This window comes from Methylophilus sp., from assembly GCF_035460085.1.
Taxonomy (GTDB): Bacteria; Pseudomonadota; Gammaproteobacteria; order Burkholderiales; family Methylophilaceae; genus Methylophilus.
Map to the genome: position 1 here is coordinate 1 of NZ_DATHWZ010000032.1, position 56,695 is coordinate 56,695.

62 protein-coding genes (1 of these 62 cut by a window edge) are annotated in these 56,695 nt (G+C 49.4%); 21 read left to right on the plus strand and 41 right to left on the minus strand.

The window, feature by feature from the left end; translation table 11 throughout:
- The 11 genes from VK958_RS05345 to VK958_RS05395 all read right to left on the minus strand — a co-directional run.
- The coding region (locus VK958_RS05345; RefSeq protein WP_325239621.1) for a TPM domain-containing protein at positions 1-482 on the minus strand (482 nt) is incomplete at its 3' end.
- Positions 482-1,360, minus strand: coding sequence for a TPM domain-containing protein (locus VK958_RS05350; protein ID WP_325239622.1), 879 nt, complete (start codon positions 1,358-1,360; stop codon positions 482-484). The genes VK958_RS05350 and VK958_RS05345, both read right to left, overlap by 1 nt.
- Before the next feature lie 6 nt (positions 1,361-1,366).
- On the minus strand, positions 1,367-1,960 hold the full coding sequence (locus VK958_RS05355) for a LemA family protein (RefSeq protein ID WP_325239720.1): 594 nt from the start codon (positions 1,958-1,960) through the stop codon (positions 1,367-1,369).
- 109 nt (positions 1,961-2,069) lie between these two features.
- Positions 2,070-2,690 carry a uracil-DNA glycosylase family protein gene (locus VK958_RS05360; protein WP_325239623.1) on the minus strand — a complete coding sequence of 207 codons (621 nt, stop codon included), beginning with the start codon at positions 2,688-2,690 and terminating at the stop codon, positions 2,070-2,072.
- Positions 2,691-2,730: 40 nt separating this feature from the next.
- Entirely contained in the window at positions 2,731-3,192 is a 462-nt protein-coding gene (gene rimI / locus VK958_RS05365) for a ribosomal protein S18-alanine N-acetyltransferase (protein WP_325239625.1), read from the minus strand.
- A 9-nt stretch (positions 3,193-3,201) separates the two neighbouring features.
- Positions 3,202-3,903 carry a tRNA (adenosine(37)-N6)-threonylcarbamoyltransferase complex dimerization subunit type 1 TsaB gene (gene tsaB, locus VK958_RS05370; protein ID WP_325239626.1) on the minus strand — a complete coding sequence of 234 codons (702 nt, stop codon included), beginning with the start codon at positions 3,901-3,903 and terminating at the stop codon, positions 3,202-3,204.
- Between the two features lie 58 nt (positions 3,904-3,961).
- Positions 3,962-4,771 carry a 3-methyl-2-oxobutanoate hydroxymethyltransferase gene (gene panB / locus VK958_RS05375; protein ID WP_325239628.1) on the minus strand — a complete coding sequence of 270 codons (810 nt, stop codon included), beginning with the start codon at positions 4,769-4,771 and terminating at the stop codon, positions 3,962-3,964.
- 204 nt (positions 4,772-4,975) lie between these two features.
- On the minus strand, positions 4,976-5,614 hold the full coding sequence (locus VK958_RS05380) for a deoxynucleoside kinase (protein WP_414683852.1): 639 nt from the start codon (positions 5,612-5,614) through the stop codon (positions 4,976-4,978).
- A gap of 17 nt (positions 5,615-5,631) precedes the next feature.
- Entirely contained in the window at positions 5,632-6,114 is a 483-nt protein-coding gene (gene folK / locus VK958_RS05385; RefSeq protein ID WP_325239630.1) for a 2-amino-4-hydroxy-6-hydroxymethyldihydropteridine diphosphokinase, read from the minus strand.
- Positions 6,114-7,496, minus strand: a complete 1,383-nt coding sequence (gene pcnB, locus VK958_RS05390; RefSeq protein ID WP_325239632.1) for a polynucleotide adenylyltransferase PcnB — start codon at positions 7,494-7,496, stop codon at positions 6,114-6,116. Before pcnB ends, folK begins: the two co-directional genes overlap by 1 nt.
- A gap of 30 nt (positions 7,497-7,526) precedes the next feature.
- Positions 7,527-8,078: a cob(I)yrinic acid a,c-diamide adenosyltransferase gene (locus tag VK958_RS05395; RefSeq protein ID WP_325239633.1), complete on the minus strand. Its 552-nt coding sequence runs from the start codon at positions 8,076-8,078 to the stop codon at positions 7,527-7,529.
- 62 nt (positions 8,079-8,140) lie between these two features.
- Here VK958_RS05395 and murI point away from each other — a divergent pair, with 62 nt between their 5' ends.
- Complete coding sequence (gene murI, locus VK958_RS05400) at positions 8,141-8,920, plus strand: glutamate racemase (RefSeq protein WP_325239634.1); 780 nt, start codon at positions 8,141-8,143, stop codon at positions 8,918-8,920.
- 50 nt (positions 8,921-8,970) lie between these two features.
- Here the strand turns inward: murI and VK958_RS05405 are convergent, their stop codons facing one another.
- Together VK958_RS05405 and VK958_RS05410 are read right to left on the minus strand one after the other, a co-directional pair.
- Positions 8,971-9,159, minus strand: coding sequence for a zinc-finger domain-containing protein (locus VK958_RS05405; protein ID WP_325239635.1), 189 nt, complete (start codon positions 9,157-9,159; stop codon positions 8,971-8,973).
- Between the two features lie 48 nt (positions 9,160-9,207).
- Positions 9,208-10,125, minus strand: coding sequence for a branched-chain amino acid transaminase (locus VK958_RS05410; RefSeq protein WP_414683855.1), 918 nt, complete (start codon positions 10,123-10,125; stop codon positions 9,208-9,210).
- A gap of 129 nt (positions 10,126-10,254) precedes the next feature.
- Between VK958_RS05410 and VK958_RS05415 the strand changes: the two genes are divergently transcribed.
- From VK958_RS05415 to VK958_RS05440, 6 genes are all read left to right on the plus strand, one after another.
- The gene (locus VK958_RS05415; protein WP_325239638.1) at positions 10,255-10,845 is read left to right on the plus strand and encodes an SCO family protein; all 591 of its coding nucleotides are present in this window, start codon (positions 10,255-10,257) and stop codon (positions 10,843-10,845) included.
- Positions 10,846-11,016: 171 nt separating this feature from the next.
- Positions 11,017-11,508, plus strand: coding sequence for a bacterioferritin (gene bfr, locus VK958_RS05420; RefSeq protein WP_325239639.1), 492 nt, complete (start codon positions 11,017-11,019; stop codon positions 11,506-11,508).
- Positions 11,509-11,517: 9 nt separating this feature from the next.
- Entirely contained in the window at positions 11,518-11,994 is a 477-nt protein-coding gene (gene bfr / locus VK958_RS05425) for a bacterioferritin (RefSeq protein ID WP_325239641.1), read from the plus strand.
- A gap of 134 nt (positions 11,995-12,128) precedes the next feature.
- Positions 12,129-12,356: a (2Fe-2S)-binding protein gene (locus VK958_RS05430; protein WP_055827890.1), complete on the plus strand. Its 228-nt coding sequence runs from the start codon at positions 12,129-12,131 to the stop codon at positions 12,354-12,356.
- 121 nt (positions 12,357-12,477) lie between these two features.
- Positions 12,478-13,380, plus strand: coding sequence for a DMT family transporter (locus VK958_RS05435; RefSeq protein ID WP_325239643.1), 903 nt, complete (start codon positions 12,478-12,480; stop codon positions 13,378-13,380).
- A 71-nt stretch (positions 13,381-13,451) separates the two neighbouring features.
- The gene (locus VK958_RS05440; RefSeq protein WP_325239644.1) at positions 13,452-13,958 is read left to right on the plus strand and encodes an SRPBCC family protein; all 507 of its coding nucleotides are present in this window, start codon (positions 13,452-13,454) and stop codon (positions 13,956-13,958) included.
- Between the two features lie 25 nt (positions 13,959-13,983).
- On the opposite strand, the gene VK958_RS05445 is transcribed toward VK958_RS05440, so the two are convergent.
- From VK958_RS05445 to phoB, 12 genes are all read right to left on the minus strand, one after another.
- Entirely contained in the window at positions 13,984-14,697 is a 714-nt protein-coding gene (locus VK958_RS05445; RefSeq protein ID WP_325239646.1) for a M48 family metallopeptidase, read from the minus strand.
- A 10-nt stretch (positions 14,698-14,707) separates the two neighbouring features.
- The gene (locus VK958_RS05450; RefSeq protein ID WP_325239647.1) at positions 14,708-15,424 is read right to left on the minus strand and encodes a lysophospholipid acyltransferase family protein; all 717 of its coding nucleotides are present in this window, start codon (positions 15,422-15,424) and stop codon (positions 14,708-14,710) included.
- Complete coding sequence (gene gmhB / locus VK958_RS05455; protein ID WP_325239649.1) at positions 15,424-15,966, minus strand: D-glycero-beta-D-manno-heptose 1,7-bisphosphate 7-phosphatase; 543 nt, start codon at positions 15,964-15,966, stop codon at positions 15,424-15,426. The genes VK958_RS05450 and gmhB overlap by 1 nt, the downstream gene beginning before the upstream one ends.
- 42 nt (positions 15,967-16,008) lie before the next feature.
- On the minus strand, positions 16,009-18,108 hold the full coding sequence (glyS, locus tag VK958_RS05460; RefSeq protein WP_325239650.1) for a glycine--tRNA ligase subunit beta: 2,100 nt from the start codon (positions 18,106-18,108) through the stop codon (positions 16,009-16,011).
- Entirely contained in the window at positions 18,105-19,046 is a 942-nt protein-coding gene (glyQ, locus tag VK958_RS05465) for a glycine--tRNA ligase subunit alpha (RefSeq protein WP_325239722.1), read from the minus strand. Before glyQ ends, glyS begins: the two co-directional genes overlap by 4 nt.
- Positions 19,047-19,171: 125 nt before the next feature.
- Complete coding sequence (locus VK958_RS05470; protein WP_325239652.1) at positions 19,172-19,585, minus strand: hypothetical protein; 414 nt, start codon at positions 19,583-19,585, stop codon at positions 19,172-19,174.
- Between the two features lie 49 nt (positions 19,586-19,634).
- Complete coding sequence (gene lnt / locus VK958_RS05475; protein WP_325239724.1) at positions 19,635-21,116, minus strand: apolipoprotein N-acyltransferase; 1,482 nt, start codon at positions 21,114-21,116, stop codon at positions 19,635-19,637.
- Between the two features lie 8 nt (positions 21,117-21,124).
- A complete protein-coding gene (locus VK958_RS05480) occupies positions 21,125-21,958 on the minus strand; it encodes a ChbG/HpnK family deacetylase (RefSeq protein WP_325239653.1) in 834 nt (277 codons plus the stop codon).
- A gap of 9 nt (positions 21,959-21,967) precedes the next feature.
- Entirely contained in the window at positions 21,968-22,342 is a 375-nt protein-coding gene (locus VK958_RS05485; protein ID WP_325239654.1) for a GtrA family protein, read from the minus strand.
- 6 nt (positions 22,343-22,348) lie between these two features.
- Positions 22,349-23,368: a glycosyltransferase family 2 protein gene (locus tag VK958_RS05490; RefSeq protein WP_325239655.1), complete on the minus strand. Its 1,020-nt coding sequence runs from the start codon at positions 23,366-23,368 to the stop codon at positions 22,349-22,351.
- A gap of 48 nt (positions 23,369-23,416) precedes the next feature.
- Positions 23,417-25,045, minus strand: coding sequence for an ArnT family glycosyltransferase (locus VK958_RS05495; protein ID WP_325239656.1), 1,629 nt, complete (start codon positions 25,043-25,045; stop codon positions 23,417-23,419).
- 120 nt (positions 25,046-25,165) lie between these two features.
- A complete protein-coding gene (gene phoB, locus VK958_RS05500) occupies positions 25,166-25,870 on the minus strand; it encodes a phosphate regulon transcriptional regulator PhoB (protein ID WP_055827933.1) in 705 nt (234 codons plus the stop codon).
- A gap of 171 nt (positions 25,871-26,041) precedes the next feature.
- On the opposite strand from phoB, the gene VK958_RS05505 reads away from it, so the two are divergent.
- The 3 genes from VK958_RS05505 to nusB all read left to right on the plus strand — a co-directional run bounded on the left by VK958_RS05505 (position 26,042) and on the right by nusB (position 28,804).
- The gene (locus VK958_RS05505) at positions 26,042-27,709 is read left to right on the plus strand and encodes an OFA family MFS transporter (RefSeq protein ID WP_325239657.1); all 1,668 of its coding nucleotides are present in this window, start codon (positions 26,042-26,044) and stop codon (positions 27,707-27,709) included.
- Positions 27,710-27,857: 148 nt separating this feature from the next.
- Complete coding sequence (gene ribH, locus VK958_RS05510; protein WP_325239659.1) at positions 27,858-28,307, plus strand: 6,7-dimethyl-8-ribityllumazine synthase; 450 nt, start codon at positions 27,858-27,860, stop codon at positions 28,305-28,307.
- Positions 28,304-28,804, plus strand: a complete 501-nt coding sequence (nusB, locus tag VK958_RS05515) for a transcription antitermination factor NusB (RefSeq protein WP_325239660.1) — start codon at positions 28,304-28,306, stop codon at positions 28,802-28,804. The genes ribH and nusB overlap by 4 nt, the downstream gene beginning before the upstream one ends.
- A gap of 94 nt (positions 28,805-28,898) precedes the next feature.
- On the opposite strand, the gene VK958_RS05520 is transcribed toward nusB, so the two are convergent.
- The 5 genes from VK958_RS05520 to VK958_RS05540 all read right to left on the minus strand — a co-directional run bounded on the left by VK958_RS05520 (position 28,899) and on the right by VK958_RS05540 (position 33,168).
- Positions 28,899-29,645, minus strand: coding sequence for a UDP-2,3-diacylglucosamine diphosphatase (locus tag VK958_RS05520; protein WP_325239662.1), 747 nt, complete (start codon positions 29,643-29,645; stop codon positions 28,899-28,901).
- A gap of 3 nt (positions 29,646-29,648) precedes the next feature.
- Positions 29,649-30,143, minus strand: a complete 495-nt coding sequence (locus VK958_RS05525; RefSeq protein WP_325239664.1) for a peptidylprolyl isomerase — start codon at positions 30,141-30,143, stop codon at positions 29,649-29,651.
- Positions 30,144-30,179: 36 nt separating this feature from the next.
- Positions 30,180-30,749: a peptidylprolyl isomerase gene (locus VK958_RS05530; RefSeq protein ID WP_325239666.1), complete on the minus strand. Its 570-nt coding sequence runs from the start codon at positions 30,747-30,749 to the stop codon at positions 30,180-30,182.
- Positions 30,749-31,996, minus strand: a complete 1,248-nt coding sequence (locus VK958_RS05535) for a L,D-transpeptidase family protein (RefSeq protein ID WP_325239668.1) — start codon at positions 31,994-31,996, stop codon at positions 30,749-30,751. The genes VK958_RS05530 and VK958_RS05535 overlap by 1 nt, the downstream gene beginning before the upstream one ends.
- Positions 31,997-32,079: 83 nt before the next feature.
- A complete protein-coding gene (locus tag VK958_RS05540) occupies positions 32,080-33,168 on the minus strand; it encodes a tetratricopeptide repeat protein (protein WP_325239670.1) in 1,089 nt (362 codons plus the stop codon).
- A 259-nt stretch (positions 33,169-33,427) separates the two neighbouring features.
- Between VK958_RS05540 and cysS the strand changes: the two genes are divergently transcribed.
- Positions 33,428-34,807, plus strand: a complete 1,380-nt coding sequence (gene cysS, locus VK958_RS05545) for a cysteine--tRNA ligase (protein WP_325239672.1) — start codon at positions 33,428-33,430, stop codon at positions 34,805-34,807.
- 58 nt (positions 34,808-34,865) lie between these two features.
- On the plus strand, positions 34,866-36,092 hold the full coding sequence (argJ, locus tag VK958_RS05550; protein WP_325239674.1) for a bifunctional glutamate N-acetyltransferase/amino-acid acetyltransferase ArgJ: 1,227 nt from the start codon (positions 34,866-34,868) through the stop codon (positions 36,090-36,092).
- Between the two features lie 908 nt (positions 36,093-37,000).
- On the opposite strand, the gene arfB is transcribed toward argJ, so the two are convergent.
- Positions 37,001-37,402 (minus strand): alternative ribosome rescue aminoacyl-tRNA hydrolase ArfB, encoded by a 402-nt coding sequence (gene arfB / locus VK958_RS05555; protein WP_325239676.1) that lies wholly within the window; start codon positions 37,400-37,402, stop codon positions 37,001-37,003.
- Positions 37,403-37,407: 5 nt separating this feature from the next.
- Positions 37,408-39,372, minus strand: a complete 1,965-nt coding sequence (locus VK958_RS05560) for a DNA repair helicase YoaA (protein WP_325239678.1) — start codon at positions 39,370-39,372, stop codon at positions 37,408-37,410.
- Positions 39,373-39,542: 170 nt separating this feature from the next.
- Here VK958_RS05560 and VK958_RS05565 point away from each other — a divergent pair, with 170 nt between their 5' ends.
- Entirely contained in the window at positions 39,543-40,097 is a 555-nt protein-coding gene (locus VK958_RS05565; RefSeq protein WP_325239680.1) for a C40 family peptidase, read from the plus strand.
- A gap of 27 nt (positions 40,098-40,124) precedes the next feature.
- Here VK958_RS05565 and VK958_RS05570 read toward each other — a convergent pair whose 3' ends face one another.
- The gene (locus tag VK958_RS05570) at positions 40,125-40,421 is read right to left on the minus strand and encodes an Rdx family protein (RefSeq protein ID WP_325239682.1); all 297 of its coding nucleotides are present in this window, start codon (positions 40,419-40,421) and stop codon (positions 40,125-40,127) included.
- Positions 40,422-40,609: 188 nt separating this feature from the next.
- Here VK958_RS05570 and VK958_RS05575 point away from each other — a divergent pair, with 188 nt between their 5' ends.
- Genes VK958_RS05575 through VK958_RS05585 form a run of 3 tightly spaced genes read left to right on the plus strand, consistent with a single transcriptional unit; the run spans position 40,610 to position 43,151 of the window.
- Positions 40,610-42,097 carry a S41 family peptidase gene (locus VK958_RS05575; protein ID WP_325239684.1) on the plus strand — a complete coding sequence of 496 codons (1,488 nt, stop codon included), beginning with the start codon at positions 40,610-40,612 and terminating at the stop codon, positions 42,095-42,097.
- 45 nt (positions 42,098-42,142) lie between these two features.
- Positions 42,143-42,808, plus strand: coding sequence for a 2-polyprenyl-3-methyl-6-methoxy-1,4-benzoquinone monooxygenase (gene coq7, locus VK958_RS05580; RefSeq protein ID WP_325239686.1), 666 nt, complete (start codon positions 42,143-42,145; stop codon positions 42,806-42,808).
- A gap of 25 nt (positions 42,809-42,833) precedes the next feature.
- Positions 42,834-43,151 (plus strand): DUF2322 family protein, encoded by a 318-nt coding sequence (locus tag VK958_RS05585; protein WP_325239688.1) that lies wholly within the window; start codon positions 42,834-42,836, stop codon positions 43,149-43,151.
- 77 nt (positions 43,152-43,228) lie between these two features.
- Here VK958_RS05585 and VK958_RS05590 read toward each other — a convergent pair whose 3' ends face one another.
- The 5 genes from VK958_RS05590 to bioA form a co-directional block, all read right to left on the minus strand.
- The gene (locus VK958_RS05590) at positions 43,229-43,642 is read right to left on the minus strand and encodes a VOC family protein (protein ID WP_325239690.1); all 414 of its coding nucleotides are present in this window, start codon (positions 43,640-43,642) and stop codon (positions 43,229-43,231) included.
- A gap of 3 nt (positions 43,643-43,645) precedes the next feature.
- Complete coding sequence (locus VK958_RS05595) at positions 43,646-44,071, minus strand: OsmC family protein (RefSeq protein ID WP_325239692.1); 426 nt, start codon at positions 44,069-44,071, stop codon at positions 43,646-43,648.
- 112 nt (positions 44,072-44,183) lie between these two features.
- A complete protein-coding gene (locus tag VK958_RS05600) occupies positions 44,184-44,615 on the minus strand; it encodes an FKBP-type peptidyl-prolyl cis-trans isomerase (protein WP_325239725.1) in 432 nt (143 codons plus the stop codon).
- Positions 44,616-44,724: 109 nt separating this feature from the next.
- The gene (gene dacB / locus VK958_RS05605; RefSeq protein WP_325239694.1) at positions 44,725-46,146 is read right to left on the minus strand and encodes a D-alanyl-D-alanine carboxypeptidase/D-alanyl-D-alanine endopeptidase; all 1,422 of its coding nucleotides are present in this window, start codon (positions 46,144-46,146) and stop codon (positions 44,725-44,727) included.
- Positions 46,137-47,462, minus strand: coding sequence for an adenosylmethionine--8-amino-7-oxononanoate transaminase (gene bioA, locus VK958_RS05610; protein WP_325239696.1), 1,326 nt, complete (start codon positions 47,460-47,462; stop codon positions 46,137-46,139). The genes dacB and bioA overlap by 10 nt, the downstream gene beginning before the upstream one ends.
- Before the next feature lie 87 nt (positions 47,463-47,549).
- On the opposite strand from bioA, the gene VK958_RS05615 reads away from it, so the two are divergent.
- From VK958_RS05615 to VK958_RS05635, 5 genes are all read left to right on the plus strand, one after another.
- On the plus strand, positions 47,550-49,484 hold the full coding sequence (locus tag VK958_RS05615) for a peptidase U32 family protein (protein WP_325239698.1): 1,935 nt from the start codon (positions 47,550-47,552) through the stop codon (positions 49,482-49,484).
- An 82-nt stretch (positions 49,485-49,566) separates the two neighbouring features.
- Positions 49,567-50,205 (plus strand): MarC family protein, encoded by a 639-nt coding sequence (locus tag VK958_RS05620; RefSeq protein WP_325239700.1) that lies wholly within the window; start codon positions 49,567-49,569, stop codon positions 50,203-50,205.
- Between the two features lie 154 nt (positions 50,206-50,359).
- Positions 50,360-50,791 carry an NUDIX hydrolase gene (locus VK958_RS05625; RefSeq protein WP_325239727.1) on the plus strand — a complete coding sequence of 144 codons (432 nt, stop codon included), beginning with the start codon at positions 50,360-50,362 and terminating at the stop codon, positions 50,789-50,791.
- Positions 50,788-51,882 carry a tRNA 2-thiouridine(34) synthase MnmA gene (mnmA, locus tag VK958_RS05630; protein WP_325239702.1) on the plus strand — a complete coding sequence of 365 codons (1,095 nt, stop codon included), beginning with the start codon at positions 50,788-50,790 and terminating at the stop codon, positions 51,880-51,882. The genes VK958_RS05625 and mnmA overlap by 4 nt, the downstream gene beginning before the upstream one ends.
- 79 nt (positions 51,883-51,961) lie before the next feature.
- Positions 51,962-52,294 carry a hypothetical protein gene (locus tag VK958_RS05635; protein ID WP_325239703.1) on the plus strand — a complete coding sequence of 111 codons (333 nt, stop codon included), beginning with the start codon at positions 51,962-51,964 and terminating at the stop codon, positions 52,292-52,294.
- 210 nt (positions 52,295-52,504) lie between these two features.
- Here the strand turns inward: VK958_RS05635 and VK958_RS05640 are convergent, their stop codons facing one another.
- The 3 genes from VK958_RS05640 to VK958_RS05650 all read right to left on the minus strand — a co-directional run.
- Positions 52,505-54,874 carry a TonB-dependent receptor domain-containing protein gene (locus tag VK958_RS05640; RefSeq protein ID WP_325239705.1) on the minus strand — a complete coding sequence of 790 codons (2,370 nt, stop codon included), beginning with the start codon at positions 54,872-54,874 and terminating at the stop codon, positions 52,505-52,507.
- 55 nt (positions 54,875-54,929) lie between these two features.
- Positions 54,930-55,586 carry a PEP-CTERM sorting domain-containing protein gene (locus VK958_RS05645; protein ID WP_325239706.1) on the minus strand — a complete coding sequence of 219 codons (657 nt, stop codon included), beginning with the start codon at positions 55,584-55,586 and terminating at the stop codon, positions 54,930-54,932.
- Between the two features lie 235 nt (positions 55,587-55,821).
- A protein-coding gene (locus tag VK958_RS05650) for a PEP-CTERM sorting domain-containing protein (protein WP_325239707.1) crosses the window boundary here: on the minus strand, positions 55,822-56,695 show its 3' portion. Its footprint extends 56 nt past the window's final position; the window shows 874 of its 930 coding nt (coding positions 57-930); its start codon lies beyond the right edge, outside the window; it ends in the stop codon at positions 55,822-55,824.

Sequence of the window (56,695 nt, forward strand, 5' to 3'; positions counted from 1 at the left end):
TCGTTGCGTGGGGTCGCTTGTGGCGGAAAGTATTCTGCAAGATGCTCGCCAATCGCGGTAATGCCGTGTGTAACACCCTGTTCAAACTGCCCACTTCTAAACATTCCTTCCATCTGCTGGCAGATATGCTGCCAGCCCTGCGGTTGCACATGCTTGTGTATGCCCCGGTCAGCGATAATCTCTACATCTTTGTCCGCCAGCATCAGGTAAATCAGTACGCCGTTGTTCTGTTCAGTATCCCAGATATTCAGTTGCCCGAACAGTTGTATCGCCCGTTGCCGCGGCGACACGCCCTGCATAATGGAAGAAAGCGGCAGACCGGATTCAATAACGACACGGATTTCACCGGCATGCTGATGCTCATTCGCTGCGATTGCGTGTTCGATATGTTGCAAAGCAGCCTCAGAGAAATGGCGCTTGACCTGCCATGGGTGGCTGGTGAGATGCCGAAAAAAACGCCTGAAAGGGTGTACCGGTTTCATTACCAATCTCCTGACGCGCCACCGCCACCAAAACCGCCACCGCCGCCGCTGAATATATCGCGGCCAACACCTCCGCCGCCAAAGCCGCCGGGAAATCCACCTATCGGCAAACCACCCTGACCGCCACCCATGGCCAGGGTGAAGATAAATGCGGCAAGGCCGACCAGCCCCATGACCAAAAGCGTTGCGCCGAGGAAACCAGCAAGTACTGCAAGGGCGCCGCCAGTCAGGGCACTACCAAAAAACGAGCCAAGCATACCGCGCAAAATAGCGCCGAGGAAGATGGCAGCAAACATCAGGATAGGCAGCCAGTGCATCAAGCCCTGTTGACCTGACGCCGTTTGACCTTTGGCAGGTGCCGGTAATTGTTCGCCCTGGATCAGTTTAATCAAGCTATCAGTCGCCACATGCAGGCCCTGATAAAATTGGCCTTGCTTGAATGCGGGGCTGAGCTGTTCAGAAACAATACGCTTGGCGACCGCATCAGGGATAGCGCCTTCAAGACCATAACCGACTTCAATCCGCATTTTACGGTCTTGTTTGGCCACGATCACGATGACACCATCATCCTGCTTTTCGCGGCCAATTTTCCACGTATCAGCCAAACGGATGCCGAACTGGGCAATATCTTCAGGTTGCGTAGTAGGCAATATCAGGACGGCGATTTGTGAACCGGTCTGCTGCGAAAACTGTGACAGTTTTTCGTTGAGGGCCGTCTGCTCTTCCGCCGACAGCGTCCGTGTCAAATCAGTGACGGCATTGCTTAACGGCGGAATATCGACCAGACCATTGGCGGCGAGTGCGCTCGTACCAGTCATCAACAGGCTGCAAACCAGCAGCGCACGCAACCACACCGACAACATCAACTTCAAAGCCATCAACAATTATTTATCGCCAAAATCTACTTTTGGTGCAGATGAAATCGCTTTTTCATTCTCTACAGTGAACGATGGTTTTGGCTGGTAGCCGAACATCATGGCAGTCAGGTTATTGGGGAAACTACGCACCGTCACATTGTATTGCTTCACCGCCTCAATATAACGGTTACGCGCCACAGTCACACGATTTTCGGTGCCTTCCAGTTGTGCCTGCAAATCACGGAAGCTGGCATCGGCTTTCAGGTCAGGGTAGTTTTCAGACACCACCATCAGGCGCGACAAGGCACTGGTTAACTGACCTTGTGCAGCCTGGAATTTAGCAAACGCTTCCGGGTCATTCAGCAATTCCGGCGTCACCTGCATGCTGCCTACTTTAGCGCGCGCTTCGGTCACTTCAGTCAATACTTTTTCTTCATGATTGGCGTAGCCCTTCACAGTGGAAACCAGGTTAGGCACCAGGTCAGCCCGGCGCTGGTATTGGTTTAAGACTTCAGACCAGCTTGCCTTCGTTTCTTCATCCAGTGATTGAAACTGGTTATAGCCACAACCAGACAGCATTAACACACTGGCTAACAACACAATCTTGAACATTTGACGCATCATGATTTTCCTCACTAATAGTTTTGATTATATGGGGGCCAGGTCGCCAGCTACAACTAGCCCGGTTTTATTTTTTTGCGAGATGATTGTCCTGACTTCTCAGCCAGCATTACTTTTCGGCCAATAGCAGACACAAATCATGCCAGACTTCTTTTTTCAACAAAGGATGAGCTAGCATGGCATCCGGATGATGTGTAATGACGTAGTGCATCTCGGCGTGCGTGAATAACTGGCCACGTATAGAAGCCAGATCACCGTGATTGGTTCCCAAAAATGTATTGGCGGCTTCCAGGCCAAACAAAATAGCAAACCGGCTTTGTACTTGCGCGAGTTTTACAGGCTGGTGAGAAACGTGTGACTCCTCAGGCGCCAGTTTCAAGGCACGCACAATATTTTCCAGTAGCGCTTGCGCAGCAGGGTCATCCAATCGCGGGCACATTAAAACCCAGGGTGATTGAATCAGTGGCGCTGGCGTTGCCTCCAGTTGCGTGTTTTCAGATATCTCCACTACCGGAGCAGGCTCGCGCTCAGCCCTGAGTTCGGTTACCGGCTCCACATCTGCGGGATCAGACAATGCCAGAACGTTTTTTTCAATGGGCGTCTCTGTCGATCTTTCAGGTGCAGTCGTCAGGGCCATGGCTGGCAATGCGTTTTCCGCCGCTGGTGCGCGCAACCGCCAGACAGGCAACAACTCCAATTCCCGCAATATATCCTCACGCCCCAGACTCACAGCATGCTCCTGTTTTCAATATCTCTCGTCATACTAAGCCCTACAAGGCGACTCCCATCAGCACGGCATCTTCACGTCCTGATTTGGTCGGGTAATAATGACGACGAATGCCCATTTCACAAAAACCCATCGTTTCGTATAAAGCAATCGCTTTGGTATTGCTTTCACGTACTTCAAGAAACATATTTGCCGCAAGCCGATGCCTGGAAATTTCTATCATATGCCCAAGCAACGCTCTTCCCAGCCCTTGGCCCTGATGCGCCTGTGCCACACTGATATTCAACAGATGCGCCTCATCCAGCACCATCATGACGAGCGCATAGCCTATGATTTCACCGGACATTTCCATCACCCATGCACAATAGCCTGAATCCAGTGAATCCTTGAAATTACCGTAGGTCCACGGGTGGCTGTAAATAGTCGGTTCTATGCGGCAAACTGCGATCAGGTCTTCATAAGACATGACCCGGAACTGTGGCTGGTATTTAGGTAATGCGCTCATCCATCAACCCTACAATGTTTGCCCTTGCGCGCGCTCGGCAGCGGTTAATGCCACGCGGTTACGTATATAAAGTGGTGCCGCCTGTTGTGCTGACTGCGTGTCACCGACAATAAATCTGGGGGTTGCAATGATTAGCATGGCATTGGCAGTAGGCATGATTTCCGCGTGAACATGGCTGATCTGTTGAGTATATTGCGCTGAGAGTACTTCACCAAATACAGCCCAGCCTGAACCTGCCGCCAACCAGCCATCACCCGCAATCGCTGGCACCTCATGTGGCTTGCACACCACTGGCGGCGAAACTTCTAACCAGTCGTGCTGTTGTTTGATTAACGCGGCATGGTATACCTCACCCATCCGGGCATCCAGACACACCAGCACTTTTTCAGCCCCGGTTTCCAGCCAGGCTGCCTGTGCCACCGCCTGCACAGAGCTTACCCCAACCACAGGCAGGTTGGCACCAAACGCCAAGCCCTGGGTGACGCCTACAGCCACCCGCACGCCGGTAAATGCCCCAGGGCCGGTGCCATACACAATACCATCCAGTTCGGCCAGTTTTACCCTGGCCTCAGCCAGCAAGCGCTGGATTTCCGGCAGGATACGCTGTGAAGCAGCAGGCCCGGTTGCTTCATGGAATGCATGAATACCTTCCTCTGTTTGCACAGATAATGAAAGAAATTCGGTAGAGGATTCGATTGCAAGTAATCTCATGGTAGTCATTGTTGATCAAACACCATCAGCCATCATGGGTGGAATAAATCAATCTTTTTTAATAACTATGTTGCGCGGCCGGAAACTGACCGCATTTTACAGCTTGAACGTAGTTTATTATCGCTTTCTCGATGTCACCAGACTGACCCAGGAAATTTTGTGCAAACCTCGGGGCTTTGTAATCTTGAGCAAGCTTTTCTGCTGGTCCTGTATAAATCCCTAATAAATCCTGCAATACCAGCACCTGACCACTACAGCCAGGACCGGCGCCGATGCCTATGGTCGGCACAGGAATACTTTTAGTCACGCGGGTTGCGAGCGCGGCAGGGACCATTTCAAACAACACCATGCTAACGCCAGCATTGGTCATGGCTAAAGCATCATTTAATATTACCTGGCCAGCCTCTTCAGTTTTACCCTGGATTTTATAACCGCCGAGTTTTTCTACCGATTGCGGTGTGAACCCAAGGTGCGCACACACAGACACACCGTTTTCAACCAGGTAGCGGGCGGTTTCCACCATGTGACCACCACCTTCAATCTTGACGATATGCGCACCAGCCTCAATCAAGGCACGTGCATTTTGCAAGGCAACTGTGAGGTCGTGCTCGTAACTATCCACTGGCATATCACTCATGATCACGGCATTGGGCGCGCCCTTAGCCACAATACTGGTGTGATACAGCATGTCCTGCATGGTGACGCCCAGGGTGCTGTCACCACCTTGTATGACCATGCCTAATGAATCACCGACCAGCAGCATGTCCACGCCGGCCAAATGCATCAGCTTGGCAAAAGTGGCGTCATAGCAAGTGAGCATGGCAATTTTTTCGCCGGCGTTTGCACGTGATAATAAAGCGTTTAGCATAGTCGGCTGGTACTTTTAAGATACATATAGGGTTAAACTCAAGAAGCAAAGCTTGCAAGACCAACTAAGTGTGACGGCGCAGGCTAGCTCACGAGAGATATCAAACGTTGTGGCCGGAATCCATGTTGATGTAATGCATGATGATTCTCTGCACTTATTTCGATAGACCATGCAACGCGGGAGTTTGCCCGCAAATACATTTAATTAAAAATTAGGATTAAAGTATTCGCGGCTGCTCTTGATCTGATTAATGCGCTCGATCAGCAGATCAAATGCTTCCGGGTCTTTAATAATATTGAGCTTTTCGTTGTTTACAATCAGCAATGGTGAGGCGTCATATGTGTGGAAAAACTCGCTGTAGGCTTCGGCCAGGCGCGCAATATACTCACGCGGCATATCCTGCTCATAACTGATATTGCGCTCTTCGATCCGGTCCACCAGCGCATCTATCGGCGTTTGCAAATATACCACCAGATCAGGCTTTGGGGCTTTAAGCTGCAGGTGATGGTAAATCTGGTGATACAAAGAATATTCTTCATCATCCAGGTTCAGGCGCGCAAACAGCGGGTCTTTTTCCAGGAAAAAATCTGACACCGTGGGCTGGCCAAACATATCCCGTTGCGCCATGTCTTCAATCTGGCGTGAACGCTGGAACAGGAAAAACAGCTGTGTCGGCAAGGCATAACGCTGGGCATCCTGATAGAAACGGGTCAGGAAAGGGTTAGATTCAGCTTTTTCTGATAGCAACTCTACCGAAAACTTATCTGCCAACATGCGTGCCAGCGTGGTTTTGCCACTGCCGATCGGGCCTTCGATTACAACATAAGGAAAACGGGTAAACATTGTTATTGCTCGTTCAGTCACAGGTCCAGTTTTCGCACATCATCATGCGGGAATTCTGTTGCCCATTCTACAACAGTCTGCCCTTGTGGCAGTACAAAGTCAGGCACAATTTCAGCCAGCGGCAAAATGACGAAGCCGCGTTCATGCATGCGCGGATGTGGCAATGTGAGATGTGAGGTGTGCATGCGCATACTGGCATAATCAAGCAGATCGAGGTCCAGAATCCGCGGCGCATTGGGAAAAGGCCGCTCGCGCCCGAATGCTTGTTCAATCTTCAGCAATAATTCCATCAATTCTGGCGCAGGGATGTCGGTAGCCACCTGAACAACTGCATTGATAAAGTCAGGCTGGTTGTCGTAGCCTATTGGCGCAGTAGCATACAGGCTGGAAGCTTTCACTAAGCTCAAACCTGGCGTTTGTGATAACACCTGAATGGCGTTGGCTACCTGCACCTGTGGCTGCTGCAAATTACTGCCGAGCGCAATCAAGGCCAGGGCCATTACGCCGACTCACCATTCGTAGCTGCCGGTTTTTTCTTGCGTGGACGGCGACGGCGTTTTTGCAAACCGCTTTCAGGTAACAGCATATTGGTACGTTCTTCGGTGCCGGCGTCGGCAAATCTTGTCCACCATTCACCAAGCTCTTCAGGCAACTCGCCAGACGCGCAGCGCAATAACAAGAAGTCATAGCCTGCCCGATATTTCGGGTTGGTCAGCAAGGCATATGGTCGTTTGCCGGAGCGCTGTTCAAAGCGTGGCTGCATGGCCCAGATTTCTTTCATGGTGGCTGTGTAGCGATTATGGATCGCCATTTTCTCGCCCTGTTTATCAATGATTTCGTTCATTGCCAGGTGCAACGCCGGAATCAAAGGCTCGCCACGCTTCTGGTTTTCCAGCCAGGCTTGCAACACTTCATGCCAAAGCAAGGTCGCAAACAAGAAACTCGGATTTGAAGACTTGCCTGCCAGAATGCGATCATCGGTATTTTTCAGGGCCAGCATGACGAATTTTTCGCCTAGCGGCTGTTCCAGCACCACATCCAGCAAAGGCAACAATCCATGATGTAAATGCTGCGCGCGTAAGGCACTGATACTTTCGATCGCATGCCCTGATAAAAACAATTTAAGCATTTCATCAAACAGGCGGCTGGGTGGCACATCTTCCAGCAAGTCTGCCAGTTTACGAATCGGAGCTTCGGTAGTCTGCTCGAGTGTTAAACCAAGTTTGGCCGAGAGACGCACGGCGCGCAGCATACGCACCGGATCTTCCTGGTATCGCTTGACCGGGTCACCGATAATGCGCAAGGTTTTGGCACGGATATCCGCCACGCCATTGTGGAAGTCCAGCACTTCCTGGCGTTTGGGATCGTAATAAAGCGCATTGGCGGTGAAGTCACGCCTGACTGAGTCTTCTTCAATCGAGCCAAAAATATTGTCCCGGATAATACGGCCACTGTCGTTGGTCTCGCCATCACCTTCGCTTTGGTGGTGACCACGGAAAGTAGATACTTCTATCGTTTCCTGCCCCCACAACACATGCACCAGGCGGAAACGACGGCCAATAATACGCGAACGCCGGAATGCTTTGTTTACCTGTTCCGGCGTCGCATTGGTAGCGATATCAAAGTCCTTGGGCGGATGGTTCAATAATAAGTCGCGCACAGCGCCACCAACGATATAGGCCTCAAACCCGGCTTTTTGCAGGCCGTCGCAGGTCTTCAGGGCAGCCTGGCTAATCAGCTTGGGATTGATCTTGTGTTTGCTAGCCGAAATCACCTGCACCGTAGATGATTTACCTTTTTTTGAAGTTTGGCCAGGCTCGGAGGTTTGACCTGGTTGCTGACCGCGTTTGCCAAATACTTTTTGCAGAAATTGTTTAATCATTACTCAGTGAACATCAGCGCATCATGCGCATTAAAGTTTATGTTGGTTATTCCAAAGCACATCCGGAACACCGGCATGCCGATTCAAGGTACGACATAATACAAATAACAGGTCTGACAAGCGATTCAGGTATTGCAGATTGACGGCAGTAACCGGAGATTGCGCATGCAAGGCATGCAACACGCGCTCGGCACGGCGGCACACAGTACGCGCCAGATGACACACCGCCGAAGCCCGGCTGCCGCCGGGTAATATAAATTCTTTCAACGGACTCAGCTCGGCATTCCAACCATCCAGGACTTGCTCAAGGATAGCAACGCGCCCCGCCTGCATAAAGGTATGCCCAGGCATGCTGAGCTCGCCACCCATATCAAACAAATCATGCTGGATAGCTTCCAGCTGCTCGCGCACATCGGCGTGCAACTCTTCGATCAGCAACATTCCCAGTACAGCATTCAGCTCATCGACTTCGCCCATCGCCTGCACGCGCAAGTCGAACTTGGTAACCCGCGAACCATCGCCAAGGCCAGTGGTGCCACTGTCCCCGGTACGTGTGTAAATCTTGCTCAGCCGATTTGCCATTCCTGAAACCTGACTAAAATCCTATATAATCCGCTCATTATAAATCAACCCGTGCCATTTCGATGTGCCCAGCGATTGCAGGCAGTGCCCCGGTTGGCGTGATGGATTCAGGTGTGGGCGGACTCACCGTCCTCAAGCACCTTACGCGCCAGCTTCCACACGAGCATTTCATCTATTTTGCCGATAGTGCCTATGCACCATATGGCAATCAATCTGCGGTAAAAATCCAGCAACGGTGTTTTACCCTTGCGGACATCTTGGTTGCCCAAGGTGCCAAAGCGCTGGTAGTCGCCTGTAATACCGCCACCGCAGCGGCCATCAGCCCGCTGCGTGAGCATTTTCCTTTACCGATTATCGGCATGGAACCTGCAGTTAAACCCGCGGCAGCCGCCAGCAAAAACAATGTCATCGGCGTACTCGCCACTACCGGCACTTTGCAAAGCGCCCAATTTGCGGCGTTGCTGGAGCATTATGGGAACGGTGTGCAAGTCGTGACGCAAGCGTGCGTAGGCCTGGTGGAACGCATAGAACAAGGCTTACTGGACCATCCGGAAACCATTGGCCTGCTGCAAACTTATTGCCAGCCCTTGATAGCTGCCGGGGCCGACACCATCGTACTGGGCTGCACGCACTACCCATTTGTGCGTCACCATATTCAACAGATCGTAGGGCCGGGTGTGACATTGATTGATACCGGGTCTGCGGTTGCCAAGCGTTTACAGCAGGTGTTGGCAGAAAAAGGCTTGCTGAACAATGCCAATGATCAAAACCAACTGCAATTTTTAACCAGTGGTGCAGAAGAGACACAAGGCATCATGCGGCAACTTTGGAAAACACTTTAATCTATATAACAAAACCCACGCAATGCGTGGGTTTTGCTTTAAATAATGGTTTAATGATGGTGCACTTGGGTGCCAGGCTTGAGCTTGAATCTGGTGCCGCAATAAGGGCAGGCAACTTCCCCGGTTTTAGCCACATCCAGAAATACGCGTGGATGTGAGGCCCACAAAGCGACTTCCTTGGTCGGGCAATGCAGTGGCAAGTCGTTACCATCTACTTCAAACTCTTTTACATCAGACATTCAGCTTCTCCCGCACACAGCCATTAGTGACTTGAAACCTTTATTAACTTAAACCAAAGTCAGCCAATGTTCATATTTGGCATTTTTACCTTTAACCACATCGAAATACAGGCTTTGCAGTTTTTCAGTGATCGGGCCACGCGTGCCTTCACCAATCGCGCGGTTATCAAGTTCGCGGATAGGCGTCACTTCAGCGGCCGTACCGGTAAAGAAGGCTTCATCAGCACTGTAAACCTCATCGCGGGTAATACGCTTTTCAATTACTTCCAGGCCAAGCTCCTCTTTGGCCAACGTGACAATCGTGTCGCGGGTGATGCCTTCCAGCGCTGAAGTTAAATCCGGTGTATACAGCTTGCCGTTACGGATAATGAAAATATTCTCGCCGGAACCTTCAGCCACGAAACCATCCACGTCCAGCAACAACGCTTCCTGGTAACCATCTTGTGCAGCTTCCTGATGTGCCAGGATGCTGTTCATGTAGTTGCCGTTCGCTTTAGCCTTACACATGGTGATATTCACGTGGTGACGTGCAAAAGAAGAAGTCTTCACGCGGATACCTTTGGTAATCGCTTCTTCCCCCATATACGCGCCCCAGCTCCAGGCACCAACAATGACGTGTGTCGATAACGTTTTGGCTGAGATACCCATCGCTTCTGCACCGTAAAACGCCATCGGGCGCATGTAGGCAGATTCGAGGTTGTTTTCACGCACAGCAGCTCTTTGTGCCTCGATCATGGTCGCTTTATCAAACGGCATTTTCATACCCAGGATATGCGCACTGCGGAACAAACGGTCAGTGTGTTCTTTCAAACGGAAAATAGCGGTGCCTTTATCAGTTTTGTACGCACGCACACCTTCAAATACGCCCATGCCGTAATGCAAGGTGTGGGTTAATACATGGGTAGTGGCATCACGCCAGTTGACCATTTTGCCGTCATACCAGATAACGCCGTCACGGTCTGCCATCGAACTTGGTATTGCCATTTAAACTCGCCTTTAATCCGTCAATCGTCAAAAACTAGTATTGTAAACCAATCTGCACGCTTTTCGCCTATGCTAGAATCCATTTCAATGATGATTTACAAGGATTTTTGCATGCGCACTCGTTTCACGTGGCTTTGGTTAATCGCAGCATTAGTGACCAGTCTGCTGTCAGGTTGCCAACCTGACAAAACCTCCAGCTTTATCGGCACTGACCTCACCGGTACGCAGTTTGGTAAACCGTTGAGCCTGACTGACCACACTGGCAAGCTACGTAGTATCGATGACTTCAAAGGCAAGGTAGTCGTGCTGTTTTTTGGCTATACCCACTGTCCCGATGTCTGCCCGACCACCATGAGCGACCTCAAGCAAACCATGAAACTACTGGGTGACAAGGCGAATGATGTACAGGTGTTATTTGTTACTGTAGACCCCGAGCGCGATACGCAGGAAGTACTTGCGCAATTTGTACCAGGGTTTGATGCACGCTTTATTGGCCTGCGCGGCACACCTGCTGAAGTCGCTGCTAACCTGGCAGAATATAAAGTCTATGCCGCTAAAGTGAGTGAGGCAGGCGAGGACGGCTACACCGTGGACCATAGTGCCGGGTTATATGTATTTGATAAAACAGGCGCACCGCGCATTTACCTGGGCTATGGTGAAAAACCGGCCAATATCGCGCATGACTTGCAGCTGCTAATCTAGTTTTTAGCAGCCTTTAATTCTGCCTGAGAAATACTGGATCAAGAACGATTTTCATTTATATTAGTGTTTAAAAACTCATTTTAAATCAATAAGTTACATTGTATTTTTTATTGCATACTTTCCATTTTCCTGTATCATGCACTTCATTGAAAATGCATACAGGAGCCGATGATGAAAGGCGATAAAAAAATTGTAGATATTCTGAATGATTTGCTGGCTGGCGAATTAACCGCTACCGACCAGTATCTGATTCACGGTGAAATGTATGCCGACATGGGCCTGGGAGTAATTTCCCAACGCATCCTCCACGAGTCCCTGCATGAACGTGAACATGCCCGCGCATTAATTCAACGCATCCTGTTCCTTGAAGGTACTCCCAATCTTACCAAGCGCGATCCTATCCATATTGGCAAAGATGTGAAGTCCATGCTCGAATCTGACCTTGACCTGGAATATGCCGTAGTCAAGCACCTGAAAAAAGCCATGGATGCTTGTGAGCAAGCGCAAGACTTTGTCACTAAAGAAATGTTGCTGGTGCAACTGGAAGACACAGAGATGGACCACGCCTATTGGCTTGAAAAACAATTAAGCCTGATCAAACTGATCGGTATTGAAAACTACTGCCAAAGCCAGATGGGCGACGGCCCTGCTGTTGCAGTTTAAGGAGCCGGTATGAAAGGCGAAAAACAGATTATCAGCACTTTGAACAAAGTGCTTAAAAACCAGCTGACCTCTATCAACCAGTATTTTCTGCATGCGCGTATGTTCAGGAAATGGGGCCTGGAAAGATTAAACGACTACCAGTACAAACAATCCATCCGCGTCATGAAAGAAGCGGATGAAGTGATTGAACGCATCCTGTTTCTGGATGGCCTGCCCAACCTGCAAAATCTCGGTAAACTGCTGATTGGTGAAGAGGTTGTGGAATGCCTGCAAGGCGACCTGAGTTTTGAAAAAGATGTACAGCGCCCGCAGTTGATTGAAGCGATCGCTGAAGCTGAAAAATTACAGGATTACGTTACACGTGATTTGCTGACTGAGTTGCTGGAAGCCTGTGAAGAAGCCATTGACTGGCTGGAAACTCAGCAGCGACTGATTACAGACGTCACATTGCCGAACTACCTGCAAACACAGATAGAAACTGACTAGCCATACGTTGTTTTTACAATCTTTGAATTAAGCCGCTTTTGCGGCTTTTTTCACGCCTTGCCGGAACCAAACTGGGCTTGACAGAATCTCAATAAATGATAATAATTATCATTAGTAACCTAATTTGAGACCATATGTACGTTTGCGTTTGTAATGCAGTGACCGAGCGCCAGGTTCATCAGGCAGTCAGGGACGGCGCCAAAACCGTTAAGCATTTGAAAGAGCAGCTAGGCGTAGGCGCCGACTGTGGAAAATGTGTCAGCTGTGCTAAAGCATGCCTGAAAGAAGCGCATGCGGAGCAGCATCCTGGCCTGGTCAAAAAATTGATTCAGTTAACGCCTGTACAACTGGGCGCAGCCTGACCACATCGGCACATCGTTTTTAACAAGGGGCTAAAAGCCCCTTTTTGCATTTACAGGCCTGATGCTTTGCAGCTTGCGGATTGCCACTTACAATCCTCGCTTATCTGTTTTCACTTTCACTATGTCAGACTCCCCTCCAGCCACCTTAGACTGGCGTATCTTACTGTTACTCTTATTGCCGCCTTTGCTGTGGGCAGGTAACTTTATTGCCGGACGCGCCATCAACGCGGAAGTGCCACCGGTCACTTTGTCGTTCATTCGCTGGAGCATCGCTTTAGTGTGCCTGCTCCCTTTTGCCCTGCGGCCATTTCTGCGAGACCGTGTCCATTACCAGGCCTATCGCTGGCATATTTTCGGCACGGCCTTTACCGGCGTCGCGGCCTTTAATTTACTGGTGTATTGGGGCTTGCATACCACCAGCGCCACCAATGGCATCATCCTCAACTCGTTCATTCCATTCCTGGTTGCGATCTTCGGTTTTCTGTTTTACCGGAAAACATTGCCAGCCAGCCAATTCATCGGCTTACTGGTTTCGCTGACAGGCGTATTGATTGTCGTCTCACATGGTGACTTGCAAATACTGCTAACGCTAGCCTTTGCAGAAGGCGATGTGATTATCTTCCTGGCGATGATGTTCTGGGCCTTGTATACACTTTGGCTGAAAGACATTCCGGCATCCATCAACCGCACCGGGTTGATGTTATGCCAGGTGATGATTGCCTTAACTCTCCTGTTACCGCTTTGCCTGTGGGAACTGCAGACCACATCCATACACCTGCAAAATCCGCAAACGTTGTGGATACTGGTCTATATCGGCATTTTCCCGTCTGTGATAGCCCTGCTGGCATATTCAAAAGCGGTGACGCTGGTTGGATCGGTACGTGCCAGTGTATTTATCCATGCCATGCCAATTTTTGGTTCGGTGCTTTCCACGCTGCTGTTGCAAGAAGCTTTCCATCTGTATCAATTCCTGGGTATGCTCACCATTTTCACAGGTATCTGGCTTGCGAATAGAATAAACTAATCTAATCCGTCGTCAGGGACTTCTAAGTTATAACCGTTATGCCCAATTCCCAGACTAAAAGGAGAGTGTATATGGCAATAGAAATCAACCCGGAACTGGATTTAGTACTGGAAAAAGAAGTCGATGTATTACCGGAAGAAATTTGGCAGGCGTGGACGACACCGGAACATCTCAAACAATGGTTCTGTCCGCTGCCATGGAAAACGGTAGATTGTGAAATTGACCTCAAGCCCGGCGGCCTTTTCCGCACGGTCATGCAATCGCCAGAAGGCCAGCAGTTTCCCAACAGTGGCTGTTACCTTGAAGTCATCCCCGGCAAGAAACTGACCTGGACCAATGCGCTGGAACCCGGATTCAGGCCAGCCAAAACGCCTGAACAGTCTCCCGGCCATGAATGCGCAGAATTCATGATGACGGCCAGTATCGTCCTGGAAGCGACCCCGAACGGCACGCGTTACACGGCTTACGCCTTGCATGCCGACGCAGCCTCTAAACAGCGGCATGAGGCGATGGGCTTTCAGGAAGGCTGGAGCGCGGTACTGGACCAGTTGGTGGCAGTCATCAAACAGTCGCGCTAGCGGTTTTAGTGCTCACCAAGTTTGATCAGGCCATGCGATGCAAAATGGCTGATAGTGCTTTCAGTTCTTTTTCCGCTTGCACATGATTGGGAAAAAGACTTGCCTGCACCGCATAAAATCTGGCTGAATGGTTCATCTCTTTCAGATGCGCCATCTCGTGGCAAATCACATATTGGATAATATGCGGCGGCGCTTGTATCAACCGCCAGTTCAAGCGGATTTGTTTACGGCTGTTACAGCTGCCCCAGCGTGAACGCGCATTCGAGAGCGCCACACCGCTCACTTTTTCACCCATTTGCGCAGCAATCAACTCTACCCGCCGTTTAAAATCGGGCAGCGCCTGCTGGGCAAACCACTGCAATACTTTACGGGCAACAAACGCTTGCTGATCTATCTGCGGCGACCGGACTAACAACTGGTTGCCCTGCAACGTGACGGCTTTATTGGTGGCATGATGTTGCAGGGACAAAACAATATCCTGTCCCATAAACATCAGCGGCTCGCCATCCAGCCACTGCATGGGGCTTACCTGATTATTTTCACGCAATGCGAGTTTCTGCTGGATCCAGCTCGCTTTTTGCAACAGTACTTGCTGTAACTGGCTGGCATTAATGCGTTTGGGCGCGTGCACTACCAGGCCTTGAGCAGTGATTTTAAGGCCTATGGTTCTGCGCACCCGCAGATCAAGCTGGTAAGCAATGGTTTGCCCGTCGGGCAGTTGCAGCACTTGTTCTATCATACTGCCGTGATCACAGGGATTGCATCTCGGTTTCTATCCAGTCTTCCACCAGTTTATTCACCGCATCCGGCTTCAGTCCAGTGGTATCAATCGGCTGGCCAATCACAACCTGGATGACGCCAGGATATTTAAGGATAGAACTCTTGCGCCAGAACCGGCCGGCATTATGCGCTACCGGAACGACAGTGCTGTTGCTATGCGAAGCCAGCCAGGCACCGCCGATATGGTATTTGCCGCGTGCGCCCGGTGCAGTGCGTGTGCCTTCAGGAAAGATGACTACCCACAAACCGCGTTTGAGACGGTTTTTGCCGTGATTGACCAGCTTTTTCAACGCTTCGCGGCCTGAACTGCGGTCAATCGGAATGGAACCAACCGCCCACAATGCCCAGCCCAGAAAGGGCAGCATCAGTAACTCTCTTTTAAGCACCCATACTTGCGGAGGGAAAATAGCTTGGAGAGCGATGGTTTCCCATGCCGATTGATGCTTGCAAAGAATGATAGAGGCTGTGTTGGGTATATGTTCACGGCCTTTGACTTCATAGCTTAAGTTACAAGTGATTTTCAACCACCATAACACGCAGTAGGCCCATCGACTCACCCAGCGTGAACGCGTGACCGCTGAGGGCATGGGGATCAATATAAGTGCAAGTATTGAAAAAGGAATGGTGAATGCAAACAGTCCGACATAAAACAACAGCGCCCGCACATACAACACGGCATTACCCATTATCTATCCCCTGCAATAATGTCTTGCACGGCAGCAGCCAAGTCAGCAACAACGATGGTATTTGCAGGCACCTCGGCCAGATTGTAGGTTTCTTCGCCTTTGCCTGTTCTCACCAGGTAGGGCTGGCAACCGGCATCGGCAAAGGCCTGCAAGTCACGCAGGGCATCACCTACGCCAGGCACTTTGCTAAGCTCAAGATTAAAGCGCAAGCCGATTTCTTCTATCATGCCAGTTTTTGGTTTACGGCAAGCGCAATTGTCGCCGGCAGCATGCGGACAGTAAAACACCGCATCTATCCTGCCACCTACTTGCGCGACGGCTTTATGCATTTTTTCGTGGATGGCATTCAGCGTGGCCATATCGAAATAGCCGCGTGCGATACCTGACTGATTGGTGGCGATAGCGACGCGATAGCCGCGCTGATTTAATAAGGCGATCGCTTCCAGACTACCGGGGATCGGAATCCACTCGTTGGGGTTTTTGATAAAGGTCGCACTGTCCTGGTTAATCACACCATCGCGATCAAGGATAACGAGTTTCATCTAGGCTCTCCGGCACTCCCGCATCCACGGGAATGTCTTACATTAACTGGCTAATTTCGATAAATCTGCCACGCGATTCATGGCCTGGTGCAACGTTGCCAGCAGGCCTAAACGATTGGCCTTCAGTGCAGGATCTTCAGCATTGACCATCACATCCTCAAAGAAAATATCTACGGGTACTTTGAGTGCAGCCAATGCTTGTAATGAAGCGGCATAATCACCGGTTTCAAACAATTGGTCGGCCTTTGGCTTGGTATCTGCCAGTGCCTGGTGCAAAGCTTTCTCAGCGGGCTCTTGTAACAGACTGGTATTAACTTCTGCCTTCACTTCACCTTCGGCTTTTTTCAGGATATTGCTGACGCGTTTGTTGGCGGCTGCCAAGGCTGGCGCTTCCGGCAAGTTAGCGAAGGCCTGCACAGCAGCTAAACGACGCGGCACTTCTGCCAGTTGATTGGGTGACAATGACAACACCGCATCCACTTCCAGTGCGCTGGCGCCCTGATCGCGCAGGTTTACGGCCAAACGGTCGAAGCAGAATGCCTGTATGGCGTCCGCGACATCAGCATTGCCATTAAACACATTCAATGTTTGCGCAATCAACTTGTCGAATGCCAGTGGCAAATCAGTTTCCATCAGCATGCGCAGAATACCCAGCGCCTGACGACGCAAGGCAAATGGATCTTTGTCACCGGTCGGTTTTTCGCCGATACTGAATAAGCCGACCAGTGTTTCCAGTTTGTCCGCCAAGGCCACAATCACGCCAACCTGGCTACGTGGCAATTCATCCCCGGCAAAGCGAGGGCGGTAATGATCTTCAATCGCATAGGCGACATCATCTGCCAGCCCTTCATGCTGCGCATAATAGCGGCCCATGATCCCTTGCAGCTCAGGGAATTCACCAACCATATCAGTCAGCAAATCCACTTTGGATAAACGTGCGGCTTGCGCCACTTTGGCGACGAAACCATCGCCACCCATATGCTGCGCAATCGCAGAGGCAATCGCCACCACGCGCTCGTTACGCTCGCCTTGTGAGCCGAGTTTGTTGTGGTAAACCACTTTTGCCAGGCCAGGCAACCGGCTGTCCAATGTCTTTTTACGGTCCTGGTCGAAGAAGAATTTGGCATCGGCCAAACGGGGACGTACTACGCGCTCATTACCGCCAATTACTTTACTCGCATCGGCCGGATTGATATTGGAAACAATCAGAAACTTGTTGGTCAGTTTGCCTTGCGCATCCAGCAATGGAAAATACTTCTGGTTCGCCTTCATTGTCAGGATCAGGCATTCTTGCGGCACAGCCAAAAATTCTTCTTCAAATTGGCCAAGCAGCACATTAGGACGTTCTACCAGCGCAGTCACTTCATCCAGCAATGCATCATCTTCAATCGGCTTGAGATTTTCTTTGGCGGCAGCGGCTTGCAGTTGCTTTTCAATTTCAGCACGACGGTCTGCAAAACTGGCAATCACAGCACCTTCGTCGGCTAATTGTTGCGCATAAGTGTCAGCAGAGCTGAGTGTCACGACTGGGTTCTTCGCTTCAAAACGGTGACCTTGCGTGGTATTGCTTGCAGTCAAACCCAAAGTTGAAACAGGGATGATTTCATCGCCATGCAATGCAACCAGGCCATGCGCCGGACGCACGAAGTTGACACTCTGCCAGCCATCGTTGATCTGGTAAGTCATCACTTTAGGGATAGGCAACTTAGCCAATGTTTCATCGAGGGCTTTTTGCAGGCCTACCTGCAAATTAGCACCTGATTGCCTCGCATCCAGGAACAGGATATCCGCTTTACCATCATTTTCTTTGCGTAATTTGGCAACTGCGGATTCGTTTTCACCCAGCGCCTGCAGTTTCTTGAGCAACGCAGGTGTTGCATTGCCATTGGCATCCAGACCCACAGTCGCTGGCATCAGTTTTTGCGCTACTTGTTTGTCCGCAGCCTTGGCAGCCACATTAGTAATATGCGCAGCCAAACGACGAGGGGAAGCAAACGTGGTCACCACACTGCCATCAGCCAGCAAACCCGAAGCTTTCAGGCTTTCGGCCAATACGCCACTGAATGCTTCACCTAATTTATTTAGCGCTTTAGGCGGCAGTTCTTCTACAAACAATTCAACTAACAGATTGCGGGTACTCATGCGGCGGCTTTCTTATTTTGTTCTGCTTTATCGCTTTCCAGTTTGGCGATGACTTCGTCGGCCCATTCTTTAGGTGCCATCGGGAAACCCATACGCGCGCGGCTTTCGAGGTAGCTGGCAGCGACTGCACGGGCCAGGTTGCGGATGCGGCCAATATAGGCGGCACGCTCGGTGACTGAAATGGCGCCACGTGCATCCAGCAGGTTAAAGGTATGTCCTGCTTTCAATACCTGCTCGTAAGCGGGTAATGCCAGCTGTACTTCCATCAAATGCTTGGCCTGTTTTTCGTGCGCGTTGAAGGCAGTGAACAGGAAATCGACATCGGAATGCTCAAAGTTGTAGGTGGATTGTTCCACCTCATTCTGGTGAAACACGTCGCCATATTTCACGCCGGGGGAATATTCAAGATCGTAGACGTTTTCCACGCCTTGCAGATACATGGCCAGGCGTTCCAGGCCATAGGTAATTTCACCGGTGATCGGCTTGCAGTTGATACCGCCGACCTGCTGGAAGTAAGTGAACTGCGTCACTTCCATACCATTGAGCCAGACTTCCCAACCGAGGCCCCAGGCACCTAATGTTGGATTTTCCCAGTCATCTTCCACAAAGCGGATATCGTTTTCTTTCAGGTTAAAACCCAGGGCTTCAAGTGAACCCAGATACAGTTCGAGAATATTAGCCGGTGCCGGTTTTAGCACTACCTGGTACTGGTAGTAATGTTGCAAACGATTGGGGTTTTCGCCATAACGGCCATCTTTAGGGCGACGGCTAGGTTGCACATAGGCGGCTTTCCACGGTTCAGGGCCGAGTGCGCGCAGGAATGTAGCAGTGTGGCTGGTGCCTGCGCCGACTTCCATATCATAGGGCTGCAGCAAGGTACAGCCTTGTTTATCCCAGTATTCTTGTAGTTTTAAAATGATTTGTTGAAAGGTCAGCACCATTTTGCCTGATCCGATGAATGCAAAAGGCAGATTTTACCTGAATTACAGGTGGCGACGAAATGATTCGCCTACTGGAAAGACTTGCAGAGTGCTACGGAATGACTCTCTACAGGAAAGATCAGTCAGGTATTCACAGTGACAGGCTGAACATGATGCTGGTAATCCATATACGCAGGGAGCGCAATTGCAGCCACAATGCCTAATCCGGCAATACCGACAACAAGCACCACACCCCAGAATGACCACTTTTTCTGCACTTCATTAAAGTGAGCAACACTCTTCCAGCGTTTATTCCGCCAGGCCCATTCGCGGCCTTTTGCCCCGAGAAAGAAAGACATGACAAATCCCACATAGGGAATCAAGCATAACAAGCCTATCCAGGTTCTATTGCTGATGGCCCAGATCCAGTTCAGGAAAAATGCGCCCCAGCTCCAGCCTTTCACGCCATCAGGGATGACTGCATCTTTACCCATGCCGGAAGTATTAACGAATGATGCATCGTTATTTTCAACATCGGCTTTAGTAAAGTCTTGCATGTTTTTATCCCTCAATCACTAGGCGTTGATTCATTCAGTTCGTCATTGCTCAAGCTGAACGTCGAGTGTAAAAATAGCTGACCAGCAAACCCAGTGCGCTCAACATAATAAACAGGTAATTTCCCCACCAGACATATGGGGTGCTACCTTGATAACTCTGCGCCTTGCCTACCAGAATCAGGCCCTCGTCATGCGGTGCATGCTGCCTGATCTGCCCGTCGTGACCAATAATGGCAGTGGCGCCGGTATTGGTGCTGCGTAACACCATACGCCCGGTTTCAATCGCCCTCACCTGACTGAATTGCATATGCTGCTCTGCCGCAAATGACCGGCCATACCAGGCGTCATTACTGATATTCACCAGCAATCCCGCTTCCGGCAGCTGTTGTGCGATCTCTTCACCAAATACATCTTCATAGCAAATATTCACGCCTACTTTTTGCCCGGCAATGTGCAGCGGTTTCCTGGAAGTACCGCGTGACAAATCACTGAGCGGCATATGCAACAAGTCTTCGTATATCCAGCCGAATACGCCTTTTAATGGAATGTATTCGCCGAATGGCACCAAGTGACTTTTAGCGTACGATTGTGCAGGCGACGTGCCGACACTGATGGCACTGTTGTAGTAATTGTTATTTTTGGCTTCTACTACACCAAGCAAAATATCGCCTTGCTGGCTGACGGCATGCTGTTTCAGTGCTGCCAGATAAGAGGGATCAATCTGATCGGCCAATATCGGCAATGCGGTTTCAGGCAACACAATCAATTTGGCTTCCGCCATGCGCACCATATCCAGATATTGCCGCAAGGTGCGCTGTGCCTGCTCGGGCGACCATTTAATGGCCTGGCTGATATTGCCCTGCAAAAGGGCAACTGTGACAGGTTGCCCAACCGGATGGCTCCATGGAATAACAGCCAAAACACTGCCAACTGCCAAAAGTGCAACCGTTAGTATGCATGCACGTAAACGATTTGCGCTATTCAGCCATGTATAGGTCAGACTGGCAGCGATGCCTGCCGTCAATGCCGAGACCCCATATACACCGATAACCGGCAAATAACCCACTAATGGACTGGAGGGTGCTTGTGAATACCCCAATGTGAGCCAGGGGAAACCGGTAAAAATCCAGCTGCGCACCCAGTCTGATAGCGCCCATAAGAGTGGCGCAACCCACAACAGGTTGCCGGATCGTTTGGCAAGATAACCAGCCAGCGCCGGGAACAATGCCATAAATGCACACAGGCAAAACGTACTGAATCCGGCGAACCACCAGGGCATACCACCAAAGTCATGCAGGCTGATGTAAATCCAGTAAATGCCGATGCAATATAAACCGATGCCGAATGCCAGCCCCAGTTTAAATACCTGGCCTGCGGTACTGGCTTGTTGCCAGAGAAATAACAAAATAGCTAAAGACAACCAAGGCAACCAGAACAGATAATAAGGCGCAAAACCTAATACGGTAACCGCGCCCGAAGCTACTGCCAATAATCCACGTTGCCACAGTGGCGCTTGCTGCGCCCATTGCATAAACCTACTCAATGCGACCCTTTCACAGGTTGAATATCGGCTTTAGAAAGCCAGGTAGAAAAATCTGGGGACTGCATGACTTGCCATTCAATAATACGTGCCAGCGCAATCGGGTCACTTTCGTCAGCTTTATCGAATGGCTTGGCCGGATGACACATTAATACCGGCGGCAGACTATGGGCGGTTGGCGTTGGGCATTGCTTGAGTTGCCTGGCCCAGGTTAACCAATGCGCCTGATAATCTGCTGCATCACCCTCAAAATCATATACCCCGAGCAAGCAGGGCGACACTCTAAAACCAGCTTGCATCGCAGCAGTTTGCAACGCTTTTGCACCCAGCCAATGAATCATCCGCGCCTTGAAACCACTCTCTACAGGCGGGCTGGATATCCGTAACCATGGCCGTTGAGGAGCTGGTAGTTTTCCGTAGCGCTGTTGCATTTCCGCTAACAATGCATCACGGATAATGGGCAACTGATGCACATGCAAATGGCCATCTACATAATCTGGCGCGGTACCGATTGCCTGTTCAAAGGCATTTAACTGCTGCTGGATGTTGGCACGGACCGCATGTTGATCGAGCAAACCAAGCAGGCTGCGTAACACTAGAACAGGATGCGATAACCGCAACGTTCGCGAAAACTGGGTAAAATCCAGATGCAGGCCAATATCGGCTTTGGCGCGAATTTCCGGGCTTAACTTGGCCGTGCTTTTCGCCCAGGCGGGGCTGAGCGTCATACAAGAAGTGGCTGTGAGTACGCCACGTTGAATCAAGTCCACAATGGCGTCATCAATGGCTGCAGATTGTGCGAAATCATCAGCACATATAATTACCCTAGTCATATAAATACTTTAGCCATGCTTAAAAGCCCAGAAGCGGCTAAGCAGCCAGGTGCTCACTGCAACAATCACCATCACCACACCCAACACAAACCAGAACGGCAACGGCGTGTAAGTAAGTGCCAACCAAACTAATGCCTGATTACCTAAAAATCCTGTTAACGCGACTGTTAAAAACTTGGGGAATGCTTGTTGGTGGCTGGCTTGAGTACCGCGAAAAGACCACCAGCGGTGGCCGATGTAACTGACTGGAAATGCGGCAAGAAAACCCAGCCAGTTCGCATTAGATGGCAACCAGCCTAGCGCATGTGCCAGGAGGGCGACTACATAATGCACCGCTGCAGCAACTGCACCGACACTCACAAAGCCTGATACTGAAGCGCGCATGAGTAACTAAGCGTCAACTTTGGGTTTACGACGACGGGGAGGTTTTACCGCTGCTTCGGGTTTAAACGTCAGCGGCTCCACCACTTCAGCAACAATATAGGGCGGACGGCCTTTGACTTCGTCATACACCCGCGCCAGGTATTCACCGAGCACGCCAATAAACAGCAATTGCACCCCGGCAAAAAACATCATGCTGGCAACCATGGTTGGCCACCCTGGAATGGATTCATGAAAGAATAACGCATCAATCACGACTACGGCGCCATAGGCAAACGCAATCAGCGCCAGGACCACACCGGTCAAACTTGCCAGCCGTAAAGGCAATACCGAGAAGCTGGTAATTCCGGTCCACGCCAGCGCAATCAATTTGAGTTTTGAATAAGCACTTTCGCCGTGCAATCTGGGTAAGGGCGTATAGGGAATGCCTATCGATTTATAGCCAACCCAGGCATAAATGCCTTTCATAAAACGGTTACGCTCTGGCAGTGCACACAAGGCATCCACCACTTTTCTATCCATCAGGCGGAAATCACCTGCATCCCGCGGGATATCGATATGACTGCTGGCACTCATCATGCGGTAGAACAGACGTGATCCCCATAGTTTAAATGAGGACTCCTGCTCGCGGTCCTGGCGGACGGCATAGACCATGTCATAGCCTTCGCGCCATTTTTCCAGCATGGTGAACATCAGCTCTGATGCGTGCTGGCCGTCAGCGTCCATACAAATCACCAACTCGCCTTTGGCAAATCCTAAACCGGCGCTGATGGCGTTTTCCTTACCAAAATTACGCGAGAATCTGACCAGGGTGACATGGTGGATATCTATCAAGGTTTGCACGACCTGCGCCGTTTGGTCGCGACTGCCGTCATCGACCACGACGATATCCCAATACGGCGACATTTGCTGCAACACACTGCCGATCTTTTGCAGGGTGCTGGCAATATTTTTTTCTTCGTTGTAAGCCGGCACCATGACCGTGATATGCGGCTGGGCAGTCGGGCGAGCAGAGTCTGTGATAGTCATGGCATTACATTCTGGTAATGAACTGATTGGGATTGTAGCGGATTCAGTCTAGTTTTTGGCAGGTGTTGCTGAACGATCATTCGCCTGTAAATTACGCCTGTCTTTCACTACCGCTAGTGACATGCCCTGGCGCTCAATATCAACGATGACCTTGCCCTTCATCACTTCATGGCAATGCATATTGGTGGTGGAAATATAGAAGTCAGCTTCTTCCCATCTGCGCGTCACTTTAAATCGGCGATCAAGGTAGGGTTCAATTTGCGGCGTATCTACACAAGCACCGATCCAATATGGTTGTGAACGCGCAGGCAGTTTCATGGCCTGTAACTGATCCGTGGCCTCTCGCAAAGCACTGGACCAGTAATCACCTTCCCAATTGAATTGCGCCTGCTTTTGATCACCAACCAGCCGGTTGAGTCGTACGTATTCAAAAGGATGTAACTGCACAATATCGACAAATGTGACCAGCATTAATCCAGCCACCACCCCTGCCCACAGTGATTGATAAACGATGCGGCCAAACCAGCGGCTGTTTGCCAAGGCGTCATACACGGTCAATACCGCCCATGCAGCCAGAATCGCCAGCAATGGCAGCAAAAACGTGAAGTGGCGGACGCCGTTGTAGAGGGCTGGCTTGTCATTTAGCACAAACATTAGAGGTAATAAAATGCCTGCCAGCAGCGTATGCATGGTGATACGCGTTTTAATATCGGCAGCTTGTACAGCGCTCCTGCATATCAGCCATAACAGCGGAACTGTGGCTAGCCCAAGCAAGGCAGCTTCCGGCAGTTTCACGGCCAGATACTGGAACAGGTAACTGCGCGGCACATCACTGATGTTGTACATGACACCGTTAGCCATGGTCTGCATATTAAAATCAAAATGCGAAAACGATTCAGCGGCTTCGAGAATGTTATCGACATCAATCACACTCCATGGCCAGCAGATGGCCATGAATACAAACGCCAATACAGCGGCAGGCAACAACACCAGCACCATGCGTAACAAGCGTGAAAGTACGGGTGAGCCATTCGCTTTATGATCCAGCCATGCACGCCAAGTCACCAGCAAGATGAGGTAGATCACAGCGAACGCACCGCCGACGCGCAAGCCTAGCGCACCGCCGACGGCAAAGCCTAACAACACAATAGCTTTGCCACTGACATTTTCCATATCACGCACGACCAGTGCCGTGGCGTATAGCGCCCACAACATACAAGCAGCGAATGGAACGTCTTTGGTATGGGTAAACATGGCGCCTGACCACGATACGGTCAACAGCAGCATCAGCATGGATACTATGGCCAAACGCTGGCCACCTAATAAATTGGCAAAACGCGAAACACCGTAGAAACCGAGCAGGCCGAACAAAGCTGAGAGTAAATGGCGGATGTCCCAAATCATGATGGGAATATAGATATCCAGGGCGGCGGCGATTATGTCAAACAGACCGCCATACAGGTAAAGATTACGGTAATGAAAAGCATCCTGGTCGGTAAATCCAGAGCTATACCAATCCAGCAACATCTGGCCATAAGTATGCTGCACATACTCGTCATTACTGATGCCATGCTGCCTGAAAGTCAATGCGACCCAGGCAATCAACCCCAGCCAGAATAGACGTGTTAACCAGGTCAGCGTTGAGGCAGAAGACAAGTGGGCAGGTGCAGGTTTCATAGGCAAGATGAACATGAAAAACGAACTCGCAAGCGTATCACGCCGCAAACGCTTATGATAGTGCGCGCCCCGCTCTGGGCACAAAAAAGCCTGCAGGCTTGCAGGCTTTAGGCAAAATGATTATTGGCCGGGATCAGTATGTACCGAGAAACGGTAACCGGAACCACGTACGGTCTGGATCATGTCCTGGTGGTTAGACGCGACCAAGGCATTGCGCAAGCGGCGGATATGCACATCTACGGTTCTATCTTCAACAAATACACGGTCACCCCAGACTTTATCCAGCAACTGTGTGCGGCTGTGCACACGCTCAGGATTAGTCATGAAAAAGTGTAGCAACTTGAATTCGGTGGGTCCTAGTGGAATATGCACATTATGCCCGGTGACCCGGTGGGTAGTAGGGTCCAGATGCAGGCCAGCGATCTCAATCGGGTCATCTGTCATTTGCGGTGCACGGCGACGCAGAACCGCTTTGATACGCGCATTCAATTCGCGAGGGCTGAATGGTTTGGTCACATAGTCATCGGCACCGACCTCCAGTCCACGCACCTTATCAAACTCATCGCCACGGGCGGTCAGCATGATAATCGGTACTTCTTTGGTCAAACCATCCGACTTCAGGCGGCGGGCAAACTCGATACCACTCATGCCAGGCAACATCCAGTCCAGCAGAATCAGGTCGGGCATGGTTTCGCGCAATAACATTTGCGCATGCTCTACACTGGTGGCGCGAATCGCATGATGTCCTGCTTGTTTGATATTCAATGCAAGCAATTCCTGGATTGCCGGCTCATCTTCTACGACCAAAATATTAGCTGCTGCCATGACACTCCCTTTAAGCATTTCCAACAAAATGTACTTCTTTAATTGCTCGCCAGTTTATGAATGTATTGTGACACTTTAATGACAAACTCACATAAATTTAAATTTGCCCGGATTGCCTTTTATTTCAAATTGTAACAAGATGTTGCAGCGCGAAATTTAAGGGGTGTTTCCATGTTGTTCAATCTGTCAAAAGAACATATCACGGCAGGTAAAGGTTTTAACCGATGGCTGGTGCCGCCAGCTGCATTGGCCGTGCATTTATCCATAGGCATGGCTTATGGATTCAGTGTGTTCTGGAAACCACTAGGCACAGCCCTGAATGGGCCAGATGGCGCACCACTCGCTACCTGTGCTGCGGGCGCCGCGACTTTTTCAGACAAGCTGGCAGGTACTGCCGAGGCATTATTTGCCACAGATTGTAACTGGACCCAATTTGATCTCGGCTGGATGTATACGCTGTTTTTTGTCCTGCTCGGTTGCTCGGCTGCGTTATGGGGTGGCTGGCTGGAACGCGCAGGCCCCCGCAAGGCCGGACTGGTTGCGACATTGTGCTGGTGCGGTGGCTTACTGATTTCAGCGGTTGGCGTTTACCACCACCAGCTATGGATGATGTGGCTGGGCAGTGGCGTCATTGGCGGCATCGGCCTTGGCCTTGGCTATATCTCGCCAGTGTCCACCCTGATCAAATGGTTCCCTGACCGCCGTGGTATGGCTACCGGCATGGCGATCATGGGTTTTGGCGGTGGCGCCATGATAGGCTCTCCACTAGCGACTAAGCTGATGAGCCTGTTTGCCACGCCCACTGACCCTGGCGTCTGGCAAACCTTTGTTGTCCTCGCCATTGTGTATACCGTCTTCATGACCTGCGGCTCTCTGGGCTACCGCATTCCTGCAGGAAACTGGAAACCTGAAGGCTGGACACCTCCGGACCAGCAACATAAACGGATGGTAGTAAACAAGCACGTACACTTGAAAAATGCGCATAAAACACCGCAGTTCTGGCTACTCTGGCTCATCTTGTGCATGAATGTCTCGGCAGCCATTGGCATTATTGGCGCAGCTGCACCCATGCTGCAGGAAACGTTTGGCGGCAAACTGATCGCTCAGCCATCGTTGAGTTTTGCCGATATCAAAGCAGATGAATCCCTGACGGTTGCCGCAGCAGCGGTAGGTGCAGGATTTGTAGGCCTGATTTCCGTCTTTAATATCTTTGGCCGTATTGGCTGGGCCACATCTTCGGACAAACTGGGCCGACGCAATACCTACTTCATCTTTTTTGTGCTGGGTGCCTTGATGTATATCACAGCAACCTACGCCGCCAATCACCATCAGCTTGCGCTATTCCTCGTGGCGTTCTGCGTGATTGCATCCATGTATGGCGGTGGTTTTGCCACCATCCCTGCCTATCTGGCCGACTTGTTCGGCACCCAGTTTGTCGGTGCTATTCATGGGCGATTGCTCACTGCCTGGTCAACGGCAGGCATCGTCGGGCCGGTCATCGTCAACTACATGCACGATGTACGCCTGGAAGCGAAAATACCATTTGCAGATATCTACGCGCCTATATTCCTGACGCTTGCCGCGCTATTAGGCGTTGGATTTATCGCCAACCTGCTGGTCAGGCCGGTTGCCAGCAAATACTTCATGACCGATGCCGAACTTGCCGCTGAGCAATCCCTGGGTAAATCCAAAGATACAGGTGCAAAAATCATCAAGCCTGCCAATGATGGCCAGCGAAGCTCACCATGGCTGGTCAGATTTGCCTGGCTTGCAGTATTGATTCCCATCACCTACGGCATTTCCATGACAGTACAAAAGGCCTGGGCGCTGTTTGCATAAGACAAATCAATGAAGCAAGTGGATGACAATTCGCCAGTTAAATAAGGGTTACGCGCACACTTTTTAGCCGGGCTTACATTCAATCAAACGCGAGGTGGGCCGTTTGGGTTAAAATACACGTTTTAAGTTTTAGCTTACGGATTCCCAAGTGAATAAAATCTCCCCAAATCTGGACGGTACCGGCAAGAAAATCGGCATCGTTCTTTCGCGTTTTAATGAGAATATCGGTGCCGGCCTGTTGCAAGCTTGCGAACAGGAACTGCTAAAACTGGGCGTCAAAGCCGAAGATATCACACTGGCCACCGTGCCAGGTGCGCTGGAAACACCCCTGGTTTTACAACATATGGCGCTCACTGAAGATTACGACGCATTGATTGCAGTTGGCGCTATCATTCGCGGCGAAACCTATCACTTTGAAGTCGTTTCCAATGAATCCGCACGCGGCATTTCTGAAGTGCAACGTGATACCGGCGTGCCGGTGGCCAACGCCATTCTTACTACTGAGAACGATGAACAGGCTGAAGTCCGTGTCGCAATTAAAGGCGCTGAGGCAGCGCAGGTAGCCATTGAAATGGCCAACCTGGTAAGCGCACTATGAGTCAGGACCAAACCTCAGGTATCGCGCCTGACAAGCCGCAGGGTGCATCAGCAAAAGGCAGAGGCAGCAAAAACCGCCGTAAATCACGCGAGCTGGCATTAAAAGCCCTGTATCGTAACCGCATGAATGCCGGCGACGTAAAAGAGTTACGGCTTGATAGCCTGGATGACCCGGATTACACCAAGGCAGACGAAGGCTATTTCAAACAACTACTGTCAGGCGTACTTGAACATACGGCTGATATTGATGCCATGATCAGCCAATTTATTGACCGTCAGCTGGAAGAACTCAGCCCGATTGAACATTCCGTATTGCGCATTTCCGGCTATGAATTGATGTTTGATGTCAGCATTCCTTACCGCGTGGCGATCAATGAAGGCGTGGAACTTGCCAAATCATACGGTGGCATCGATGGTCACAAATATATCAATGGCGTGCTGGATAAAATTGCGGCACAGGTCAGGCCACAAGAGTTCGGGAATCAACCCAGAAAGTAATATCTAATACCTTAGACAGGAATGCTCAAGAAGCACATCCGAAAAAACAGCGCCCATGATGAATGGGCGCTGTTTTTTTATCTCTCATTCAGGATTACTCCTCTAACTGCAAGGTGACTAGCTGTATCGCATCGTCATCCAGGCGACAAACCACAGCGGTGTCGTGCCAATCCCCCAGCACCCAGCGTTGGCATCTATGGTTGTCAATTTCAAGCGCATGCACGTCTGGCCTGTGTGTATGCCCGTGCAACAACATCTCGGGATATTCATATTCAATCACAAGCTGTTCCACCGCGGATTGATTAACGTCCATAATATCTATGGGCTGCACCGCTTTGTTTTGTGCACTTTGATTACGCGCCTGCTCGGCAAAGGCAATGCGTGCCGCTAGTGATTGCGCCAGGAAGGCGCGTTGCCATTGCAGGTTACGTACCTGGCTACGGAATTGCTGGTACGCCGTATCATCCGTGCAAAGCGCATCGCCATGTGATAAAAGAATGCGTTTGTTGCCTGCCTGGATCAACGTTGGATCCGTGAGCAATTGTAACCCTGATGCCTTGGCAAAATCTTCGCCGATCAAAAAATCACGGTTACCATGCATGAAATAGAGTTTCACGCCGCTATCAGATAATTTGCGTAACGCTTGTACCACTGGCAAAAATTCGGCGCCATGCTGCATATCATTTAAGACATCATCACCCACCCACACTTCAAAAAAATCACCGAGTATATAAAGTGACTCCGCATGAGCGACTTCCACTTCCAGCCAATGCAAAAAAGCCTGCGTTACCGCAGGCCTTTGCGCACTCAAGTGCAGATCAGAAATGATCCAGGAGGTCATACCTTAAGCAACAACAACTGCTTTTTCGATAATCACTGGCTCTACCGGCACATCTTGATGACCACCACGATTGGTCGTAGGCACAGCTTTGATTTTATCTACGACTTCAGTGCCTTCAACTACCTTACCAAATACACAGTAACCCCAGCCCTGGGTTGTGGCTGACGTGAAGTTCAAAAAGTCATTGTCTTTCACATTAATAAAAAATTGTGCAGAGGCAGAATCCGGCACCATTGTACGTGCCATGGCAAGAGTATATTTCTCATTAGACAAGCCATTGTCAGCTTCATTCTTGATGGTGGCGTCGGTCGCTTTTTGCTTCATGTTGACATCAAAGCCACCACCTTGAACCATAAAATCATTAATCACACGGTGAAAAATCACACCATCGTAAAAACCTTTTTCAACATAGCTGATAAAGTTAGCGACTGTAATAGGTGCTTTTTCAGCATAAAGTTCGATAGTGATATCGCCAAAGTTGGTAGTGAGTTTTACCAAAACATTCTCCGTTAATTGATTGAGAGACTACAAAAGTTATTTGGTGCTGACAATCGTCGCACGCTTGATCATCACCGTACGAATCGGCACATCAGAAAACCCCCGCTGATTACCTGTAGGCAAATTACTGATTTTGAATACTACATCCATTCCGGAAACCACTTTACCAAACACGCAATAGCCGATCATGCTCGCTTCAGGGCTGGTGTAATTCAAGAACTGGTTATCAGCCACGTTCACAAAAAACTGCGCTGTGGCAGAATTAGGGTCTTGCGTACGTGCCATGGCGATGGTGCCGGTCTGGTTAAGCAGACCATTATTAGATTCATTAATAATGGGTGCGCGGGTTGGCTTTTCGGTCAATTCACGATCAAAACCGCCACCCTGTACCATAAAGCGGCTAATCACGCGATGAAACACGGTATTCGTGTAGAAACCATCTTTCACATATTGCAGGAAATTTTCCACCGTTTTTGGTGCTTTATCTGCATAAACTTCAACTGTAAAATTACCTTGATTGGTTTCAAACAACACTTGCACTGCCGCATTGGCAGACGATATAGAAACCATCATGCATAACAAAAACACGCCAACCAATTTACGCATCAAGCTGATCCTTCATATAAAATTTTCCATTGCCCATTTTCTTGCACCCAGTATTGGCGCTTTTTCATCACTTCACGCAATGCAGGGCTGATATATTCCTGCTCAAAATCAACCACCACCATATTCTTGGTTGAGTTCGGGTAGGTAAACATACTCACTTCAGACAGATTAATACTCACTTTAGGTTTGGCAGCCTGAATCTGCCTCTTGTAGCCAGACCACTTGGACAAGCCGCCCTCAGCATAGAAAAAGTCACCGGCATAGTGCGATAAATAGGCGTCTGTATTTTGCGATACCCAGTCTCTACGCCAATCTTCCAGTGCAGCCTTTAATGCAGATTTTGCCTTTTCTTGCTGCTTGAGCGACTCCGGGCTGATCCACTCAAAATTAACCCCGATCACTACCGGCGTACTGCCTATTTGCAGAATCTCCTGCAACGCTTTCACATCAGGGTTAGAGAGTACAACGCAACCATCACTCGCACGCGGCGGACGGCTGTAAGTATCGCGCGGCGTACCATGGATCCAGATGCCTGAACCGGTTTTACGCTCATAGCTATCCATTTCGTTAGGGTAATTGAGCGGATAAGCAGCATCACCATATAGATCAGGCAATGGACGATTTAGTTTCTTAGAGGCAAAGTAAACACCAATTGGCGTGCGCTTATCACCCTGGTCTTTTTTACCGGTGCCGTTTTTACCGATAGTCACATAGTAGTCTGCGACATACCTTAACGTGTCATTCTGGCTTTTCTCATACACGTAAAGTCTTGAGCGCGCCGTATCCACAAACAGCACATGACTTTGTTTTTCTGAGAGCTCCACCAGCAGATTGGGTAGCGTCAAACCACGGTTACGGTCAAAGTAATTACGGATACGGATTTCCGCTTCGTCTTTGAGGTCTTGAATACGGTTTAAATTGGCGGCATTGACATCGCCAAACCCGTTGAGAATCCGCGCTTTGGCAGATAGCAGATCACCATGAATCAGGTGAGCAAGTGCAAAATTGGGTGAGATTGCGAGCAGCTGATCTACATAGTCCAGCGCCTGTTGCAAGCGCCCTTCTTTGATGGACTGCAATGTCTGCACTAACATGCGTTCGACAGTGCCGGTGTTTTTATTTTGTATGAACAGGCGCGCGGTCAGTGCTTCGTGATTCACCGCTGTTGCATTCCATGGCAATAGCGCAGCGCTCACAAATGCGATACAGCAATATCTTCTCAAACTTCTCATGCCAATATTATACATTCGTTAATTCAAAACTGCGCGCTAACTTGCTGAATTCGCTGGTTATTCACACGTTTACTATCGAATCCAGCAGTATACATCCGTTAAAACTTGCCAACACGCTCCTGCTTGATCAGCCAGCGTGAACCTTCCTTAACCAAATTCAAGGTTTTGTTGGAGTTGGCATCCAGGCCTGTTGCCTTGTAAATCTGTCTGAATGTCACTTTCGCAGATGACTGGCTTTCCATTTTCACAACGACATTTTGCAAGCTAACAGAAATTTTTGCCGGACGGCTAACGCGGTCCCGACGCGTGGTTTCCCATTGTTTGCGCGTCTCACCACCCGGCGTTTTGAAATCTTTAGCGTAACTGTCCAGGTAACGGTCCACATTTTGTGCTGCCCAAGCATCTGCCCATGCATTGACCGCATCAATCACCGCTTGTTCCTGGTTATCCATCGCTGGTTTGGATTCAGGTTGCTTGGTTTCTACTGGCCTGGTTTCAACCACGGCCGGTTTTTTTGGCTCTGTGACTGGCGGAGTGCTCGCGGTTGGTGCCGGTATCGCTGGCGGCGTCACCGTTGGCGCATTGCTGTTGGGAGGCATTATTGTCGTCGCTGATGCAGGCGGAGGCACAGGCGTCGCAGGGCGTGCAACTGTACGTTTTCCACCAAACAAATCCGTAATCATCGCCAGCTTGTTTTGCGCACGACTATTCGAAGTATCCAGTTTCAGCGCCTTGTCATAAGCCTCAGAAGCCATACGTGCATAGATATCGCCCAGGTTTTCATGAGCAGTAGCGTAACTAGGGTGGGTTTTGATTGCGGATTCCAGCGCCTTTCGGGCTTTATCGTACTGACCTTGATCGGCATACAAAACGGCAAGGTTATTGTAGGGCTCCGGCAGGTTTGGATATTTCTCTGACAGGTCAGTAAATGCCTTTATGGCCTCATCACGCTTGCCCAGCTCTACCAGGATCACGCCGCGCATAAACATGGCTTCGGCATTTTTTGGATTGGAGGCGAGGTAACTATTTACTTTTTCCAGCGCTGCTGCCTGGTTACCCTGTTCCGAAAGCTGATTGATTTCACGAAGTTCGACGTTTGTTTGCCCTGCTATCGCAGTATTGATTAACGCGGCCTGACTGAAAATGATCCCAACTACCAGCAAATATTTTTTTAATGTTGCATTCATGAGTTAATTACCTGAGCAATCGTTGATTTTTAGCAGTATGTTATACTTCAATTGTACAAGAGACAGTGCAAACTTAGGTGAATATTACGCAATGATTTCCGCATCAATTCGCGTTTTTCATGTCATTTGCCTGACAACAAATAATCCGGATGCCATCAGTGTTAAGTCAAGCATAAAACGCCTTCTCCTTAACACTCGTCAAACATTCCATTACTTCTGCTAATTTTATCACGCATTAATCTACATTACATTTGTTAGCATGTTAAAACTACACGACACCCTTACCCGCGCCAAACAAGATTTCAAGCCAATTCAACCCAACAAAGTGCGTATGTATGTCTGTGGAATGACAGTTTATGACTTTTGTCATCTTGGTCATGCGCGTGTCATGGTAGTGTTTGACATGGTCGCCCGCTGGTTCCGCGCCAGTGGTTACGAGGTTACTTATGTACGCAATATCACCGATATTGATGACAAAATCATCAAACGTGCCCATGAAAACAATGAATCCATACAAAGCCTGACGCAGCGCTTCATTACTGCGATGGATGAAGATTCCGCTAAACTCGGCATCATTCGCCCTGATATAGAGCCACGCGCCACAGAACACGTGCAGGGCATGCTGGACATGATTTCGAAACTGGTGGAAAAAGGCTTTGCCTACCAGGCCGACAATGGTGATGTCTTTTATAAAGTCCGCAGCTTTAATGACTACGGCAAGTTATCCGGCAAAACCCTGGATGACTTACGCGCAGGGGAACGTGTGGATGTCGATGGTCACAAACAGGACCCACTGGATTTCGTTTTGTGGAAATCAGCCAAACCAGGCGAGCCATATTGGGAATCCGCTTGGGGCAATGGCCGCCCTGGCTGGCATATCGAATGCTCTGTGATGAGTGCTGAACACGTCGGCGAACACTTTGATATTCACGGAGGTGGTCAGGACTTGCAGTTCCCCCACCATGAAAACGAGATTGCACAATCCGAAGCCACTCATGGCTGCAAGATGGCTAATTACTGGATGCACAATGGTTTCGTCCGTGTTGACGACGAAAAAATGTCTAAATCATTAGGCAATTTTTTCACTATCCGCGAAGTGCTTGAGAAATACGATGCTGAAGTCGTGCGTTTTTTTATCCTGCGCGCGCATTACCGTAGCCCACTCAACTATTCAGACAAACATCTTGATGATGCCAAAGCATCCTTAACCAGGCTCTACACCGCATTACGCGGTTTCGAGATGGAAGATTCTGATATAGAAACCAGTGCGATTGATTGGCAGCAATCACCGGCAGCTAAATTCAAAGCGGCCATGGATGATGATTTCAATACACCAGAAGCCGTAGCCGTTCTGTTTGAACTGGCAAACGACTTGAACAAAGACAAATCACAAGCCACTGCCGTACTGTTGAAACAATTGGCAGGTATCATTGGCTTGCTAGAACGCGATCCTGAGCGATTCATGCATGGCGATAATGGTGCTTCCAATGACCTGGATATAGAAGGCCTGATAGCTGCACGTATCGCTGCAAAAAAGGCTAAAGACTTTGCCGCGGCAGACCTTATCCGTAAAGAACTGGCAGACGCTGGCATCGTACTGGAAGATACGCCGCAGGGAACCACGTGGCGCCGCGCTTAGCCAACTATAAATTACACTTATTTAAAACACGCTTTTTGAGATAACCAAAGGAAAACGGATGCCTGTCAAACTCTCCGCACCGACTGCTGACTCTTTATTGCCTATTAAAGGCGTACAGCTCGGTTACACACAAGCACATATCCGTAAACCCAACCGTAAGGATGTACTGGTGATCACCTTGCCCGAAGGAAGCAGCGTATCCGGCGTATTCACCTTGAATCGTTTTTGCGCAGCGCCGGTGACGGTGTGCAAAGAGCACTTACAGAAGAACATAGGTATCCGCGCCCTGTTAGTCAATACCGGCTGTGCCAATGCGGGTACCGGCCAGCAAGGGTTGGATGATGCACATGCCAGTTGCATTGCTGTTGCGCAGGCATTGAATATCAGCCCGGAGCAAGTATTACCATTCTCCACCGGCGTCATTCTGGAAACATTGCCTATGGAAAGGTTGCTGGATGGCATCCCTGATGCAGTGACGAATTTGCAAACGGATAACTGGTTAAATGCCGCCGAAGCCATTATGACGACAGATATCGTCGCCAAAGGCACTTCCCGCACACTGATAATCGATGGCAAAACCGTGACTATCACCGGGATAAGTAAAGGGTCCGGCATGATCCATCCTAACATGGCCACCATGCTGGGATATATTGCAACGGATGCAGCAATTAGTCAGGCCACGCTGGACAAAATCATTCAGCATGCAGTGAACAAATCATTCAACTGCATCACGGTGGATGGTGATACCAGCACCAATGACAGCCTGATCCTGATGGCTACCGGGCAAGCAGGCAATACTGAAATCACCGAAAGCAATAGCGATTTTATTGCATTGCGTGACGCACTTACCGATGTAGCCACAGAATTGGCGCAAGCGATTGTGCGCGACGGTGAAGGCGCGACCAAGTTTATGACCATTCAGGTGGAAGCGGGTAAAGATGAAGAAGAATGCCGCAAAGTTGCCTACGCGATTGCCCATTCACCATTGATTAAAACTGCTTTTTTTGCTTCTGACCCTAATCTGGGGCGCATTCTGGCAGCGATTGGTTATGCCGGGGTTGATGACCTGGATGTCAACACGTTACAGCTTTACCTTGGTGATGTACTGGTGGCTGAAAAAGGGGGGCGTGCAGCTGCTTATGTTGAAGAGCAAGGTGCAGCGGTGATGAAGGAAAGTGATATTTTGGTACGTGTGGTGCTTAATCGTGGGGATGCAAATGCTACGGTTTGGACGTGCGATTTTTCTTATGATTATGTGAAGATTAATGCGGATTATAGATCGTAGTTTTTTATTCTCTATCTTGATCTAGCATTAAGAGACATTCCTTTTCGCCGCTAGGCGAGTTCCTTTTCTTTGCTTGCCCATAGAATAAGTAACCAAAAGAAAGGGCACCTTAGCTTCCGCTTATTTCCTGCGTTGCTCGTCAAAATAAGCGGTCGCGAAACTCATCCTAGCGGCCTGCACGCTACGCAGGCCTCCGCGGGATTCAGACAGCCTCTCCCTTCCTCCTTATTTTGACTCCGCTACTCGGCGCGTCAGATAGGGGCCCGGTAAACCCACCACGATGAAACGATAGTGGGCCCAATGGACAGAGGGCGCTAAGTAACATCTTTGAGATTCTCAAAACTAAATCAAACAAACCAATTCGTTTGTTTTGGTTTTTTGCTTTGTTTTATTTAAATGGTAAAGCGGGAATGAATGAGGCGGGGCTCACGTAACTAAAGCGTGTGGTTTCCCCGGGCCCCTATCTGACGCGCCGAGTAGCGCAGTCAGCGTGGGAGCTTTCGGCCAGCGTCTGTTCGAGTTCCGCGGCGGCTTGCGCTTTTTGCAAGCCGCTAGGGCGAGTTTCGTTGGACGCCCACGTTGATGAGCAACGCAGGAATCAAGCGGAAGCTAGGGGGCCCTTTCTTTTGGTTACTTGTTCTTTGGGCAAGCAAAGAAAAGTAACTCGCCTAGCGGCGAAAAGGAACGTTCAAATCTTCCAAAGAAATACCGATTACAACTTCCAGAAATTTCAATATTTGTTCCATATTTTAAAGAAAGCTAAGCATCAACCTTGCCTAGATTCTGGCCTACGCCAGAATGACGGTTAAAAAACTATTTTCCTAATTAACGCATCAGTCTTCTAAAACATAACGTGCGGGCTATGCAACCCACTCAAAGCCCAACGCTGAATAATTAGCGCCTCATTCCTAATGATCCTCAACCACCCTCCCCCGCCCCTGCTTAATCACTCCCCGCTGCATCTTCCCCGCCACCCTGCGCTTCTGCGAAGCTCTTGTCGGCCTTGTCGCATACCGCGTCGCATGCACATGACACGCTGCTTCCACAATCGCCTGCAACCTGGCAATCGCATCCTTTTTATTCGCCTCCTGGGTACGATATTGCTGTGCCTTGATAATCAGTACACCTTCAGCAGTGATACGCTGGTCTTTAGTATTTAACAATCTCAATTTCACAGCCTCCTTCAGGCTTGAAGAATGAATGTCGAACCGCAGATGAATCGCAGAAGACACTTTATTGACGTTCTGGCCACCAGCGCCTTGTGCGCGAATCGCAGTCAATGTGTATTCATTGGCGGGAACGGTCACCATGTCGATTAGCTACCTTGGATAGGCTCAAGCTTTTCATCCAAACGCTCGAAAAATGCCTGCACTTCATCCAGTTTCCTTGTCCGCTTAAACGGTGGCAAACTCTGCCAGATGCGCCGCCCATAAGGCTTATCTACCAATCTGGGATCACAGATCACCAGCACACCAGAATCACTCTCATCGCGAATCAGGCGGCCCGCGCCCTGTTTGAGGGTGATGACTGCGTAAGGTAACTGATATTCCATGAACGCATTTTTGCCTTCGGTGTTCATTTTATCAATACGTGCTGCCAGCACAGGGTCATCCGGTGGCGCAAACGGCAGTTTATCGATGATCACGCAGGAAAGCGCTTCGCCACGGACATCTACGCCTTCCCAAAAACTTTGCGAGCCAACTAGCACCGCGTTGCCATGTGCGCGGAATCTATCCAGCAACTCGGTGCGGTTGCTTTCTCCCTGCATCAGCAATGGATAATCCATGCCCTGCTCTTCAAATGCCTGCTTGAGTAGCGCATGCACTTCGCGCATGGCTTTCAAAGATGTGCATAAAACAAAGGCCCTTCCGCGACTGGCCTGCAACACGGGTAACGCGATGGCTGCCACAGCAGCGGGATAAGCGATACTATTGGGTTCAGGCATGCCTTCTGGCACATACAAAAGTGCCTGTTGATCATAATCAAACGGGCTCTGCCAATGCCGGGTTTGTGCTGCCAGCAGCCCCATCTGGCCCTGGTAATGATTAAAATCACTTTTAACCGCCAAGGTCGCTGAAGTAAAGATCCAGGCACGTGGCTGGGCATTCAGCTGTTTACCAAAGCCATCCGCCACGCTGAGCGGCGTCGCATGCAACTGGACACTTTGGCTGAACACTTCAACCCATCGCACCAGGTTGGCATGATTTCCTTTGTGCCATGCTTCCAGCAAAGCCAACAAAGTTTCACCTCGCTGCCAGCACTTCTCCAGTAAAGGGTCGCGTGCTGCCTGGGTTTCCAGTACTCTGATCAGTGTCGCCAGCGTTTCCAGCATACGTTGATAGGCATCAGCAAAATTCTTTAATGACTGCGCCTTTTGCACCGGCATACGCGCACCATCAAACTGGAAAACCAGGCGGAAATCCCGGCAGGCTTTTTCCAGTGGCGTCACCGCTTCGGCCAGCGCGACACAATCCTTGACCAATGTCAGGTAGGCCATCTGGCTATCACGTGCCAGATCCATCAATTGAGAGGTTGAGATATCCTCACCAAAGAATAATCCGGCGACTTCAGGCAACTGGTGCGCTTCATCAAACACCACCGTATTGGCGCTAGGCAGCAGTTCAGCGACACCCTCGTCCCTTAACATCACATCGGCAAAAAACAGGTGATGGTTGACCACTACCACATCTGCGGCCAATGCCTGTTTACGGGCTTCCATCACAAAACATTGTTTGTAATACTGGCAATCCTGGCCAACACAATTATCGCGGGTAGAGGTGACCTGCTGCCAGACCGTGGCTTGTTCCGGCACTTCAATTAACTCGGCTTTGTCACCCGTCTGGCTGTTTTCGGCAAAACTTTGCAGGATGGGAATATATTGCGCGTCTTCACGCGACTGGAAACGCCCTTCCTGGCTGGCACGCTGCAGATGGTAATGGCAGATATAATTGGCACGACCCTTGAGCATGGCGACTGAGACCGGCACTTTAAGCGCTTCACGTACGGCAGGTAAATCGCGCTGGTAAAGTTGGTCTTGTAACGTTTTAGTGCCAGTGGAAATAATCACTTTGCCACCGGATAACAGCGCCGGCACCAGGTAGGCATAAGTTTTACCAGTACCAGTGCCCGCTTCGGCCACTAATTGTTGCTGATTATCGATAGCATCCGCGATTGCTTGTGCCATTTCCTGCTGTTGCGGACGGCTCCTGAAACCCGGCATGGTTTGCACCAGACAACCGCTTTCTGAAAATGCTGACGTGACTTGTTGCATCAAGGACATCCGCCAATTATCCCACGGAGCATCCTAAATGACGCAGCTTTTTCATGTCTCGCGCATTACTTACATGCTTAAAATTGCGTGAAAACTTGCATCTGCGATTGAAGTATGGCAAGGTTTAGGCCGTTATACTTATTTCTGACACAACAATACCTTTGTCCACCTTGATTGTCATGAATAAATCAATCCTTCGACTTGCTGCATTGTTAATCATCAGCACCTCCTCTATTTCGAATAGCGTTGCCGCGCCAGGTGAGGATAAGCGCTGGCAAAATGCCTACAGCTACTCTCAAGAGGAAGTATTGGACAGCCAAGCTGGACTTTCCGGCTCCTGGTCAGAAAAAGTAGAAGAAATCATGATCCGGGCGCTCAGCCTGACTGGTGTGGGTTACAAATACGGTGGACGCAGCCCTGAAACCGGTTTTGATTGCAGCGGGTTTGTGCAATATGTGTTCAAGCATGCCGCGCAGATTTCACTGCCTCCATCCGCCCGCACCATTAGCGAATTGGGTGATACCGTCAAGCGTGACGATCTGCAGCCAGGCGATCTGGTATTTTTCAACACCCTTAAGTCAGCTTTCTCCCATGTAGGCATCTATGTAGGTAACAATCAGTTTATTCATGCACCGCGGGCGGGAGCAAAAGTGCGTGTTGAAAACATGGATGAACGCTACTGGCGTACCCGTTACAACGGCGCCAAGCGCATGGAAGTGGAAACCGGCAATTAAGGCATTTCAAGAAGTTAAGCTCCTTATTTATTCGCCAGCCCTTTTTACCGGACTATCGCTGTGTCCAAGTGACCGCTCCGGATCAATCAAATCTCTAATCAGTTGCTTAAGCTCTTTCGCTTCAGGAAAGCGACCTGCTTCCTTGCGTGAAAAAATCAATTTTCCATCACAGCGGATATCCAGAATACCTCCGGTGCCAGGCACCAGATTTACCGACCCCAGGTCAGTATCAAATGTGGTGAGCAGCTCTTGTGCTAACCAGGCCGCGCGCAATAGCCAACGACACTGTGTACAAAACTCGATTTCTACGATAGGCTTTTGCATCTATGCACTCTCAAACTATTTGCGTGAAGAGTATAGTCAATTTTATTGAAATAGCGGAAAATGAACTTAACATGATTGTTTCCACTCTCTCAAAACAGGCTGACATCAACTGATGCCACTCGACTCTATTTATTACAGTAATATTCATACGTTAGTATTCTTCGCTTAATTGATCACACAAGGCTGGTATGCGTTCCAAATTTGAAAAATTTAGCTTGCTTGGTGCAGGCGTTTTTGTAGGTATTCTGGTAAGTATCAATATTTCTGCCTGGGCGGATAGAACCTCCGTTTCCCAACTGCCGATCGACGAGCTGCGCGTATTCGCCGAAGTGTTCGCTAAAGTCAAATCTGATTATGTCGAACCGGTTGAAGATAAAAAATTGATTAACGAAGCACTTGCCGGCATGTTGCAAGGCCTCGACCCTCATTCAACCTTTATGGATGCAGATGCCTACAAGGAATTGCAGGCTGGCACCCAAGGTGAGTTTGGCGGGCTTGGCATTGAAGTCGCGATGGAAGACGGCCTGGTGAAAGTAGTGACCCCGATTGAAGACAGCCCGGCTTATAAAGCTGGCTTGAAATCCGGTGACCTGATCATGAAACTCGATGATACGCAGGTGCGTGGCCTGACATTGAACGATGCGGTAAAACGCATGCGCGGTGTGCCGGATACTAAAATCACCCTGACCGTCGTTCGTAAAGGTGAAGATAAACCGCTGACGTTTACCCTGACCCGCGCCGTCATCAAGGCACAAAGTGTCAAGAGCAAACTGATTGAGCAGGATTATGCTTATGTCCGCATCACCCAGTTTCAGGAACGCACTGGCGAAGACCTGGCCAAGGCCCTGAAAAATCTGCGCGCCGAAAATAAAGGTCCTTTTAAAGGGTTGGTGCTAGACCTGCGTAACAACCCTGGTGGTTTACTGGATGCTGCGGTGGGTGTTTCTGCCGCCTTCCTGCCAAAAGATGACCTGGTGGTGTACACGGAAGGTCGCGTGGCTGACTCTAAAATGCGCCTGAATGCAACGCCTATGGATTATGCCCGCCGCGGGAAGTCTGACTACCTGAAGGACCTGCCGGAAGAGTACAAGTCAGTACCGATCGTGGTGCTGATCAATGCCGGCTCTGCGTCTGCTTCAGAAATTGTTGCCGGTGCCTTGCAAGACCATAAACGCGCAACCATCATGGGTATCCAGAGCTTTGGTAAGGGCTCGGTGCAAACCATCCTGCCTATGAATAACGGCAGCGCCATCAAATTGACTACAGCACGTTACTTCACGCCTAACGGCCGTTCGATCCAGGCGAAAGGGATTGTGCCGGATACCATTGTGGATGATGGTTCAGACCCAAGCCTGAGCTTGCATGAAGCAGATCTCAAGCGCCATTTATCTAACCCTAGCGATATCGCCAAAGCCAACGCTGAAAAAGCTGAAGAAATAAAAGCCCGCGTCGGTGGTGATAAGCCCAAGGATGAAAAATTTGCAGAGACCCGTGGCCCGATCGAACCGGCCAGCAAAGATGATTTCCAGTTTGTACAGGCTGTGAATCAATTGAAAGGGTTGCCAGTGCAAAAAGCACCTGAAGCGGTGAAAGCTGCAACAGACAAGCCAGCCAGCACTGAAAAGCCAGCTGGTGCTGAGAAACCAGCTGGTGCTGAGAAACCAGCCAAAAAATAATGATGATGTTTCCATTGCCTGCAAGCATTCATAGCCAAGCAGGCAATGGAAATTGACAGGGAGCAATCCATGATCCGGCCGCCACTCACACTAGACAAAGCTATCGCCGTCATCGACATGGGGTTACGTACGGTGTTCAGTCAGCCGACGCCAAGCCGCCCTTATCCCCAAGCAGAATCATCTGACGAAACTTCTTTATCAGATAAAGAGCGCAAGCATGCCGCAGCGTTGATGCGCGTGAATCATGTTGGTGAAGTCTGTGCACAGGCTTTATACAGCGGTCAGGCGTTAGTTTCACGTAATCCGGCCAATGTAGAAGCACTCAAAGAAGCCTCCCGCGAAGAAGTCGATCACCTGGCATGGTGTGAGCGACGCATAGAAGAACTGGGTGGCAGAAAGAGCCTGCTTAACCCGTTATGGTTTGGTGCCAGTTTTGGCTTGGGAGTAACCGCAGGTTTACTTGGTGAGAAGTGGAACCTTGGATTCCTGGCAGAAACCGAACATCAGGTGTCATCGCACTTAGGCAGTCACTTGCAGCAATTACCCGCGCAAGACCACGCCTCGCGCGCCATTGTCATGCAAATGAAACAGGATGAAGAGCAGCATGCGCAGACTGCTGAACATCTGGGTGGTGCTGTGCTGCCAGCCCCGGTCAAGCTAGCCATGCGCCTGGCTTCCAGAATGATGACGCGAACCGCGTATCATTTATAGTATTTGTAGTAACCTAGAGTCAACCATGCAAAAATTTAGTGATAACTTACTGACCCTCGACAACGCAGATCATGTGAAACGCATTGAACTGTTTGATGAGAAAAGCCAACCAGCGGGCCAGATTGAAAATAAACCCGGCACCCAAGGCTCCATCAAGGTCTACCATCATTTGTTCAAGATTTATGGTGAGATCAACAGCGATGCCGCCGTGGAGGGACTGGCACTCTATGCAGAACATACAGAAGACGCCGAAAATCATCCAGGCAAACACCCCAACATTGACCGCTTATTGACTGTGCTGGATAAAGAGCAAACCTTGTCGATCAAGGTCGTTAGCGAATAAATACCTGTCAATCTTTCATAAAGCATAAAGCCTCCTTCACGGAGGCTTTATGCTTTAGAAAAAACCAGCATTAAAAACTAGTTAACCGCCACGCCTTTTACATGACGACTGATCGGCGGGTGATAAATAAACTCCAGCAAATGTCCTACACTATCCAGGCAATAAAAGCCACGTGAACCATCACGATGCGTTTTAGGGGCTTCGGTGATACGCACGCCTTGCGCCACCATATGGTTATACCAGCCATCCACCGCCGCCTCGTCAGTCAAAGCAAAGCCGATATGATCAAGGCGCTGTAATGGGTCTGCCTTGTAGTCAACGCGATGCAAGGCAAATACATCGCCATGATTAGTCAGATAAACATTATCAGGATCTGGCTGCCATTCGACATGCATGCCGACGATGCGCGTGTAAAAATCGATCGCTGACTCCAGGTCTTTGATAAACAACGCCACGTGGCGAATCCCTAACATGCCGGCAGGAATGGTCATGGCTTACTCAATACTTGGCGCTTTGATTTCGAAATCATGTGTGATCTCACATGCCTTTTGCAACATGATACTGGCTGAACAATATTTTTCTGCAGATAAGCTTACCGCCCGCGCGACTTGTTGCTCATTAAGATTTTCGCCAGTCACCACAAAGTGCACATGAATCTTGGTGAATACTTTGGGGATAGTCTCAGCGCGTTCGGCAGCGATTTCTGCTACACAATCCACAATCGGCTGGCGTGCTTTTTTCAAAATCGTCACCACATCAAATGCAGTGCAGGAACCCATGCCGATCAACAACATTTCCATCGGGCGCATGCCAATGTTACGGCCGCCATTTTCAGGCGCGCCATCCAGCACTACTGCGTGACCGGTTTCAGACTCGCCGACAAAGCTGACGCCGTCTATCCACTTCACTTTGACTTGCATTGTGATTTTCCAATCGTTTTTTGTTTAAATCGCCAACGTCCCTAACACGCGAATAGCGAGCTCAAAAAAATCTCAAAGGGCATAGGTCACCATACCCCCAGAGAGTGATTTTTTATTTGACGCCGAGCAATTCGACGTCAAATACCAGCGTCGCATCTGGCGGAATGACACCACCGGCACCACGTGCACCATAGCCTAATTCGGAAGGGATAATCAGTGTACGCTTACCACCAATCTTCATGCCTTGCACACCTTCATCCCATCCCTGGATGACCTGGCCACCACCAAGGAAGAAATTGAATGGCGCATTACGATCCAGGCTGCTATCGAATTTTTTGCCCTTAAAGTCTTTGGCATTTGCGTCATACAACCACCCGGTGTAGTGCACGGTCACGTTGAAACCAATTTCGGCTTCGCGGCCGTTGCCAACCACGGTATCAATTTTTTGCAGTTCAGTAACATTGCTGGACACTTGAGTATTCTCCTTTGAATCGGGTGAGTTGGATTGCGCCTGGCAACCCGCGATGGCTAATAGCAACATCATGCCCAAACTTAGTTTTTTTATTCCTGATTTCACATTCGCTCCTAGAAAACGACCATTATCATACGCGGTTTCAGTTAAAAACTCTTGCTTAAAAATGCGCCATTGCTGGCTAGTGGCCTTCAATCACTGCTTTAATCAAACCATCTTGAATACTGCGCGCCGCCGATGCGTTAGCGTGATTGACCAGCATCACCAGCACATAGCGCTTACCCTGGGTATCCTGGACATAGCCAGCAATACTGCTGACGCCTTCAATGGAACCTGTTTTCAGGTACGCCATGCCCTGGCTGGGAGACTCCGGCAGGCGTTTTTTAAGCGTGCCATCTAATCCAAGTATAGGCAATGAAGCCATCAGTACCGGCATCGCCGGACGCTGATAGGCTGTGACGAGTAATTGTGCCAAATGTTCCGCACTGATGCGCTCATTGCGTGACAGCCCGGAGCCGTTCTCCAGTAGCAGTTCAGGGAACGACAAGCCACACTTGCGCAACACTTCCTTGAGTGCAACAGCGCTACTGTTTTCATTGACCGGCGCCGAGCCTGATTCCATGCCTATGGTCAACATCAACTGCCGCGCCATGACATTATTGCTCCATTTATTAATGTCCCGAATCACAATATCCAGCGGGGCAGACCACCAGGTGGTGACCAATGTTGCGGAGGCTGGCAACGCGGCAGCGACGGCCTGGCCATCTAGTCGCCCGCCTAATTGCGCCCATAATTTTTTGAAGGTGTTAACCACATATTGATGCTGGCTTAACACGTTTAATTCAAGATAACGCTCATCACATTGTTCCGGCAAAGTGCCGCTGAACGTCACCGTTGCGCCTTCTGATGTCGTGGACACTCCATAACGCAGACGACTACGCCAGTCGCCGCAAGTGCCCTTGCTAACCTGCATGGCATTCACTACTTTAATCTGCGCTAACTCAAATTCTTGCGTGATATTCACGACAGACTTGCTGCCTTCTTTTGCTACGACAAACCTGAAACTGGTGTGACCGCCATTCACCAATAATGCATACGGATTGACGTTATAAGCGCGCCAGGGCTCGTCATCCAGTATCGGACGTTGACTGACTTCCGGCGTATAAAGGGAAGCATCCAGCACCAGGTTACCTTTGATGTGCCGTATCCCTTGTTGCTGCACTTGCTGTAACAAACGCCAGAGTTCGGCATTGTTCAGGGCCGGGTCGCCGTAGCCTTTGATGATCAGATCACCATCAAGCACACCCTGATTGACTGGCCCGTTTCTATACACTTCCGTTTTCCAGCGATAAGCGGGCGTCAATGCTTCGAGTGCGGCATACGTAGTGACTACTTTCATTACACTGGCCGGGTTCATCGCCTTGGCCTGGTTATGGCTGATGAGCGGCGGCTCACCATTCAGGGGTTGCACCACAATGGCGACACTATCCAGCGGTAATTGCGCTTTGGTCAATGCTTCCTGCAGTGACACCGGCAAAGCCGCCTGCGCAATACTCGCCCATAGGTAACAGGCGAACAGGCACCAGCACCTATTTAGCTGCATGCCATACTTTCCAGAATCGTGGTTTGTGTCATTTGTACCAGATGATCAATTTCTGCCGCATTCAAGCAATATGGCGGCATCCAGTACACGGTGTTATCTATCGGGCGCAGCAACAAGCCATGCCGCAATGCGGCCGCATAACAATCTTGGGCAAATTGCGGATTGTTGGTCCCTACCTCAAAGGCAGTGATCATGCCCCGCTGACGAAGATTTTTTAGCGGTAGATCATACGCCTCCACCGCCGCCCATAGCTGCTGCGCAGTTTTCTGGTTATTGCCCAAGACATCAGACGTCTCGAACAATTTCAGTGTCGCCAATGCGGCACTGCACGCCAATGGATTGCCCGTGTAACTATGGCTATGCAAAAAACCCTTGGCAGTTTGGTCATGGTAAAACGCCTGGTAGACATTATCGGTAGTGAGCACCACAGATAACGGCAAATAACCGCCGGTAATGCCTTTGGATAGACACACAAAATCGGCAATATCACTGACTTTGCCACCCGCTTGCTCACAGGCAAACAGGGTGCCGGTACGACCAAAGCCAACCGCAATTTCATCTGCAATCAAGTGGATAGCATAAAGACTGCAAATCTCGTGTGCGCGGCGCAGATATGCAGGATGGTACATCGCCATGCCAGCCGCACCTTGCACCAATGGCTCAATAATTAAGGCCGCCAATTCAGAATGGTGCTCGGCTACATAAGCTTCCAGCGCCTCGGCACAGCGCAAAGCAAAAGCTTCTTCGGACTCACCCGCTTCAGCCAAACGGCTATCCGGACTGGGCATTTGTGCCGACTGTAAAATCAGTGGCGCATAAGTGTCTTTAAAAATGGCAACATCCGTCACGCTCAGCGCACCCAAAGTTTCGCCGTGGTAACTGTTTTGCAGGCTGATAAATTTCGTTTTCTTTGGCTGGCCCACATTGCGCCAGTAATGAAAACTCATCTTAAGTGCGATCTCGGTGGCACTGGCGCCATCCGAGCCATAAAAAGCATGGCCTAAGCCAGTCTGCGCAGAGAGTTTTTCTGATAACTCGACGACTGGCGTATGGGTAAATCCGGCCAGCATCACATGCTCGAGTTGGTCGAGCTGCGCTTTGATTGCGTCTTTAATGGCAGGCTGGTTATGCCCAAACAAATTGACCCACCAGCTGCTGACGGCATCCAGATAACCTTTGCCATCGGTATCAAATAGCCAGGCTCCGTCACCACGCGTGATAGGCACTAAAGGATAACGTTCATGATGTTTCATTTGCGTGCACGGGTGCCACACGCTATGCAGGCTACGCTGTAATAAATCCTGATTTCCGCTCATGGCGCTATTTTAAACCAAGCGTAAACAGCATGCTTGGTTTAAAATAGCGCCTTAAATCAAGTTGTTACACTGTACATATATTCTGTCATGCAAAAAACCCGCAAACACCTGGAACTGCTCTCTCCTGCCAAAAATGCTGATTTTGGCATCGAGGCGATTAATCACGGGGCTGATGCCGTGTATATCGGTGGTCCGGCGTTTGGTGCGCGCGCCAAAGCGCCGAATACCGTGCAGGATATTGCCAGGCTGGTGCAGCATGCGCATAAATTCCATGCCGAGGTATTTGTCGCCCTGAATACGATTTTTCATGACAACGAGCTGGAAGGTGTACGCCAGCTGGTGCATCAACTGTATGACTCGGGTGTGGACGCGCTCATTGTGCAGGACATGGGCTTGCTGGAACTGGATTTACCGCCAATTCAATTGCATGCCAGCACGCAAACAGATATCCGCACCGTAGAAAAAGCCCAGTTTCTGGATCAGGTAGGTTTTAGCCAGATAGTGCTGGCGCGCGAACTGGATATTGCGACGGTGAAGAGGATTGCTGATGCGACCACCGCCAATCTGGAATATTTTATCCACGGTGCCTTGTGTGTCGCGTTTAGCGGACAATGTTTTATCAGCCATGCCCACACGGGCCGTAGTGCCAACCGCGGCGAGTGCTCGCAAGAATGCCGTTTGCCTTATACGCTGGAAGACCAGAAGGGCCGCATCCTTGGCAAGGACAAGCATTATCTATCCATGAAAGATAATGACCAGAGTGCCAATTTGCGTGCACTGATTGCCGCCGGGGTCAGCAGCTTTAAAATCGAAGGCCGTTATAAAGACCTGCCTTATGTAAAAAATGCCACTGCGCATTACCGCCTGTTGCTGGATGAGATTCTGGAAGAGATGCCGGAATATGCTAAATCCTCAGCCGGGCATGCCAGTTATACGTTTACGCCCCAGCCGGAAAAAACTTTCAATCGCAGCGCCACCGATTATTTTGCCAATGGACGTCAGGCGGATATTGGCGCGTTTGACACGCCAAAATTTTCAGGTGAAGAACTCGGAAAAGTGCGCAAAGTTGGCAAAGATTTTATCGATGTGGTGACTGAGATCACATTACACAATGGCGATGGCGTGTGCTTTTTTGACGTGCACAAAGAATTAGTTGGCCTGCGCGTGAATACTGTGCAGGCATTAGATCATTATACCCAACGCCTGTTTCCCAATGAGATGCCAGCGGATATCCGCAACAACACCCAACTCTACCGTAACCGCGACCACGCTTTTATGCGCTTGCTGGAAAAGGATTCGTCGACACGAAAAATAGCGCTCGATGTGGTGCTTTACGAAACGCCAGGCGGCTTTGCGCTGACACTGACAGATGAACAAGGCTTTAGCGCTACCGCCCAATGCACTGCCGACAAGCAACCTGCGAACGATACAGAAAAGGCTGAAGCATCGTTGAGGGAAAATCTGGCAAAACTGGGGAATACCGATTTTGTGGCCAGAGATATCGGTCTGGAATTAACCCAGTCCTGGTTCTTACCCGCCTCTGTTGTGAATCAACTACGCCGTGATGCGGTGGAAGAACTCATTGCGATCAGAACATTAGGCTATGACCGCCCGCCATTGCGTGCGGCTACCGAGCCACCCGCTATTTATCCAGAAGATACCTTGAGTTACCTGGCAAATGTCTACAACCAGAAAGCTCGTGATTTTTACCACAAGCATGGCGTAAAACTGATCGCCAGTGCTTATGAATCGAACGAGACGTTGGACGAAGTACCGGTCATGATCACCAAGCATTGCCTGCGCTTTAGCCATGGCCTGTGCCCGAAAGAAGCTAAAGGGGTGATAGGCGTGCAAGGCACAGTCACTGCTGAACCTATGACTTTGATCAGCGGCAATGACAGGTACACACTTAAATTCGACTGCAAGCCTTGCGAAATGCACGTGATGGGTAAAGTGCGAAAAAATATCCTGCAGATGGCGCCACCGCAGCCGATTGCATTTTTTGACAAGCGTCCGGCATAAATGAAGATGGCCCGGGCAAATTGCCAAGGCATTCTTTTCAGGTAAGCCGGGTAACAAAAACTGATGCTAACAAGTGACCGCCATGAACGAATACACCTACCTGCTTAAAGTCGCGATCGCCTTGCTGGCGATTGTGAACCCGATAGGCAGCCTGCCGATTTTCATCAGCGCCACCAGCGGCTGGAGCAAAGTCGAACGTGCCCGGACCGCACGCACGGTCGGCATGACCGTGATGATTGTGTTGTGCGTTTCCGCTTTTATCGGCGACAAAGTACTAGACTTTTTTGGTATAGACATCCCTTCATTCCAGGTGGGTGGGGGTATTTTGCTGCTGCTGATTTCAATCTCCATGATGCACGGAAAGCAAAGTGGCACGCGCCAGACAGCCGAAGAAGCGCAAGACCTGGCTGAGCGTGAAGTGATTGCGATTGTGCCATTGAGTATCCCGCTACTGGCCGGACCAGGCGCGATTTCCAGCATGATCATCACTGCGCAACAACATCCCGGCTTTTGGGGGCATGTGAGCCTGATCATTCCAGTAGCTTTGATTTCATTGTTTATCTGGGGTTTGTTATTACTTTCTGATGCCATCACCGATTACCTGGGGCCCATCGGGATCAATATTGTCACGCGTTTGATGGGTTTGATTCTAGCGGCGATGTCCGTGGAATTTATCGCGCACGGATTGACTGGGCTGTTTCCGCAGTTGGCTGGTGGATGACGATTTCTTAGCACTCATGCCGTTAGCTAACCATCTCAAGTTAATTACCGCAATCAATCACTTAGCGTTAAAATAACGCTTTTAACGAAACCTCCGCATTTTGAATTCACCTGCCTCTTCCAAGTCCTCCCAGCAGTGGAAACCCAATGTCACCGTGGCAGCCATTATTGAACAAGATGGCAAATTTTTGCTGGTAGAAGAAACCACAGACCGTGGTAATCGCTTTAACCAGCCTGCCGGTCATCTCGAAGAAAACGAGACAATTGTTGAGGCAGCCATCCGGGAAACACTGGAAGAAACTGCTTATGATTTTATGCCGGAAGCCTTGGTAGGCATTTACCACTGGCAACACCCGGGAAATGGCATCACCTATCTACGTTTCGCCTTCACCGGCAAATTGGGCACGCATTATCCTGAACGTGCCTTGGACGATGGCATACTCCGCACCGTGTGGAAAACTGAACCCGAGATAGCACAGGGCGGGGAGCTGATGCGAAGCCCACAAGTATTATTGTGCGTGCAGGATTACATGGCAGGCAAACGTTATCCTTTAGACATTTTGAAGCATTTGGGCCAAGCATTATGAGTAAGCCACATGTGATCGTCGGTTTGTCCGGCGGTGTTGATTCCTCCGTCACAGCGTTGTTGTTGAAGCAGCAAGGCTATCAGGTGACCGGTTTGTTCATGAAAAACTGGGAAGACGACGACACCGATGAATACTGTTCATCGAAGCAGGATTTAATCGATGCAGTCTCAGCAGCGGATAAGATCGGCATCGACATTGAAGCGGTGAATTTCAGCGAAGAATACAAAGAGCGAGTATTCACTAACTTTTTGCAGGAATACCAGGCTGGCCGTACGCCTAACCCGGATATTTTGTGTAATGCAGAGATTAAATTCAAGGCGTTTTTAGATCACGCCATGACCATGGGTGCGGATATGATTGCCACCGGCCATTATGCACAAGTGCGTGAAAACCCGATTCAGCCGGGCAACTTTCAACTACTTAAAGCAGAAGATGGCACCAAGGATCAAAGCTACTTTTTGTCACGCCTGAACCAGGCACAGCTATCCAAAACATTATTCCCGCTGGGCACTTACCTTAAACGTGAAGTACGTGAAATCGCGCGGGAACATGGCCTGGCGAATGCCGAGAAAAAAGACTCGACAGGGATCTGTTTTATCGGTGAACGCCCTTTCCAGGAATTTTTACAACGCTATTTGCCCAGGCAGCCCGGTATCATGCGTACGCCTGAAGGTAAAGTGGTAGGTGAACATGAAGGCCTTATGTATTACACATTGGGCCAACGCCAGGGCCTGAAAATCGGTGGCAGTCGCGAAAGTAACGGCGAACCCTGGTTTGTTGCCGGCAAAGACATGATCAATAATGAATTGATTGTGGTACAAGGCCATGAGCACCCACTACTGAAAAGTGATGGCCTGGTGGCCGGGCAGTTGCACTGGATCAGCGGCGAACAACCACGTACCAATTGGGTATATGCCGCCAAAACGCGCTACCGCCAGCCAGATGCCCCTTGTGAAGTAGATGCTGTGGATGACGAGGAAGCAACTATCCGCTTTGGCCAGCATCAATGGGCCATTACACCTGGCCAAAGTGTTGTAGTCTACGAAAGCAATGTCTGCCTGGGTGGTGGCATTATTAACGGCGCGATTTAAATGACCAAAGGCATAGTTATTGCTTATGCTTTCCTGATAAACAATAACGCATTGCCAAAGTGACAAGGAATGACACCTGATGGCTTACATACTAAAAAATAAAGAAGGCGCAATCATTGCCGCAAGCCCGGATACGCAAGTTTCCGCAGAGTGGATTCAGGTAGAAAATTCAGATACCGATTATTTGAATTTTCTGGATGAAGAACTTAAGAAACATCACACATTCCGCGAAAGTGATATCCAACTGGCCCGGGTGCTGGAAGACCTGATCGGCATCCTGATCGAGCGTAGCCTGATCAGTTATACCGACTTCCCAAGCGCCGCGCAAAAACGCCTGAATGAACGCCAGACATTACGTCACAAAAACAATCTGCATACACTGATTAGTGACGATGACGTCGCCCCGCTTTAACACTGCCTTCCATTAAATTTATTGGCGCCGGAATTTTATTACCGCGCCGAGAAACGCAAGTGAATCTAAACTTCGGCCGAGCCAATATAATTAAGAGTATAAATATTTTATTAGCAATCCATTAACTCTAGGTATGTGATTCCTTCATACACTAAGAAGTACCATTAAAAAATCTAAAGTCCCTGGATTTTTACACTCAAGAATCTTCGTTTAATACATTAACTCAACAAAAAACTTAACATTCCTTCCAGGCCCGTAAATCCCCAAGCCGCCCATCGAGCCATCGATACGGTATAGTTCATTTTTTAAATTCTCGCCTATCAATCTGAATGTGACTTGCTCGTTTGCTTTCCAGCGGATTCCAGCATTCCACATCTCGTAACCATCTTGTGTCCCGGTAACATAAGGACTTAGTCTAGTCCCATCTCCACTCACCAGAATATCTCGATCAGATACTTTTCTATAAGTTAAATTGACATCCAGATCTTTTGTTAACTCTGTCCCAATGTTTATATTGAGTGCATTACCTGGCGCAGTAAACAACGGGACATAAGTTGCTCCATTATAAATTTCACCGCTGATCCTTGAATATCCTGCGCGCATATACGCTCCGTGGTACTGCATGAAACTTTCAACCTCTACGCCATTCCTGTGTTCCCAGCCATTTTGGGTGATACGACCATCATCTTCCTCACGCAGTGATAATAATAAGTGCGAAGTATAAATATGATAGAAATTCAACTTGCCGGAAAAGAAAATGTCCGTACCCATGAAACGGGGATTTTGGTAACTGATCCCGGCTTCTGTAGACTCAGCTAACTGGGGTTGATATAACCCACCGCAAATAAGCGATGCCGGCCCATTTATTGGCATTAAGCCAGCACGACAACGGCTGAAAGGGCCTTGCGTAAAATACTCATCAATTAATGGCGGTCTGAACCCCTGTCCATAATTGGTGTAGAAAGTTAATTTCTCTGGGCTCTTTTTAGAGAATACATCGTACGCCAATCCCAAGCTTAGCGTTTCCTCTCTGAATCTGATTTTGCTGGCTTGTTCAAAAGGTGCTAATAATGCAAGCGTTCCGCCATCAGCCTCAACCTTGTAGCGATCCCGACGATATCCAGGAGTAATTGTAAATTGGCCAATTTCGAATTTGGGCTGTACATAAATGGCATTGAAAGATTTTTTACCCGGAGGCGCAGAAGCATTAAATCCATTTGGATATAATATATCCTGCAAAAAATAATTGCGATTCTCATAGAACCGCTCAATCTCGCGCTCACTGGAATTAAATTGGTAACCAGCAAGCAGCGAAGCAGAAAAGAAGTCGCTTTCGTAAATAATCGCCTTGTTACTTACATCGAGAGTTTTCGTCCTATATTCGTAGAAGTCCAATAAGTTGCCACGGCATGTCGTTGTATCAGCGGGATTGGTTATATTGACTAGGCCATTACATTGGGGTTGTTTCGGGTTAAATACTGAATTGAAAGGATCACCTTGTCCAATCAAATCATTTAATTTGGTATGCCCCTCTCCAACAGATGCCTTTAAGCTTACCCATTTGGTTTCTGGGTCATAATTTAATGCTTCTGACCAGGTCAAATCATCTATAGCTCGCACAACATTCCCAAACCCGCCTGGCTGACCTCCTGTAGCATCGTAAGGTTGCAAACCGGTGTCATCAAACTTAACTATAGAAGTAACCAGCTGTATATCCTCGTTAGGAATCAGACTTACTTTCAACAAATGTGAGATTGATTCAATTGCGGAACTTTGCAGCTCAGTGTCATTGCCAAGAATAATATTATTGGACTGTCGATTGGAATAATTATAGAGAATATCTAGCCGCTCATCTGGACGTCCATAAATCAAATAGGATCTAGAGTATTCATCATTATTATTACCATAGCCAAACTTAGCCTTTCCACCATACTTCTGGCCAGGTTTTAGAAAATCTTCAGCATTTTTGGTTGATGCAATCACCGTCCCGCCCAGCGAACCTGATCCGCTAGTAATTTGCGGGCCACGCTGCACCTCAATACTTTTCAGCAACTCAGGCTCGATAAAGGTGCCACCCATCCGGTATTTCTCAAAACCTTTAGGCACTCCATCCACTTTTACCATGACATCTTCATTATCCCCATAGCCACGAATGTTGAAAGTCATCCCACTTGGGCGAGGCCCTCCATTAATGGATACACCAGGCACAGATCTTACAGCATCAAAAATATTGCTGAATTGCCCACGTTGAAGTTGCTCTGTGGTGATTGTAGTAATTGGTAACGTGCGATCAATTCCAGACTCTTCTTTAACTTTCGTGTCTTTCACGGACACCTCGGGCAGTGTATCAACCGGCGTTCCTGCATTTTCTTTCTTTACAGGTTTGCTGATATTGCCTTTTACATCAATAGAATGTTCACTCATGTCATCAACCGCATAAGCAACGTTATTGAATAAAGCAAACAGTGAAATAAAAAATAGTGGCACTGCGCCAGAAGCCTTTGATCTGTAGCACCTCTTTGTTATTTTTTTTCGCAGACTATCAAGACATTCCATTTTGAGTTTTTTATTAGAAGGCATAGAGAAACAAAGGGGCTAAATAAGCCCCTTTGTGATAACTTACAAACCTGCGAGATTAGGCTTTTTTGGAAGAACGGCGTGCGGCAAATGCCATCAGACCTAAACCCAAAGCCATCATGCTGTATGTCTCTGGTTCTGGAACTGGTGTTACCGTCGGCACTGCAACAGTAGCTAATGCCACCTGATCCAGGCTCATGCTAGAGCCAGAAGAAGCGAACTTGAAGGTATACAATGAGGAACCTGTGACGCCGGTCCACTTCCAGTATGCTTCTTGCTCATATGATGTACCAAACCCACCAAAGTCGCCTTGAGATTCATATAATTGGCTAACTAAAGTTGCATTAACTCCATTCAAAGTTGCAGTGGGTTTTGCAAGTGTGCCAACAGTAGAGATACGCAGATATACATCAAAAAGATCTCCTGTCGTACCACTTAAAGTTGCTGTAAAAGCAGTGGCAGCAGCAAAGCTATAAATATTGCCACCACTAGTTACAAATGAAGCTCCTGTGGTTTCTTTTACTGAAGCAGTAGTTCCTGCCGACAAAGCGACTTCTGGAGTTGTATCGTTAGTGCTATTGAATAGATTCCACTCTGCGTATTGTGAAGTGGTTGCGGATCCCCAAGGGGCTGTTGTGTCCCACACAGCCTGAGTTGCGAATGCAGAACCACTAAAAGTAACGCCTAAAGCTAAAGCTAAAGCTGATAATTTCATTTTTATAAATCTCCTCTTAAAGCGTACAAGCCCCTTCCTCTTGAAGGTGATACGCCATATACCTCAAAATAAGCCTCACGGACTCACACCGTTGAGTATTCACTTTCCATGCAAAACATGGACAAACACCTTTAACACTTATGTGAGCGCCCTGCGGGTTTCCGAGGTTGCCTGGAGCGACAAAAGACCTGCAAGTATTGACAGGGCCTTTATCACTACGCATAGGCTTAAGTGTTTAAACTTGACGGCGGCGGCGAGCTACCAAAGCAACCATGCCCAATCCGGCAAGGATCATGGCATATGACTCTGGTTCAGGCACTGGCACCGCGACTACTTGATTGAAAGTGTCGCTCTGCGTGAGGCGGGCTGCGTAAGTTTGGCTGTGTGCAACGACATCGTAAGTCACATTGAATGATGAAATATTGCTGTAACCGCTCAGATCCCACTGGAATGCATACAGATTGATGTAGATCGGCTCTTCTGTACCGCTAGCACTGGTAGTACCATTCTCGCCTTTGAAGCTCAGTTCTGCCCAATTGGCAGTTAACTGGGTGGTTGTGTTGTCGCCAAAGATCAGATTGAGCGTAGGGAAGTAGTTAGTTACGGTTAAAGCGCCTACTGAAAGGGCTGAAGCGCCACCAGGAGTGGTCGTGGTGCCCACAGAAGGCTGGTAAAAATCATAACCATTGGCGCCGCCAAGTTCTACCTGGAACACCACATTCGCCAGATTCTCAACCGGCGCACTCTCAAACACACCTAGCTTGCCGCCGTTAAAGTTATAAGCACCGCTTAAAGAGCCGGCATATAGACTTTCACTTGATGGGAAAGCGCCACCTGCAGCACCATTGCTCACTTTTCTGAAGGTCGCAGAATTATCATTATCAGAACTGACTTGCGAGATCACATTTGGCAGTGGAGCCATGCCTGGAAAGCCTCCACCAGGGATACCAGCGATCGTAACCGGTGACCCATCCACCGTTTTGGTTTTGGAAGCAGCGCTCAGGTTATACCAGCCGTCATCCTTTTTTGTACCATTCAGCGATTTGGCTACAGGGATAGCATCCTGGATACCGGTAGGGATTGCAGCGAAAGCAGGAGCGATATTCAGG

Coding starts and splice junctions, on each gene's coding strand:
- VK958_RS05350 (WP_325239622.1), bottom strand. CDS start 1,360: ATGGCTTTGAAGTTGATGTTGTCGGTGTGGTTGCGTGCGCTGCTGGTT.
- VK958_RS05355 (WP_325239720.1), bottom strand. CDS start 1,960: ATGCGTCAAATGTTCAAGATTGTGTTGTTAGCCAGTGTGTTAATGCTG.
- rimI (WP_325239625.1), bottom strand. CDS start 3,192: ATGAGCGCATTACCTAAATACCAGCCACAGTTCCGGGTCATGTCTTAT.
- tsaB (WP_325239626.1), bottom strand. CDS start 3,903: ATGAGATTACTTGCAATCGAATCCTCTACCGAATTTCTTTCATTATCT.
- panB (WP_325239628.1), bottom strand. CDS start 4,771: ATGCTAAACGCTTTATTATCACGTGCAAACGCCGGCGAAAAAATTGCC.
- VK958_RS05380 (WP_414683852.1), bottom strand. CDS start 5,614: ATGTTTACCCGTTTTCCTTATGTTGTAATCGAAGGCCCGATCGGCAGT.
- folK (WP_325239630.1), bottom strand. CDS start 6,114: ATGGCCCTGGCCTTGATTGCGCTCGGCAGTAATTTGCAGCAGCCACAG.
- pcnB (WP_325239632.1), bottom strand. CDS start 7,496: ATGATTAAACAATTTCTGCAAAAAGTATTTGGCAAACGCGGTCAGCAA.
- VK958_RS05395 (WP_325239633.1), bottom strand. CDS start 8,078: ATGGCAAATCGGCTGAGCAAGATTTACACACGTACCGGGGACAGTGGC.
- murI (WP_325239634.1), top strand. CDS start 8,141: ATGTGCCCAGCGATTGCAGGCAGTGCCCCGGTTGGCGTGATGGATTCA.
- VK958_RS05405 (WP_325239635.1), bottom strand. CDS start 9,159: ATGTCTGATGTAAAAGAGTTTGAAGTAGATGGTAACGACTTGCCACTG.
- VK958_RS05410 (WP_414683855.1), bottom strand. CDS start 10,125: ATGGCAGACCGTGACGGCGTTATCTGGTATGACGGCAAAATGGTCAAC.
- VK958_RS05415 (WP_325239638.1), top strand. CDS start 10,255: ATGCGCACTCGTTTCACGTGGCTTTGGTTAATCGCAGCATTAGTGACC.
- bfr (WP_325239639.1), top strand. CDS start 11,017: ATGAAAGGCGATAAAAAAATTGTAGATATTCTGAATGATTTGCTGGCT.
- bfr (WP_325239641.1), top strand. CDS start 11,518: ATGAAAGGCGAAAAACAGATTATCAGCACTTTGAACAAAGTGCTTAAA.
- VK958_RS05430 (WP_055827890.1), top strand. CDS start 12,129: ATGTACGTTTGCGTTTGTAATGCAGTGACCGAGCGCCAGGTTCATCAG.
- VK958_RS05435 (WP_325239643.1), top strand. CDS start 12,478: ATGTCAGACTCCCCTCCAGCCACCTTAGACTGGCGTATCTTACTGTTA.
- VK958_RS05440 (WP_325239644.1), top strand. CDS start 13,452: ATGGCAATAGAAATCAACCCGGAACTGGATTTAGTACTGGAAAAAGAA.
- VK958_RS05445 (WP_325239646.1), bottom strand. CDS start 14,697: ATGATAGAACAAGTGCTGCAACTGCCCGACGGGCAAACCATTGCTTAC.
- VK958_RS05450 (WP_325239647.1), bottom strand. CDS start 15,424: ATGGGTAATGCCGTGTTGTATGTGCGGGCGCTGTTGTTTTATGTCGGA.
- gmhB (WP_325239649.1), bottom strand. CDS start 15,966: ATGAAACTCGTTATCCTTGATCGCGATGGTGTGATTAACCAGGACAGT.
- glyS (WP_325239650.1), bottom strand. CDS start 18,108: ATGAGTACCCGCAATCTGTTAGTTGAATTGTTTGTAGAAGAACTGCCG.
- VK958_RS05470 (WP_325239652.1), bottom strand. CDS start 19,585: ATGCAAGACTTTACTAAAGCCGATGTTGAAAATAACGATGCATCATTC.
- lnt (WP_325239724.1), bottom strand. CDS start 21,116: ATGCAATGGGCGCAGCAAGCGCCACTGTGGCAACGTGGATTATTGGCA.
- VK958_RS05480 (WP_325239653.1), bottom strand. CDS start 21,958: ATGACTAGGGTAATTATATGTGCTGATGATTTCGCACAATCTGCAGCC.
- VK958_RS05485 (WP_325239654.1), bottom strand. CDS start 22,342: ATGCGCGCTTCAGTATCAGGCTTTGTGAGTGTCGGTGCAGTTGCTGCA.
- VK958_RS05490 (WP_325239655.1), bottom strand. CDS start 23,368: ATGACTATCACAGACTCTGCTCGCCCGACTGCCCAGCCGCATATCACG.
- VK958_RS05495 (WP_325239656.1), bottom strand. CDS start 25,045: ATGAAACCTGCACCTGCCCACTTGTCTTCTGCCTCAACGCTGACCTGG.
- phoB (WP_055827933.1), bottom strand. CDS start 25,870: ATGGCAGCAGCTAATATTTTGGTCGTAGAAGATGAGCCGGCAATCCAG.
- VK958_RS05505 (WP_325239657.1), top strand. CDS start 26,042: ATGTTGTTCAATCTGTCAAAAGAACATATCACGGCAGGTAAAGGTTTT.
- nusB (WP_325239660.1), top strand. CDS start 28,304: ATGAGTCAGGACCAAACCTCAGGTATCGCGCCTGACAAGCCGCAGGGT.
- VK958_RS05520 (WP_325239662.1), bottom strand. CDS start 29,645: ATGACCTCCTGGATCATTTCTGATCTGCACTTGAGTGCGCAAAGGCCT.
- VK958_RS05530 (WP_325239666.1), bottom strand. CDS start 30,749: ATGCGTAAATTGGTTGGCGTGTTTTTGTTATGCATGATGGTTTCTATA.
- VK958_RS05535 (WP_325239668.1), bottom strand. CDS start 31,996: ATGTATAATATTGGCATGAGAAGTTTGAGAAGATATTGCTGTATCGCA.
- VK958_RS05540 (WP_325239670.1), bottom strand. CDS start 33,168: ATGAATGCAACATTAAAAAAATATTTGCTGGTAGTTGGGATCATTTTC.
- cysS (WP_325239672.1), top strand. CDS start 33,428: ATGTTAAAACTACACGACACCCTTACCCGCGCCAAACAAGATTTCAAG.
- argJ (WP_325239674.1), top strand. CDS start 34,866: ATGCCTGTCAAACTCTCCGCACCGACTGCTGACTCTTTATTGCCTATT.
- arfB (WP_325239676.1), bottom strand. CDS start 37,402: ATGGTGACCGTTCCCGCCAATGAATACACATTGACTGCGATTCGCGCA.
- VK958_RS05560 (WP_325239678.1), bottom strand. CDS start 39,372: ATGTCCTTGATGCAACAAGTCACGTCAGCATTTTCAGAAAGCGGTTGT.
- VK958_RS05565 (WP_325239680.1), top strand. CDS start 39,543: ATGAATAAATCAATCCTTCGACTTGCTGCATTGTTAATCATCAGCACC.
- VK958_RS05570 (WP_325239682.1), bottom strand. CDS start 40,421: ATGCAAAAGCCTATCGTAGAAATCGAGTTTTGTACACAGTGTCGTTGG.
- VK958_RS05575 (WP_325239684.1), top strand. CDS start 40,610: ATGCGTTCCAAATTTGAAAAATTTAGCTTGCTTGGTGCAGGCGTTTTT.
- coq7 (WP_325239686.1), top strand. CDS start 42,143: ATGGAAATTGACAGGGAGCAATCCATGATCCGGCCGCCACTCACACTA.
- VK958_RS05585 (WP_325239688.1), top strand. CDS start 42,834: ATGCAAAAATTTAGTGATAACTTACTGACCCTCGACAACGCAGATCAT.
- VK958_RS05590 (WP_325239690.1), bottom strand. CDS start 43,642: ATGACCATTCCTGCCGGCATGTTAGGGATTCGCCACGTGGCGTTGTTT.
- VK958_RS05595 (WP_325239692.1), bottom strand. CDS start 44,071: ATGCAAGTCAAAGTGAAGTGGATAGACGGCGTCAGCTTTGTCGGCGAG.
- VK958_RS05600 (WP_325239725.1), bottom strand. CDS start 44,615: ATGATGTTGCTATTAGCCATCGCGGGTTGCCAGGCGCAATCCAACTCA.
- dacB (WP_325239694.1), bottom strand. CDS start 46,146: ATGCAGCTAAATAGGTGCTGGTGCCTGTTCGCCTGTTACCTATGGGCG.
- bioA (WP_325239696.1), bottom strand. CDS start 47,462: ATGAGCGGAAATCAGGATTTATTACAGCGTAGCCTGCATAGCGTGTGG.
- VK958_RS05615 (WP_325239698.1), top strand. CDS start 47,550: ATGCAAAAAACCCGCAAACACCTGGAACTGCTCTCTCCTGCCAAAAAT.
- VK958_RS05620 (WP_325239700.1), top strand. CDS start 49,567: ATGAACGAATACACCTACCTGCTTAAAGTCGCGATCGCCTTGCTGGCG.
- mnmA (WP_325239702.1), top strand. CDS start 50,788: ATGAGTAAGCCACATGTGATCGTCGGTTTGTCCGGCGGTGTTGATTCC.
- VK958_RS05635 (WP_325239703.1), top strand. CDS start 51,962: ATGGCTTACATACTAAAAAATAAAGAAGGCGCAATCATTGCCGCAAGC.
- VK958_RS05640 (WP_325239705.1), bottom strand. CDS start 54,874: ATGCCTTCTAATAAAAAACTCAAAATGGAATGTCTTGATAGTCTGCGA.
- VK958_RS05645 (WP_325239706.1), bottom strand. CDS start 55,586: ATGAAATTATCAGCTTTAGCTTTAGCTTTAGGCGTTACTTTTAGTGGT.